This is a genomic window from Humiphilus diazotrophicus, from assembly GCF_059726315.1.
Window position 1 is genome coordinate 2,868,231 of sequence record NZ_AP040870.1, and the last position, 57,671, is coordinate 2,925,901.

At 52.1% G+C, this 57,671-nt stretch carries 49 protein-coding genes (1 of these 49 only partly in view); 23 read left to right on the plus strand and 26 right to left on the minus strand.

The annotated features are described in order from the left end of the window. Nucleotides 1–1,610: the 5' portion of a chemotaxis protein CheA gene (locus AC6I7T_RS12465; protein WP_497793776.1), read on the minus strand. The gene continues 694 nt to the left of window position 1, outside the view; the window shows 1,610 of its 2,304 coding nt (coding positions 1–1,610); the start codon lies at nt 1,608–1,610; the stop codon falls past the left edge of the window. Between the two features lie 118 nt (nt 1,611–1,728). Here AC6I7T_RS12465 and cdd point away from each other — a divergent pair, with 118 nt between their 5' ends. The 6 genes from cdd to AC6I7T_RS12495 all read left to right on the plus strand — a co-directional run bounded on the left by cdd (nt 1,729) and on the right by AC6I7T_RS12495 (nt 7,441). Beyond that, on the plus strand, nt 1,729–2,130 hold the full coding sequence (gene cdd, locus AC6I7T_RS12470; RefSeq protein ID WP_497793777.1) for a cytidine deaminase: 402 nt from the start codon (nt 1,729–1,731) through the stop codon (nt 2,128–2,130). Between the two features lie 403 nt (nt 2,131–2,533). Continuing rightward, nucleotides 2,534–3,892 carry a thymidine phosphorylase gene (locus AC6I7T_RS12475; protein WP_497793778.1) on the plus strand — a complete coding sequence of 453 codons (1,359 nt, stop codon included), beginning with the start codon at nt 2,534–2,536 and terminating at the stop codon, nt 3,890–3,892. Nucleotides 3,893–3,904: 12 nt separating this feature from the next. Beyond that, nucleotides 3,905–5,167: a NupC/NupG family nucleoside CNT transporter gene (locus AC6I7T_RS12480; protein ID WP_497793779.1), complete on the plus strand. Its 1,263-nt coding sequence runs from the start codon at nt 3,905–3,907 to the stop codon at nt 5,165–5,167. Nucleotides 5,168–5,314: 147 nt separating this feature from the next. Next, nucleotides 5,315–6,157, plus strand: a complete 843-nt coding sequence (locus tag AC6I7T_RS12485) for a purine-nucleoside phosphorylase (protein WP_497793780.1) — start codon at nt 5,315–5,317, stop codon at nt 6,155–6,157. Beyond that, entirely contained in the window at nt 6,154–6,801 is a 648-nt protein-coding gene (gene udk / locus AC6I7T_RS12490) for a uridine kinase (RefSeq protein WP_497793781.1), read from the plus strand. The genes AC6I7T_RS12485 and udk overlap by 4 nt, the downstream gene beginning before the upstream one ends. A 154-nt stretch (nt 6,802–6,955) precedes the next feature. Continuing rightward, nucleotides 6,956–7,441: a DUF2062 domain-containing protein gene (locus AC6I7T_RS12495; protein WP_497793782.1), complete on the plus strand. Its 486-nt coding sequence runs from the start codon at nt 6,956–6,958 to the stop codon at nt 7,439–7,441. Between the two features lie 18 nt (nt 7,442–7,459). Here the strand turns inward: AC6I7T_RS12495 and AC6I7T_RS12500 are convergent, their stop codons facing one another. After that, the gene (locus AC6I7T_RS12500) at nt 7,460–8,431 is read right to left on the minus strand and encodes a S1/P1 nuclease (RefSeq protein ID WP_497793783.1); all 972 of its coding nucleotides are present in this window, start codon (nt 8,429–8,431) and stop codon (nt 7,460–7,462) included. Nucleotides 8,432–8,768: 337 nt separating this feature from the next. Between AC6I7T_RS12500 and pyrH the strand changes: the two genes are divergently transcribed. Together pyrH and AC6I7T_RS12510 are read left to right on the plus strand one after the other, a co-directional pair. Then, on the plus strand, nt 8,769–9,473 hold the full coding sequence (pyrH, locus tag AC6I7T_RS12505) for a UMP kinase (RefSeq protein WP_497793784.1): 705 nt from the start codon (nt 8,769–8,771) through the stop codon (nt 9,471–9,473). Further along, on the plus strand, nt 9,437–10,603 hold the full coding sequence (locus AC6I7T_RS12510; protein ID WP_497793785.1) for an acyltransferase family protein: 1,167 nt from the start codon (nt 9,437–9,439) through the stop codon (nt 10,601–10,603). The genes pyrH and AC6I7T_RS12510 overlap by 37 nt, the downstream gene beginning before the upstream one ends. Nucleotides 10,604–11,044: 441 nt before the next feature. Here AC6I7T_RS12510 and AC6I7T_RS12515 read toward each other — a convergent pair whose 3' ends face one another. The 6 genes from AC6I7T_RS12515 to acpS form a co-directional block, all read right to left on the minus strand. Then, a complete protein-coding gene (locus AC6I7T_RS12515; RefSeq protein WP_497793786.1) occupies nt 11,045–12,256 on the minus strand; it encodes a lactonase family protein in 1,212 nt (403 codons plus the stop codon). A 287-nt stretch (nt 12,257–12,543) separates the two neighbouring features. Then, nucleotides 12,544–13,872 (minus strand): lactonase family protein, encoded by a 1,329-nt coding sequence (locus AC6I7T_RS12520; RefSeq protein WP_497793787.1) that lies wholly within the window; start codon nt 13,870–13,872, stop codon nt 12,544–12,546. A 327-nt stretch (nt 13,873–14,199) separates the two neighbouring features. After that, the gene (locus tag AC6I7T_RS12525; RefSeq protein ID WP_497793788.1) at nt 14,200–15,513 is read right to left on the minus strand and encodes a beta-propeller fold lactonase family protein; all 1,314 of its coding nucleotides are present in this window, start codon (nt 15,511–15,513) and stop codon (nt 14,200–14,202) included. 388 nt (nt 15,514–15,901) lie between these two features. Then, a complete protein-coding gene (locus AC6I7T_RS12530; protein WP_497793789.1) occupies nt 15,902–18,001 on the minus strand; it encodes a M13 family metallopeptidase in 2,100 nt (699 codons plus the stop codon). A gap of 213 nt (nt 18,002–18,214) precedes the next feature. Further along, nucleotides 18,215–19,291, minus strand: coding sequence for an MlaD family protein (locus tag AC6I7T_RS12535; protein ID WP_497793790.1), 1,077 nt, complete (start codon nt 19,289–19,291; stop codon nt 18,215–18,217). Nucleotides 19,292–19,446: 155 nt separating this feature from the next. Then, entirely contained in the window at nt 19,447–19,824 is a 378-nt protein-coding gene (gene acpS / locus AC6I7T_RS12540; RefSeq protein ID WP_497793791.1) for a holo-ACP synthase, read from the minus strand. A 256-nt stretch (nt 19,825–20,080) separates the two neighbouring features. On the opposite strand from acpS, the gene AC6I7T_RS12545 reads away from it, so the two are divergent. Further along, nucleotides 20,081–20,437: a hypothetical protein gene (locus tag AC6I7T_RS12545; RefSeq protein ID WP_497793792.1), complete on the plus strand. Its 357-nt coding sequence runs from the start codon at nt 20,081–20,083 to the stop codon at nt 20,435–20,437. Between the two features lie 35 nt (nt 20,438–20,472). Here AC6I7T_RS12545 and recG read toward each other — a convergent pair whose 3' ends face one another. Further along, complete coding sequence (gene recG / locus AC6I7T_RS12550) at nt 20,473–22,722, minus strand: ATP-dependent DNA helicase RecG (protein ID WP_497793793.1); 2,250 nt, start codon at nt 22,720–22,722, stop codon at nt 20,473–20,475. Between the two features lie 190 nt (nt 22,723–22,912). Here recG and AC6I7T_RS12555 point away from each other — a divergent pair, with 190 nt between their 5' ends. From AC6I7T_RS12555 to polA, 5 genes are all read left to right on the plus strand, one after another. Beyond that, nucleotides 22,913–23,815, plus strand: coding sequence for an ABC transporter ATP-binding protein (locus AC6I7T_RS12555; RefSeq protein WP_497793794.1), 903 nt, complete (start codon nt 22,913–22,915; stop codon nt 23,813–23,815). Then, a complete protein-coding gene (locus tag AC6I7T_RS12560) occupies nt 23,808–25,052 on the plus strand; it encodes an ABC transporter permease (protein WP_497793795.1) in 1,245 nt (414 codons plus the stop codon). The genes AC6I7T_RS12555 and AC6I7T_RS12560 overlap by 8 nt, the downstream gene beginning before the upstream one ends. A 132-nt stretch (nt 25,053–25,184) precedes the next feature. Further along, nucleotides 25,185–25,880: a lysophospholipid acyltransferase family protein gene (locus AC6I7T_RS12565; protein ID WP_497793796.1), complete on the plus strand. Its 696-nt coding sequence runs from the start codon at nt 25,185–25,187 to the stop codon at nt 25,878–25,880. Nucleotides 25,881–25,883: 3 nt separating this feature from the next. Continuing rightward, nucleotides 25,884–26,936, plus strand: coding sequence for a tRNA preQ1(34) S-adenosylmethionine ribosyltransferase-isomerase QueA (queA, locus tag AC6I7T_RS12570; RefSeq protein ID WP_497793797.1), 1,053 nt, complete (start codon nt 25,884–25,886; stop codon nt 26,934–26,936). Nucleotides 26,937–27,040: 104 nt separating this feature from the next. Further along, nucleotides 27,041–29,806, plus strand: coding sequence for a DNA polymerase I (polA, locus tag AC6I7T_RS12575; RefSeq protein ID WP_497793798.1), 2,766 nt, complete (start codon nt 27,041–27,043; stop codon nt 29,804–29,806). 125 nt (nt 29,807–29,931) lie between these two features. Here the strand turns inward: polA and AC6I7T_RS12580 are convergent, their stop codons facing one another. The 5 genes from AC6I7T_RS12580 to AC6I7T_RS12600 all read right to left on the minus strand — a co-directional run bounded on the left by AC6I7T_RS12580 (nt 29,932) and on the right by AC6I7T_RS12600 (nt 36,841). After that, nucleotides 29,932–31,767 (minus strand): tetratricopeptide repeat protein, encoded by a 1,836-nt coding sequence (locus AC6I7T_RS12580; RefSeq protein WP_497793799.1) that lies wholly within the window; start codon nt 31,765–31,767, stop codon nt 29,932–29,934. Nucleotides 31,768–31,968: 201 nt separating this feature from the next. Next, the gene (locus AC6I7T_RS12585; RefSeq protein WP_497793800.1) at nt 31,969–33,498 is read right to left on the minus strand and encodes a tetratricopeptide repeat protein; all 1,530 of its coding nucleotides are present in this window, start codon (nt 33,496–33,498) and stop codon (nt 31,969–31,971) included. A 263-nt stretch (nt 33,499–33,761) separates the two neighbouring features. Beyond that, nucleotides 33,762–35,111: a phosphoglucosamine mutase gene (glmM, locus tag AC6I7T_RS12590; protein WP_497793801.1), complete on the minus strand. Its 1,350-nt coding sequence runs from the start codon at nt 35,109–35,111 to the stop codon at nt 33,762–33,764. Next, on the minus strand, nt 35,111–36,583 hold the full coding sequence (xseA, locus tag AC6I7T_RS12595; protein ID WP_497793802.1) for an exodeoxyribonuclease VII large subunit: 1,473 nt from the start codon (nt 36,581–36,583) through the stop codon (nt 35,111–35,113). The genes glmM and xseA overlap by 1 nt, the downstream gene beginning before the upstream one ends. 33 nt (nt 36,584–36,616) lie before the next feature. Further along, nucleotides 36,617–36,841 (minus strand): DUF2905 domain-containing protein, encoded by a 225-nt coding sequence (locus AC6I7T_RS12600; protein WP_497793803.1) that lies wholly within the window; start codon nt 36,839–36,841, stop codon nt 36,617–36,619. Nucleotides 36,842–37,031: 190 nt separating this feature from the next. On the opposite strand from AC6I7T_RS12600, the gene AC6I7T_RS12605 reads away from it, so the two are divergent. From AC6I7T_RS12605 to AC6I7T_RS12620, 4 genes are all read left to right on the plus strand, one after another. Beyond that, on the plus strand, nt 37,032–38,207 hold the full coding sequence (locus tag AC6I7T_RS12605; RefSeq protein WP_497793804.1) for a potassium channel family protein: 1,176 nt from the start codon (nt 37,032–37,034) through the stop codon (nt 38,205–38,207). A gap of 210 nt (nt 38,208–38,417) precedes the next feature. Next, nucleotides 38,418–39,308 (plus strand): cysteine peptidase family C39 domain-containing protein, encoded by an 891-nt coding sequence (locus AC6I7T_RS12610; protein ID WP_497793805.1) that lies wholly within the window; start codon nt 38,418–38,420, stop codon nt 39,306–39,308. 16 nt (nt 39,309–39,324) lie between these two features. Then, complete coding sequence (locus tag AC6I7T_RS12615; RefSeq protein WP_497793806.1) at nt 39,325–39,840, plus strand: hypothetical protein; 516 nt, start codon at nt 39,325–39,327, stop codon at nt 39,838–39,840. A gap of 278 nt (nt 39,841–40,118) precedes the next feature. Then, entirely contained in the window at nt 40,119–40,583 is a 465-nt protein-coding gene (locus tag AC6I7T_RS12620; protein WP_497793807.1) for a hypothetical protein, read from the plus strand. A 163-nt stretch (nt 40,584–40,746) separates the two neighbouring features. Here the strand turns inward: AC6I7T_RS12620 and AC6I7T_RS12625 are convergent, their stop codons facing one another. The 4 genes from AC6I7T_RS12625 to rplM all read right to left on the minus strand — a co-directional run bounded on the left by AC6I7T_RS12625 (nt 40,747) and on the right by rplM (nt 43,720). Next, the gene (locus AC6I7T_RS12625; RefSeq protein WP_497793808.1) at nt 40,747–41,403 is read right to left on the minus strand and encodes a translation elongation factor Ts; all 657 of its coding nucleotides are present in this window, start codon (nt 41,401–41,403) and stop codon (nt 40,747–40,749) included. 290 nt (nt 41,404–41,693) lie between these two features. Continuing rightward, nucleotides 41,694–42,578, minus strand: a complete 885-nt coding sequence (gene rpsB, locus AC6I7T_RS12630) for a 30S ribosomal protein S2 (protein ID WP_497793810.1) — start codon at nt 42,576–42,578, stop codon at nt 41,694–41,696. A 258-nt stretch (nt 42,579–42,836) separates the two neighbouring features. Next, the gene (gene rpsI / locus AC6I7T_RS12635) at nt 42,837–43,232 is read right to left on the minus strand and encodes a 30S ribosomal protein S9 (protein WP_497793811.1); all 396 of its coding nucleotides are present in this window, start codon (nt 43,230–43,232) and stop codon (nt 42,837–42,839) included. A gap of 56 nt (nt 43,233–43,288) precedes the next feature. After that, nucleotides 43,289–43,720 (minus strand): 50S ribosomal protein L13, encoded by a 432-nt coding sequence (rplM, locus tag AC6I7T_RS12640; RefSeq protein WP_497793812.1) that lies wholly within the window; start codon nt 43,718–43,720, stop codon nt 43,289–43,291. 660 nt (nt 43,721–44,380) lie between these two features. Between rplM and AC6I7T_RS12645 the strand changes: the two genes are divergently transcribed. Then, a complete protein-coding gene (locus tag AC6I7T_RS12645) occupies nt 44,381–45,034 on the plus strand; it encodes an ankyrin repeat domain-containing protein (protein ID WP_497793813.1) in 654 nt (217 codons plus the stop codon). 64 nt (nt 45,035–45,098) lie between these two features. Here AC6I7T_RS12645 and AC6I7T_RS12650 read toward each other — a convergent pair whose 3' ends face one another. Together AC6I7T_RS12650 and AC6I7T_RS12655 are read right to left on the minus strand one after the other, a co-directional pair. Beyond that, nucleotides 45,099–45,590: a hypothetical protein gene (locus AC6I7T_RS12650; protein WP_497793814.1), complete on the minus strand. Its 492-nt coding sequence runs from the start codon at nt 45,588–45,590 to the stop codon at nt 45,099–45,101. A 234-nt stretch (nt 45,591–45,824) separates the two neighbouring features. Then, complete coding sequence (locus AC6I7T_RS12655; RefSeq protein WP_497793815.1) at nt 45,825–46,001, minus strand: hypothetical protein; 177 nt, start codon at nt 45,999–46,001, stop codon at nt 45,825–45,827. Nucleotides 46,002–46,083: 82 nt separating this feature from the next. On the opposite strand from AC6I7T_RS12655, the gene AC6I7T_RS12660 reads away from it, so the two are divergent. Next, nucleotides 46,084–46,356: a hypothetical protein gene (locus AC6I7T_RS12660; protein WP_497793816.1), complete on the plus strand. Its 273-nt coding sequence runs from the start codon at nt 46,084–46,086 to the stop codon at nt 46,354–46,356. 166 nt (nt 46,357–46,522) lie between these two features. Further along, nucleotides 46,523–46,804 (plus strand): hypothetical protein, encoded by a 282-nt coding sequence (locus AC6I7T_RS12665; protein WP_497793817.1) that lies wholly within the window; start codon nt 46,523–46,525, stop codon nt 46,802–46,804. Nucleotides 46,805–46,911: 107 nt separating this feature from the next. On the opposite strand, the gene pyrG is transcribed toward AC6I7T_RS12665, so the two are convergent. From pyrG to AC6I7T_RS12680, 3 genes are all read right to left on the minus strand, one after another. Beyond that, nucleotides 46,912–48,573 (minus strand): CTP synthase, encoded by a 1,662-nt coding sequence (pyrG, locus tag AC6I7T_RS12670; protein ID WP_497793818.1) that lies wholly within the window; start codon nt 48,571–48,573, stop codon nt 46,912–46,914. A 207-nt stretch (nt 48,574–48,780) separates the two neighbouring features. Then, nucleotides 48,781–51,321 (minus strand): TonB-dependent receptor, encoded by a 2,541-nt coding sequence (locus AC6I7T_RS12675; RefSeq protein WP_497793819.1) that lies wholly within the window; start codon nt 51,319–51,321, stop codon nt 48,781–48,783. A gap of 79 nt (nt 51,322–51,400) precedes the next feature. Continuing rightward, nucleotides 51,401–51,715, minus strand: a complete 315-nt coding sequence (locus AC6I7T_RS12680; protein WP_497793820.1) for a hypothetical protein — start codon at nt 51,713–51,715, stop codon at nt 51,401–51,403. A gap of 152 nt (nt 51,716–51,867) precedes the next feature. Here AC6I7T_RS12680 and AC6I7T_RS12685 point away from each other — a divergent pair, with 152 nt between their 5' ends. Beyond that, nucleotides 51,868–52,848, plus strand: coding sequence for a hypothetical protein (locus tag AC6I7T_RS12685; RefSeq protein ID WP_497793821.1), 981 nt, complete (start codon nt 51,868–51,870; stop codon nt 52,846–52,848). A gap of 89 nt (nt 52,849–52,937) precedes the next feature. On the opposite strand, the gene AC6I7T_RS12690 is transcribed toward AC6I7T_RS12685, so the two are convergent. Beyond that, nucleotides 52,938–53,993 (minus strand): GGDEF domain-containing protein, encoded by a 1,056-nt coding sequence (locus AC6I7T_RS12690; RefSeq protein WP_497793823.1) that lies wholly within the window; start codon nt 53,991–53,993, stop codon nt 52,938–52,940. Between the two features lie 100 nt (nt 53,994–54,093). Beyond that, nucleotides 54,094–55,107 (minus strand): GTP 3',8-cyclase MoaA, encoded by a 1,014-nt coding sequence (gene moaA / locus AC6I7T_RS12695; protein ID WP_497794600.1) that lies wholly within the window; start codon nt 55,105–55,107, stop codon nt 54,094–54,096. Between the two features lie 361 nt (nt 55,108–55,468). Between moaA and kdsA the strand changes: the two genes are divergently transcribed. Beyond that, a complete protein-coding gene (kdsA, locus tag AC6I7T_RS12700) occupies nt 55,469–56,287 on the plus strand; it encodes a 3-deoxy-8-phosphooctulonate synthase (RefSeq protein WP_497793824.1) in 819 nt (272 codons plus the stop codon). A 314-nt stretch (nt 56,288–56,601) separates the two neighbouring features. On the opposite strand, the gene AC6I7T_RS12705 is transcribed toward kdsA, so the two are convergent. After that, nucleotides 56,602–57,567: an OmpA family protein gene (locus AC6I7T_RS12705; protein ID WP_497793826.1), complete on the minus strand. Its 966-nt coding sequence runs from the start codon at nt 57,565–57,567 to the stop codon at nt 56,602–56,604. Nucleotides 57,568–57,671: the final 104 nt, after the last annotated feature.

Genomic DNA, 57,671 nt, shown 5'->3' on the forward strand with positions numbered 1-57,671 from the left:
GCGATATAGCGATCGCGTTCGCCCGTTTCCTCGGGTGTCCGTTGCTTCAGCATGTTTTCCAGGAAGACCAAAGGAAGCAGCTTACCGCGAAGACGGTAGAGCGGAGCATTATCGATCCACTCAATGACCTTCGCTGCCTGCTCGGCGCTCAGATGTACTAGCTCGGAAAGAGCTCCCTGGGGTAGAGCAAAACTCAAATCATTGCTTCTTACGATCAGGGCTGGAATGATGGCCAGGGTCAACGGGATACGTAGACGTATCGTAGTGCCCTTGCCTGGACGGCTATCAACTTCAACTTTGCCGCCAATCTTCTCTACATTGGTACGGACCACGTCCATACCGACGCCTCTTCCGGAAACCTTCGTTACGGCCTGCGCCGTAGAGAAGCCCGGAAGGAAGATCAGCTGGAGGAGATCACGTTCGCTCAGCTGCGAGGCGCGCTCGGCAGTAATCAGGCCGCGTTCGATCGCCTTATTGCGAACCTTGTCTACGGGAATTCCGGCACCGTCATCGGAGACTTCGATGATGACGTGGCTGCCTTCCTGGAAAGCGCGCAGTTTCAGGGTTCCTTCGGGATCCTTGCCTGCAGCCTCACGCACATCGGGCGGCTCAATGCCGTGGTCGAGAGAATTACGGACGGCGTGGGTTAGCGGATCCTTAATGGCCTCGAGCAAGCTCTTGTCGAGTTCCGTCTCCTGGCCTTCCATCTGCAGCTTAGCCTTACGGCCCAGCACCTGCGCTAAATCGCGAACAACGCGCGGGAATTTGGAGAAGACATGTGAGACAGGCTGCATACGAGCCTTCATGACCGACTCACGCAGATCGGCTGTGACCATGTCCAGACGACGGGAAAGCAACGTGAGATTGGGATCGGAACTCGTAGCCTGCAAAATCTGATTACGGGTCAAGACCAATTCGCCGACCAGATTCATCATCCGGTTCAACAAGGTCACATCGACGCGTAAGGTGCTCTCTGCCGTACTGGTAGTCGCTGTTGCAGGAGCAGAGGTCTTCGCCTTTGCTTCGACAACGGCAGCCTGCGCCGCCTTCACAGCGTCAGATACTGGGACTGCTTCCGACTCGTCCGGAGATTCTGGAGCAGCTGGTGCTGCGGCAACCGGTTCCGGGGCCTTGGGCGCTTCCACCTTCGCCGGTGGAGGAGCTGGTGCCGGAGCTGCGGCTTTAGGCTCCTCAGCCTTAGCGGCTGGAGCTGCCGGTGTTGCAGCGCCGCTCTGAGGAGTTTGCAACGAAGTTAACAGACCGATGAGTTCAGCATCCTGTCCTGTTCCCTCATTGCCTTCAGTCTCAATCAAACGCAGAATTTCACGAAGTCCATCAAGCAGGGCCAACAAGCCATTAATGGTGGCTTGATCGGCGGTCAGCTTGCCGTCGCGAAGAAGACCCAACAGGTTTTCGCCTACGTGCGCTAGTTTTTCCAGTCGCGTGTAGCCAAGGAACCCCGTGGTGCCCTTAATGGTGTGTACGGAGCGGAAGATCTCCGCAAGCAACGCGGTCTCTTGCGGCCGCTCTTCGAGCTCGGTCAGGCACCGCTCCATGCGGTCCAATCCTTCCTGGCTCTCAATCAGAAACTCTCTAGTTAACTCGTCCACTTCCTTGTTATCGGAATGGGAGTGGTGGAACTTGAGACATTACATCATCGGCTCACTTTAAATTTCCTGGCACATTAGTTGCATCCTGAGACAACCCGAAGGTAACCTCAACCTCACAATGAGCCCAGACTTTGAAGGACTGCTCTCGGCCGCCCGGCAAGTGGCCCAACATTCTTATTCCCCCTATTCCAACTTCCGTGTGGGCGCAGCAATACAGCTCACCAATGGAGCGGTCATCACGGGAACAAACGTCGAAAATGCCTCATATGGGCTGACCATCTGCGCGGAACGTTCCGCGGTGGTCAAGGCTATCAGTGAATTTGGCCACGAGATTCAGATTCAGGCAATTGCAGTGACCAATCTGAACGGCGCCTCCAGCCCTCCCTGCGGAGCTTGTCGGCAGGTTTTGAGTGAATTCATGGTCCCGGATGGTGAGATCCTTTTCACCGCAAAAGAAGGCAACTTGATACGTCCTTTCAAGGAGTTGCTTCCATATGCCTTCTATAAACACGACCTTTAGACTATTTCTCTCCGGCGAAAAATAAAGACCCGCTCGCTGTGGCCGTTCTCGCGAATGGCCACACAAAATTCAGTTTCTTTCCTCTTTAGTTGCTTCCGGGAGTAGGCAGCTATACCGTCATCCGAAACACCCGGAAGAAACAAAGACTTCGCCATTCTCCTTACTGCTTCCAAAGCACCCACACTATCTTGAGTCGGGATATCTTCAATTTACCCGGATTCTTTTCTCCGTTTTCTTGCTAGCCAGCTTGGTGCAGACAAATATTCCCAACCTAAGCAAATTCTCACTTTGCCGTTGCTCAAGCTCTTCACTTGCCGTAGTCTCGACTTTTCCATATGTCCTTGGAAGTGAGTAGTAAAACGATGCTTTATGTTTCGCAGGAAGTTCCCCGGGAGAATTTATCGTGCACGCAGTTGATCTGATTCGTAAGAAGCGCGATGGCGAGGAACTGACCCCTGAAGAGATTTCCTTTATCGTCTCCGGTGCAACAAATGGAACGATCCTCGTAGAACAGCTTTCCGCCTGGTTGATGGCTGCATGGCTTCGAGGCTTGACTTTAAAAGAACTTCAAGCCTTGACCAAGGCAATGCGGTTCTCCGGAGAGGTCTTCGACCCCTCCCCCCTCCACAAAACCACCGTAGATAAGCACTCCAGCGGAGGTGTGGGTGACAAAACCTCCTTCCTGGTCGCGCCGATTGCAGCCGCTACAGGATTAGCTGTTCCGATGATCAGCGGACGCGCCTTAGGGCACACAGGTGGCACGCTGGATAAACTGGAAACAATCCCCGGCTATAACACCCAGCTTTCTCTCCAAGAGATGTTGTCTGTTCTTCAGAAGACAGGGATGAGCTTGGTTGGACAAACGAAACGTCTGGTTCCTGCCGACAGGATTCTCTACTCGCTTCGCGACAGAACAGCCACAGTTGAGAACCCTTATCTCATCTGCGCCTCAATCATGAGCAAAAAGCTGGCTGCCGGACTGAATGCACTGGTACTCGACGTCAAGACCGGTTCCGGAGCCTTCCTCAAGAAGAAGGAAGACAGCCTCTATCTGGCTTCGTTGATGGTTGAAACGGGCGAAGCTTCAGGCACTCGAACGGTTGCGCTGGTCACGGATATGGGACAGCCCTTGGGGCGCATGGCCGGAAACTGGATCGAGATATGGGAATCGCTTGAGCTGCTACAAAACAAGCATCATCCGCTGAATCAGGATCTGTACGAACTTTCGCTACAGCTGGCAGGTTGGATGATCTACCTCGGAGGCAAAGAGCCTTCGGCAGAAAAGGGCTACGCGCGAGCCAAGGCAGTTCTTGAAAGCGGCGAAGCCTATCGCCTCTTCTGCGAAATGGTGAAATTGCACGGCGGCGATATTGCTCCCTTTGCTAATCCCGAAGCCTTCCATCGCCCAGCAGCCCGGCGGGAATTTCTGGCCACAACCAGCGGCTATCTTGTCAGCATGGACAACGGTCAGGTCGGTTGGGCTGTACAGCGCCTTGGCGCAGGGAGAGAGAAACCGGGAGAGCCGGTAGATGCTCACGCCGGCATTGAATTTCATGTCAAGCTTGGCGGGAAAATCAAGGCAGGGCAGCCAATCTGCACACTTTTTGCAGCAAGCCCGGAACAATTGGACGAACCCGAAGAGATGCTTCGCAAGGCAATCGTGATTGCCGAGGAACCTCCGACACTTCCCCCATTGGTACACCAGATCATCACCGCAGAAAACGCAACAGAGATTCGCATACAGCAATCCGCTTCACACTGAGAGGAAGAGACTTTGGGACGATTTACAGGCGTGCTCGGCCTAGCAACAATGGTTTTGCTGGCGTGGCTTTTTTCGACCAATCGCCGTGCAATTCGCTGGCGGACAGTCGCCTGGGGGTTGGGACTCCAGATCTTCTTCGCATTCCTCGTGCTTGACTTCACCGTCGGGCAGCAGATCTTGGCTACTGCCGGTGATGCGGTCAATGCCTTGCTGGCTCACACCTTTGCAGGCTCGCAGATGGTCTTTGGCATATTGGGAATGAAGAACTCCAATATGGGAGTTATCTTCGCCTTCCAGGTACTGCCAACAATCATCTTTATCTCGGCATTCTTTGCTGTCCTTTATCACCTCGGCGTCATGCAACTGGTCATTCGCCTTTTTGCCTGGGTCATGCAGAAGACGATGCGCATTAGCGGTGCGGAAAGCTTGAATGTTGCCGCCAGTATCTTCATGGGGCAGACAGAGGCTCCGCTAACTATTCGCCCCTTTCTGGCGGGATTGACCCGTTCCGAACTCATGACAGTCATGACCAGCGGAATGGCACACGTGTCGGGCGGCATCATGGCGGCTTACATTTTGAACGGCATCGAGGCCAAGCATCTGTTGGCAGCCGTAATCATGACTGCGCCGGGAACCATTTTGATTGCGAAGATGCTCGTTCCGGAAGATGGTGTACCTGCAACCGCCGGAACTGTCCAGGTACCCAAAAGCGAAGAGCACAAAGAAGAAAATCTGCTGGGAGCCATCGCCCGGGGAACTATCGATGGCGGCAAATTGGCCATGAACGTGGCCATCATGCTGATCTCGTTCCTGGCACTCATCTCACTGCTGAACGGCATTCTTGGAGGAGTACACGGCTGGTTGTGGAATCATCCGGTCCCCTTTACAGGTGGACGTTATATTCCTTTCCCTTCAAGTCTGAATACGGTTTTGGGATTCTTCTTCTCGCCAATCGCCTGGCTGATCGGAATTCCCTGGCATGACGCCGGCACCATCGGCGGATTGCTCGGTACACGTATGGCCCTCAACGAAATCGTGGCCTACACCATGTTGGGAGCGGACAAAATTGCTCTGGCCCCGCGTTCCTTTACCATCGCCACCTTTGCCCTTTGCGGTTTTGCCAACCTCAGTTCCATTGGAATCCAGATTGGAGGCATCGGCGCCCTGGTTCCCGAGCGCCGTAACGATCTAGCCAAGCTGGGAGTTCGGGCAATGCTGGCGGGCACAATGGCAAACCTGATGTCAGCATCGATTGTCAGTGTGTTAATGAAGTAGGCCCGGGAAAATCCGGGCAGTAAACGAACCAGATAGCGGGCCTTTCTCTTACCAGATAGAGGTCCGCTGTTTTTGTTTTTCACAGGGATGTCGACCAGACTTTAGCTGACCGCTTTGTCAGCTGACCCTTTAAAATAAACCAAACGAATGAAGAACCTTTTTGAGTGCGCTACCGAAGCGGCAGATTACATCCGCGAGCGAATCTCTCTCCATCCGAAGATTGCTGTCATTCTCGGCTCCGGTCTGGGAGCTATTGCCGAAGGCGTTGTCGACTCTGTCATAACCCCCTATGGCGAGATACCGCATTTCCCCTGCTCCACTGTCGAAGGACATTCCGGCAAGCTGATTATTGGAACCTTAGCGGGCGTTCCTGTGGCCGTCATGCAAGGTCGTGTTCACGGCTATGAGGGCTATGATCCGGAAGAAGTAACCTTCCCGATGCGTGTTCTGGGAAGACTGGGAATTAAAACCGCTATCGTGACCAATGCTGCCGGTGGTATCCGCCTGGGAATGCGCCAGGGAGAACTGGTCCTGATATCGGACCACATCAATTTTCTCGGCAGAAATCCAGTATCCGGCACCAATGATGTCCGTTTCGGCCCGCGCTTTTTCGATATGACCGAGGCTTATTCGAAGCGCCTTCGCACTTTGGCGCATGAAGCAGCTAAGGCAGAGGGATTTTCCTTTTCCGAAGGCGTCTATCTGGCGGTCTCCGGCCCGAGCTATGAAACTCCGGCTGAAATTCGTGCTTTTCGGACCTTAGGTGCCGACCTTGTGGGCATGTCTACTGTTCCCGAGGTGATCGTCGCCCGGCACATGGGAGTGGAGATTCTCGGTATCTCCTGCGTCACAAATCTTGCAGCAGGAGTTCTTGATAAGCCGCTGAATCACGAAGAAGTCATAGAAACCGGCCTACAGGCACAGGATCATCTGAATCGATTCCTGACGCGGTTGGTACCCCAGATTGGTCGATTGGAGCAGTGCAGGTGAACGAGTCGTATTCCCTACCGTTTCCTCCAGTCATCATTGGCGTTGCAGGTTGTTCCGCTTCAGGTAAGACGACATTAGCCCGGGAGTTAGCCCGCAGTTTGAAGGGCTCTCATTTCCATCTGGATAGCTACTATCGGGATTTGAGTCATTTGAGCTACGCAGAGCGATGTCACCAGGATTTCGATCATCCGGATGCTCTCGAATCGGAACTGCTGGTAGAACATATCTCGCAACTAGCACAGGGGATCAGTATCGAGAAGCCCATTTACGACTTCTGCACTCATAGCCGGGTTCAGGGTAAAACCGAGCTGATAAAGCCTGAAAAATTTCTGTTAGTCGATGGAATCCTTGCACTTCACTACGACGAATTGCGCCCCCATTACAGTCTGAAGGTCTATGTCGATACTCCGGATGAAGTCTGTTATGAACGCCGCTTTGCCCGCGATGTCTGCGAACGTGGCAGAACTCCGGAATCGGTAGCCGAGCAATATGCGGCAACAGTTCGTCCCATGGCAGAAAAATTTGTTCGACCCTCAGCCGTCCACGCCGACATCGTTGTGGATGGAACTTCTTCAATCGATTGGTCGGTAGAGGAAGTGATGGTCGCGTTGAACACCAGGAACCTGCTGGCTAGTGTTGGCTAGAGCGAAATCAGGGTAGATGTATCCGTAAGCCACAGAGGACTGCGCAGCTTTTCCATCACGAAAAGCTGCACTTAAGCCCCTTGCCGGATCGGACACAGTACCCCTGCTTCCGCTCTAGAAAGCCGACTGCGGTATCCTGAATCCAGTACCTCGCATGAGTCTAGTTTCCACACCGCTGTTTGCTCGCCTTCGCGATTTCCTGAGCCAGGGCATCACTCCGGAAAAACTAGCTCTGTGCCTGGCACTCGGAGTTTGCATAAGCTGCTGCCCGGTTTTCGGGATTACGACCACGCTTTGCACCATCGCGGCATTGGGCCTCCGCCTGAATCTGCCAGCGATCCAGATGGCAAATTATGCAGCTACGCCCCTGCAAGTTCTTCTTATCCTGCCTTTTATCCGGATGGGGGAAAGGCTCTTTCATAGCGAAAGACTGCCGTTATCTGCCCGCGAAATCGGAGCTCGCTTTCACGCCTCTTTTTGGGGAACGCTGAAGGCTCTATGGACTTGGGAGTGGCATGCTGTTGTGGCTTGGGCTCTCTTTGCCATTCCGATCACAGCAGTTCTTACGTTTCTACTGAGGGCGATCCTATGCCGGATGGAACCTGCCTCTCCAGCCGGACCAACCCTCACAGAAGCATAGAGTTATCCGAAAAGCCTGCTAGTTAGCCACGGGCTTGGACGTTGCCTTTGGAGCAAAGGACTCACGTGGCGGCACGGGTTTTGCACTCTCCAGCCAAGCGGTATAAATCAGATCTCTCAGCATGCTGGCACCCGAGGCCAGGCAATCCGCCGTAAACGCCCGAGATTCCGCGGTTCCGGCATCATCGAAGCCTTTTACCTTCTCAAGCTTGTAGAGCTGTTCAATATGCGTCCCAGTCTTGCGCAGATAAGCAAGGTAGGAGGTAAAGACATCATCGCTTTCCGCATGAACAGGCGTCATCTTCGGTTCGACGTCAGCGGCTTTGATATTGGCCGACACAAATGAGGACTCAAATTTCCAGTGGATACCGTGCTCAGTGGTAAATCCTTCCGGATTCTGAGGGTTAACCCAGCCGTCATAGTTCACTGTCACATGCAGTGGTTGCGCACCATCAGCAACATAGTGCCCCAGCCAGCCCGCATAAAAGATCACTGTCTGTTCGATGAGTTGGGTATCGCGATTTTCAGACTTGGCGTTGCGGTATTCGCGTAGAGCAGTCTTGAGGCGCTGATAAACCTCTGTCGTCTGCCAGGGCTGCAAGCCGATGTGATCGGGTCTCAGGTCCATCCCAGGATGAGTAAGCTGTGCGGCATAAGCCGCAGCAAGGAACTGAAAACGCTTTGAAGGCAAAGGCTTGATGAGGTCCGCCAGCTCCAGGTCGATAAAGTGCTCAGGAGCTTGTGCACTAACCAGTTCGGCCTCCAGCGGAGAACGCCAGCGATCCGGCTCCGGTCCCAGATACTCAATTTGATTGATTGCCTGTGAAGAACGCAGAAAAGCCGGAACATCCTGGGGAAGATGCGACACAGCCAGGCGATTAATCATCCGATGGCCGTCATTACCCCATCCAAACATCGGTTGTACAGCGAAACAAGCAAGAGAAAGAATTACAGCAGCGCCCCAAAGCCTGGCAGATCGTATCTTGTTCATATCTAGAGGGAGTATAACGGCTGGCCAGATCACAAGGTGAAAATCTCTAGGCTAAAAAGAAAGGGCAATCTTCCCGATTTACGCATCGATTGCCAGTCGACCTAAGCCACTAGAGGAATCAATGGCAAGCAAAGCCTGCGCAGCAGACGTAATTCAATCATTCCTAAGGTGATAGAAGAAGCGACAACATCTCTTCTTTCCACCCCCTGGCTTTCTGGAATTAGTTCTGGTTAGAAATTGGATAACGCAATAGTACATGACGTCTCTTGCAATGTGTATTCATTTATAACCTCAGGATGTTCCGCCCAAAACCTAAATCTGCGATACTCAATTAGAAATGTACAAGCGGATTGTCCTTAAGTTGTCCGGCGAAGCACTGGCTGCGGGAAGAGGTTTCGGTGTCGATTCCCCGCGGATTACAGAAATCACCTCGGAAATCAGAGAGATCCACGCTATGGGAGTGGAAGTTGCCATCGTTGTTGGTGGCGGTAACTTCTTCCGCGGTGTCGCCGAACAGGCGAAGAACATGGATCGTGTCTCAGCCGACAACATGGGCATGTTGGCCACTGTTATCAATGCCTTAGCTCTCCAAGATGCTCTGGAGAAGCAAGGGGTGCAGTGTCGCGTAATGTCTGCCATTGAAATGAACCAGGTCGCCGAGCCGTATATCCGGCGGCGTGCCGTTCGTCACCTCGAAAAAGGCCGTGTCGTCATTTTTGCCGCAGGTATTGGAAATCCCTTCTTTTCAACGGACACGGCAGCCTCTTTGCGCGCCATGGAGATCAAGGCCGACGTTTTGTTGAAGGCCACCAAGGTAGAGGGCATCTATGATGCCGATCCTGTCCTCCAAAAAGATGCGGTGAAATTTGATCAGATTACCTACATGGAGATCCTGCGGCTGGGGTTAAAAGTGATGGACGCCACTGCGGTGAGCCTGTGCAAAGACAACAATCTCCCTATGATCATCTTCAGCATGAATCAGCCGGGCAATATTCGCCGAGTCGTGTGTGGCGAAAAGGTCGGCTCATTGGTGACAGCCTGAGCGCCGCAGTTGCAACCCTTCCTGAAGTGCAGTCCGTAGTAATAAAAAAGCCAGCCAAGCTGGAGGCATTAACGGGCTTACGGTGCTTTGCGGCCGTAAACCTGCTGTTCTTTCACTTCTCCAACCCACAGTGGTTCGGCTGGTTCAATCCGGTTGTCAATGCTGGATTCATCTCCGTAAGCTACTTCATCCTGCTCTCGGGCTTTGTTCTCGCCTATAACTATGCCGAGCGCGGACAACGAGGAGAGGTCAATCCCCGCCGCTTCTGGAAAGCGCGCTTTACGCGTCTCTATCCCGTCTACATTCTCAGCCTGATTCTCAGCTGGGAGATGATTCCGGTGGAGTACAAGGCACATTCTTCCCTGATGTTTTGGGCAGGCCTTGTCCTTACTCCCCTACTCCTGCAGGGATGGATTCCTGAGCTAACGACATTCCTGAATACTCCGGCCTGGACAATGTCTGCCGAAGCATTCTTTTACGCGATGTTCCCCTGGCTGGCACGTTGGACGCCGCCTAAAAAAACGCGTCGAATCCTCGCCATTATGACGGGGCTATGGTTCCTGGGAATGCTCGCTCCGGCTCTTTACACGATTTATCTGCCGGATGGTGATCCTCATCCTGGCCGCTACACCGGCGGCTTCTGGATGCGCACGCTGAAATTCACTCCGTTACCGCATCTGGCCTCATTCCTTTTTGGAGTAGTGCTGGCAGAGCTTGACCGCCGTATTCCACGCCAAGCACGTCTTCGCCTGGCATTGGGAACGCTTGGATTTGTCGGGCTCTATTGCGTCATGGCATACAGAGAACATCTTCCCTATGCCATGCTGCACGACGGATTGCTGATGCCGCTCTTCGCAGTGTTGATCCTCGGTCTTGCGGGTGAAAATCTGCTGTCGAAGATTGTTGGATTCCGGCTCTTCGTGATTGTCGGTGAATCCAGCTATTGCCTCTACCTGCTGCACTTCAACATGTGGACGATTCTGCACAAATCACACCTGTTGGAAATGACAGGACTCATTCGTTGGGATCCTTGGGCCTCCTATTTCCTCATCATCGGGATGGCTATCGCAACTCTTCGCCTGATTGAGCGCCCGATGCAAAAGAGACTTCGTACCCTGCTTCAGGGATAGCAAAGACCTAAAGCACAAATTTGAGATTGATATAGGGGAGAGCTGTTATTGCTCTCCCCTATCCTCATATTGCCTTCTATCAGCTTCGGGAAGGCATGAACCATTGGGCATGACTTCAATCACGATAGATAACTCGATAATCGCAAATAGAGCAAAACCAGCGTAGGTGCATCCCGAACCACAATTCCCTACGCGGGTTTTCCATCAAGAAAACCTGCACATCGCCGAATTGGGATAGGACATAGTAACGCTGCTTTTGCTCTAGGCGAGGCCCAGCTTAAGGCTGTGTTGACAGGATATCCATTACACTCCGGCGCTCGCACCGAAGATTCCTGGTACTTGGTCTTGGTCTTGGTCTTGGTCTTGGCGCGAGCGGATCTAAACGCAAAACGGCTCGCCATAATGGCGAGCCGTTTTGCGTTTACGTACTGTCGATTAGCTCTAGCGGCCAGTATCCACATTTTGTGTAGCGTGGTTGCCATGAGCAATAGCAACGCCGCAGACAGGTCCTGAAGCAGCTTGAACAACTCCGCCTTGATTACCTGTCAATGCGCCGGTGTTCGGATCCAACTTGTAGCCCGAAATGGTACCAGACAGGAAGTTAGTCGCATAAACATACCGGGACAATGCCGGTTCAATAAAGACACAAGTCGGTTCACTCTCGGTTTGGGCGGCTTTCAGACCACCCGCGAGAGAGGTCAGATTGCCTTTTACGTTATCAATCTGGAAGCCGCTCAATGTTGAGTCACTGAAGTTTGTGACATACATATATTTATTTCGTGAATCGATTGTGAGGCTGATCGGCTGATTGCCCGTCCGGAAAGGACTATTCGGCATTACAACCAATTGAGTAGCCGAAGATTGAACGGTGTACCCAATAATCTGATTCTGCTTGTAGTCGGTCACATAAACAAAATCGCTCGTCAGGTCGCTGATGACTGCACTAGGCTGGACTCCAGCGCTGTAAATACCTGCGCCCAACGATGAGGTGCCCATGGGTGATAAGGCGCCGCCTGTACCAACGATGAAAGCATGCAGAGTGCCGGCAGTACCGTCATTCTTCTCAGCGACAAAAACGGCATTATTCGTAGCCAGTACATTCACCGCAACAGGATTTGCTCCAACGGCATAGAACTTCGCAGTCCCGTTGCTTAATGGTGTACCCAACGAACCATCGGAGCTCACTGGATAGACAATCAGCGCGCCGCCGGTGCCAGGATTGGTGCTGCTAAAGCCGGGCTGATAGGTATCCGCCACGTACAGATATGTTCCTGCAGCATTGATGGTCAAGGAAACGGGGCTTCCCCCAGGAGTGTTGTAGCTATTGGCCAGAGAGAGCTGACCGGTGGTACCGATCGTGTACTGCGCCACTGTATTGTCGCTGCAAGCAACGTAGAGATTCTTACTATCCGGAGAAACGACCTGCGACACCGGATTCGTACACTTCATCGTGATTGGCGATCCAGACAGCGGGTGCAAAACGCCAGACTGGCTATCAACCTGGTAGATGTTGATCTGTCCAGGTGTGTTTTTCGAACTGATGACATAGGCATAGTCGATCGTTCGAGCAGTACTGCAAGCCGTAATGCCAGCTGCCAGACCAAGAGATACAACAGAGGCCAGGATGATCTGGCCGAATTTCCGGAACTTCATGCGCTTCCTTCATCCTGGGACCACAGGGAGTGACCGCAGGGCTGCACTCGCAGCAGAGCTGTATCGGGAATGTGCTCCCGCTTGAATTGTAAAAGCTTGAGCCAGTTTCGGCTATAGCCATCCCCATTTGCGTCGATCAGAGCAGCGCCTCAAAACCGGCCATTCTCAACCAGAACCGTCCTGGCTCTGCTCTTAACTCGCGTTGCGAAACCGAGAAAGGCCCGCCATCAGGCAGGCCTTTCTCCAAGAAACCAACTTTAACCTGCAAACTAGTTTCTAACCAACAACTAGTCTGTAGAAAGTGCAGTCTTTCCATGGGCAACAGCTACTCCGCAGGTCGGCTGCGAAGCTGCCTGGAAAGGTGATTTTTCCACTAGCACTACGGACCCAGAAGTAGCGTTCAGCTGGAAGGCTGTAACAGTGTTGCTATAGAAATCCGTGGTGTAAACGTACCGTCCAGTACGCGGCTCAACGAATACGCACGTTGGCTGCGCTCCGGTAGTTGCTACGGTAGAAGCACCGGAAATCGCGGTGAGTACACCGTTGGAACCAATGGTGTATCCATTCAACGAACCATCCGTATAGTTTGCTGCGTACAGGAATTTATTCCTTGGCTCAATCGTCAGCGAAATCGGATTATTTCCTGTCGATATCGGATTGGGGCTTGTCGTCGATGTTGAAGCTATGAACGTCAATCCAGCGGACTGGATGCTGTAAGCCCGAATTTTATTCGACGAGTAATCACTCAAATATAAGTAATTTCCACTCGCGTCCCGAACGACAGAGCTTGGCTGAACGCCCGCAGCATAAATACCCGCGCCCGCGTCAGTCCCTAAGGTCGTATCTCCAGCTCCTAGAGCAGTCAGCGCACCTGTTGCGCTGGAGGTAAAGGCATAGATTGCTCCTGCCGTTCCACTCTTTGTCAAAGTGGCAACAAAAACCTTTCTCTGATTTTGACTGTCATCAGGCGAAACAGAAATCAGCGTCGAGGTGGGAGCGGTATTGGGTGCTGCGCCCGTGGAAGCAACAATGGTATTCAAGACAGTAGGAATCGTACCAACCGGCCAGTATTGAGTTGACTGATTCGCAATAGGAGAGGCCAAGGCGCCGACATCGCTACCTGGGAAGCTTTTCTTATTGCTGTCCGTGACTATTGGATAAACGACCAACGCACCCTGACCCGGTGATGCATCACTATAACCAGGCTGATAAGTGTCAAGGACGTACAGGAAGTCTCCATTGGCGCTAATCCCAAGAGATATTGGATAGGAGCCAGGGGTATTGTAGCTATGCTGGGGATAGATTTTGCCGTCTGTACCGATGCCGTACTCTTGAATGACATTGTCATCCCGGTAGGCCACATAAAGGAATCTACTGTCCGGAGACACGACCAGAGCCACCGGGTTACGGTACCTCATCGTGTACGGCGATACTGACAACTTCTTAAGAGTGCCAGAATTGATATCGGACTTATACACGTTGATCTGACCAGGATCGTTCTTCGAGCTTGTGACGTAAACGAAATCGCCTGTTTGCACCACACAGGCCGTAAGGCCAGCCATACCGACAGATACAACTGAGGCCAGCAAAATCTGGCCAAATTTCCGGAACTTCATGCGCTTCCTTCATCCTGCAGCCACAGAGAGTGACTGTAGAGCTGCATTTGCAGCAGAGCTGTGTCGGGAATACCTTCCCGCTTGAATTGTAAAAGCTTGAGCCTGTTTCAGCTAGCGTTGCTCACAATCACCTGAAATTCTGAAGGGAAACCTGCTTTTGCCGTCCTCCGGTTAGAGCAAGGATCGAGAACCTAGCTGGAATTCAATCTGGTTTAAGCCAAAACCGGCGTCTCGTTAAGAGACGCCGGTTCTGCATCGTACTTCAAGACCTCGATTCGCAACGGAAGCAAACAACCGGATCTCCCTGTGCAAATTGAGGTTCCGTTATCACTGAGTCCGGTTCGTCATCACACCCCAAATTGGCTGATTCACCGTCTTGTAGGTGGCAGCAGCTCTGGTGGGTTCCTTCAGGGTGTATTTCGCCGTGTCGACCAGCTTCAGATTGATGGTATTCGCATTGAAGTTGATCGAATAGAGGTATTGATCCGAGGGATCCTCAACAAGACAACGTGGGCTAGCTTCGGAAGTAAAGGGCGATTGCGGCATAACCGTCAATTGGCCTGCACCCTGGCCACTTGCAACTGAGATCTGGTAACCGGTTATGTAGCCGGCTCCATTCACAGTGCTCGGATCAGCTGCATCACCAGCGTTAGCTACGAATACAGCTTGATTGTTCTTTTCCGTAAGCAGGAAGGACGGGTTATTTACGGTTCCGCTCTGCTGTAACGGACTTCCTGAAACAGAAGCAAGTGCCCCGTTGGTGCCTTGGGTATAGCTGAAGATCTGGCTCTTTGTGAAATAGCCAGTAGTTGTGTCAGCGGCCCCGCGATCAAGAATGTAAATATAGGAGGAACCGGAGCCGATTGCATTGCTGCTGCTGTATCCAGCAATAATCCTGTTGATGTGCACTGCCGCAACGCTCTGAATGCCCGTAGAAGTAGTGGTGACCTGTCCGCTGGAAGCGGTATAGGCGGTTACCGTCTGCTGATTATCTCCATTATCGGAAGTGATGTAGAGAGTCGAACCAACCAGCGCCATGTCCGTTGCGTTTGCAGTAACCGGGAAGTAGGTAAGATTGGCTCCATTCCCTGGATTGATCAGCTGCTGATTCACTACTGTGGTCAGACGTCCTGTGTTGCCATCAATCTTGAATACCGTGATTTCGCTGCACTGTCCGCTCGCATTTGTGTTCGGGCAGAAAGCAGCAGAAGGAGCAATTTTATCCAACACATAGAGATAAGCACCGCTGCTATCCACAGCCATACGCAACGGAGTCGTTCCCTGAGAGGGAAACAGACCATTTTGCTGCGTTAGAATTCCTGTTCCACCAATAATGAAGCTTGTAACGCCGGCGCCGCTTGTGCCGTCCGTTCCCTGATGAAGCACATACAGAAACTTACCCGCAGGTAAGATCACGTTCTGAATCGGTTTTGAGCCACCAGTTCCAATAGGCATATTGGCGATGGACTTTAGGCGCCCTTTATTGTTATCCACTTTGTAGCCAGCGATCTGGTTGTACTGCTGGCCAATTACATAAAAGTAGGCCACAGTGAAGCTGCTGGTGCACGAGGTAAGACCTAGGACCATGCCGGCAGATACTACAGCGGCCAGCATAGCTTGGCCGAATTTCCTGAACTTCATGCGCTTCCTTCATCTCCCCCAGCAAGATGCTGGATTGAGGGCTGCTCATCGCAGCAAAACTGGGTTGGGAATTACTCCCGCTTGAATTGTAAAAGCTTGAGCCATTTTGGGCTAGAGCAAGGCACCCGCCAACTGCACTAAAACAGGTTCGCCAGCCTGTTTCCTGTGGGAAAACAGCTTTCTAGAGCAATTCCAGCGCAACCGCACTCTGGACTCCACGAAAGCTCACGCCGCTTTCCGCCAAAGGAAGCGACACTTCACCGATTGATCTAAACCTCTCTTTTGACCTTAGCAGAACCCGAAAACAAACCAGAGGCCGATCCCGGACAAAGAAAAGCCCGGTTATTCTTAACTATAACCGGGCCGAAGATGAACCGAAAATGATGCACTACCAGACCCTGCAGATCTTCTCCGGATACATGGGGTCTCCCTTCTTGCATCCGAAGGCCTTTCCAAACTCCTCGAAGTTCTGTACGGTCCCATTCACTCTCCAGCGGCCAGGAGAGTGTGGATCGGTTAAAGCTGACTGCCGTGCAGACTGATCGGTGCGGTTTTCACACCAGATCTGTCCGAAGGAGAGGAAAAATCTCTGCGATTCGGTATAGCCGTCGATTTTGGTATCGAGGCTCTTGCTCTGCTCCGCCAGTGTTTCTTGTAGAGCAAGAAAAGCGATTCGAATGCCACCATTGTCCGCGGTATTTTCACCCAGAGTGAGCTTGCCATTGAGTTTTTGCGCAGGGAGAGTTCCAACTGCAGGCGCAGCCTCGAAATCCGAATACTCCTTCACTTCACAGTCTGTCCGCTCGACAAAAGCCTTCCGATCGTCCGCTGTTTGCCATTCGCGCAGATTGCCGTGACCGTCATATTTGCTGCCCTGGTCATCAAAACCATGCGTCATCTCATGACCGATGACTACTCCGATCCCGCCGAAGTTCACGGCCGGATCCGTAGAGTTATCGAAGAACGGAGGCTGCAAGATGCCAGCCGGGAAGTTGATATCGTTCATGCTCGGGCTGTAGTAAGCATTCACCGTGGGAGGCGTCATGCTCCACTCTTTTTCATTAACAGGTTTTCCCAGCTTGTTCAGGTTGTAATTGCGCTGAAAGACGTTGCTTCTGCCTACATTTCCCACCAGATCGCCAGCACTCACAGTCAGCTTCGAATAGTCGCGCCAATGCTCGGGATATCCAATTTTGTTGCGGATGAGCTTCAGTTTTTCGTCAGCTGCTTTCTTGGTTGCTTCGCTCATCCATGGAAGAGTCTGAATGTCTTCTCCGAGTGCCTTCTCCAGAGCCAGAACAAGCTTATCCATGCTGGCCTTAGCCTCGGGCGGGAAGTTCTTCTTCACCCAATCCTGTCCGACAGCCTCTCCTAAAGCACCATCTGTAAGCACGGTGCACCGTCTCCACCGAGGGGTAGGTTCCTTTTGCCCAGATAAAACCTTGCCGAAGAAATTGAAGTCTTCGTTGTCGAAGTTGCTGGAAAGATAGGAAGCGTACCCGGTAAGAACATGCCAACGGAAATAGCTCTTCCACGCGGACAGGCTTTCGGAATTGATCTCAGCGTTCAAAGCCTTGAAAAAATCGGGCGTAGCCACATTCAGCGTTTCAAATTTACCGATGGGTACTGTCTGCAAATACTGGGGCCATTGAAAATCGGGCGAAAGCTGCTGCAATTCCACGAGCGTCATGATGTGGTAACGGGCTTCCGGGTTACGAAGAACCACTCGGCTGGTCTGCCCCTGTGCTAAAGCGGTTTCAATCTTTAGAACTGCTTCCGCTTCGGCAACTGCCTGCTCTGCCGAGTCTCCCGCCAGCCCGAACATCTTCTTCATGTGCTCGAGATATTGTTGACGAATCGTCTGAAAGCGTTGGCTGTTTTCGATGTAGTAGTCACGATCGGGTAGAGTCAATCCGGCCTGTCCCGTCCCGGCTATCTGTTTTGAAGAGTCTTTTTCATCCTGTTGGACAGAAAAGCGAAACAGGCTAAATGGAGCACCTTCCGCCTGCAGACTTCCAACCAGCGAAGCGATCTGTTTCTTGTCGGTGAGTGCTGCAATCTTCTCCAGCTGGGGCTGAATCGGCTTGATGCCCTTCTGATCCGCCAACGAGGTGTTCATACAAGCTGCATAAAAATCGCCGTATTTTGCTTCAAGCTTGGAGCGTTTTGCTCCCGGCCTTGCAGCCTCTTCAAGCTGCTGATAGAGCAAGGTGCGATTCCTTTCAGCCAGCAGGGAAAAAGAACGCGCCCAACGCGCCTGATCATTGGGAACCGGATTGGTTTTTCTCCAATTCGAGCAGGCGTATTCATAGAAGTCCTTGCAGGGATCAACCGACTTGTCGATGGCAGAGAGGTCCAGGCTTGGAATTGTTTTAGGCTCGGCAGGACGCGAAGAAGACTGATCGACGGCGGCAAATGGCGCCGAGTTCTGAGCAATTGCAGCACCGGCACAGAACAAGAGAACCAGTACAGGGCGAAAAGGTCGCATTAGCACTCCTCAAAGAAGCAGTTGCAAGGAAAGGGCCGGTTAAGATCGTGGACCAATCCTTTTCAGAATTATGAGCTACGGGAAACGCTATCAGGTTGACGAAAGGAAACCTAACATGGACGCAAGGAGAGTGTGGTTTGGAAGGGAAAAGGCAGATTCACTGCTACGAAAGCCTGCGAAGCACTTCAGCTCTCCGCAGGCCATGAGCTTGGTTCAAAAGATCTTGACGTGGAAGGTCAGATACTTCTTTGGATTTTCCCGAATCCCTGTGATGAGATTTCTTGTCTCGACCAGCATCTGATCGCTGTTGTTATAGAGAGAAGGATTCTGAACCAACTGGCCAAGAGTCCCCTTCCCTTCATCCACATTTTTCAGAATAGAATCCAGGCGAGTGACGGTTTCATCCAGCTTCCGGGCGAATTCCGGATCCTTGGCAAGCTTCCCCAAACCGCCTTTGCCCGCATTGATATCGGCCAGCAGCTGATTCGCATTGGCTACGCTGGAGTTCAGATTTTTATAGAGACTGTCGTCCTTCAGCAGCTTGCCTGCCGTACCCTTTCCTTGATCCAACTCATCGGTAATGTGCTGCAGTTTTCCGATTGTCTGATTGGCACGCTCATAGAGTGTGTCATCGTTGACCAATTTCCCAATGGAACCCTGGCCACTGCTGATCTTTTGGGTAACCTTGTTCAACTCGGTCAGAGTTGAAACCAGCTTGGTATACAGCTCGGGATTGTTGATCAACTGTCCAATCGATCCCTTCCCGCTGCTGATGGAGTCCACCAGAGTATTGAGTTTTCCCAGGATCGTATTCATCTGCTCGATAGTTCCCTGGCTGGACTTGATCACATCGTTAAGGTTGGGACTCTCCGTGGTTTTCAATTCGGAGTTATCGAGCAACGGACCACCCTTAGCGGTTTCGCTGTTGATATCAACGACGGTATCGCCCAGAACTCCGATAGTCTCCAGGCTGGCCTTCGAGTCGGAATGCAAGGCTGACAAGTATTTCTTGCTCACCTTCATCGTCACTTCGACCGGAGTTGGATTCCGCTCAGGCACGATCCGGATGGATTTGACATTACCGATCGTGACACCTTCCAGATTCACTGGAGCGCCCAACTTCAACCCTGCTGAGTTCTCGAAATACGAGCGAATCGTCAAATTACGCTGGAATATCCCTCCAGTCGACCCTGACATCAGGAAGATGAGGGCGGTCAGAGCCATAATGGCAATAATGACTAGAACTCCGACTTTCAGCTGGGACCACTGGACTTCTTGCTGACTTGGCACGGGCCTCCCCTGAAAAGTAGCTCCCACACACGCTACTAGGCCAAAGATATCAAAATCGATATAGGGTTAATCGAAAAAACCACTTCCGATCAAAAAGGATTACCCCTTGTTCTCTCAAGGAGTTAGATGAATCCAGCTCTTCGTCCGTTGCAAATTCAATCCTCTAAAGAGACGGAAGCCATAGCCAGAGCAGCTGTGTGCGTTAAAGACAACGAAGTGTGTCGAACCCGCAACTGTTTGGCCATTTCACTAGCCCGGCCGTGAAATACCAAAATGGGTCTCTGTCCTGGTTGACGGAGAACCTCTATTTCCAGCCAGGAAACGCCGCGGCTGATACCGGTTCCCAGGGCCTTAGCGCCAGCTTCTTTGGCGGCAAATCTGGCAGCAAAACTTTGAGCAGATGTTTTCCTGGCCGAGCAGTACGCAATCTCTGCCGAAGTATAAATCCGCTTTAGAAAGCGGTTCCCAAATCGCTCGATTGAGGCCGCAATCCTTTCAATTTCAATGAGATCAATCCCAGTACCAACCAACATAAAAAGCCCCTCTCACAATATCGAAAAAACTCTACTTTAGGCCGAAACTGCCGATAAAAGGGTTGTAGACAGGTCGTAAAAATCAGTTTCTTTGTTACCAATAAATTCCCACATCGTCTAAACGTCCGAGTTTGAATCAAATCTACGATGTATCCCGGGACACTATTAAACAAAGTTATTCTTTTTCCGATGTTGTCTTTGTAGAGATACCGGCAGAAGAGGACCGAAATTAAAGATCATGGAGAGCACTATCACTATGCCCTGGGCCCTGCAAATGAAAGCTACAAGCGCAGAACAGCCAGCACGCCTGATACGCTTCCTTTCCGGAGCAATTTTAGGCTCTGGAGGCTGGGTGTTAAGCCGCGGGACAAATGATTCAGGAATCGTACAGCTGCTTTTTGAATTCGAACGCGCAGCATGTGTGGAAATCTACGGCGTATTGATCGCCGCCGGGTTAGAGCTGAGCCACAGTTCTCATCTGCAAATCACTTCTCTTTGCCAGTGCACTCGCAACCAAAAGCAGTGTGGCACAGAGATTGCCAGCGTACAGCTGGAAATCCGGACGCTGCCAATAGAAGAACCCGCTGTCGCGCAAGGACCCGAGGCTGTTTAGCATCTAGGTATTCACGCCCCCCGAAGACTAGAAAGCTAACCAGCCTCAACCAACCCATAGCGGCGCTGCCAAGACTCTCTCAAATGCGTCCACACTTCGCTATATTCCTCATCTGAAATCTCACGATCTTGCCTCTCCACAAACCGGGCGGCCTCTTGCTTGGCCAATTCCAATAACTTTTGGTCGCGAAGCAGATTGGCAACGTGAAAATCCGGCAATCCAGCTTGACGAGTACCAAAAAACTCACCGGGACCACGCATAACCAAATCCATCTCTGCCAGTTCAAATCCATTCTGCGTACGAACCATGGCATCCAGCCGCTCTTCTGCTTGAGGAGAAACGCGACCGCCGGTCATCAAAATGCAATAGCTCTTCGCGGCACCGCGGCCAACACGGCCCCGTAACTGGTGCATCTGCGCCAATCCGAAGCGTTCGGCATGCTCAATCACCATCACGGTAGCGTTCGGAACATCTACTCCAACCTCGATCACCGTGGTAGAAATCAGTACATCGATCTCTCCACGCTGGAAGCGGCGCATGATGATCTCTTTTTCATCTGCATCAAGACGTCCATGCAACAAGCCCACACGAAGGCCTTCAAGATCCCCTTGCCGCAGCTGTTCATACATTGAAATAGCCGATTTCAAGGAAGGCTTACTGCTATTCCCGTTTTCCTCCTGAAACAGCTCTTTTGTTTTCTTACGGCGGGAGACCTTTTTCTTTGCTTCAGGATCTGTCTCTTCCACTTCACTGGAAGCAAAATCCAACTCCGGCTGGTCGTCCTTTGAGCCTTCGATTACCGGATATACAACGTAGGCCTGATGTCCTGACGCAACTTGTTTTCTGACAAAATCCCACACCTCTGACGCCCGTTCATCCGGCACTCGCCTGGTCACGATTGGAGTCCTTCCCGGCGGCAGTTCGTCCAATACGCTCGCATCCAGATCTCCATACATGGAGAGAGCCAGAGTTCTCGGAATGGGGGTCGCTGTCATAACCAACACATCGGGTTCTGCCGCGTTGGGCTTTTTCATCAGCCGGAAGCGCTGCATAACTCCGAAACGATGCTGCTCATCGACGACAACCAGCCCCAAATTCGCAAACTCGACCTTTTCCTCGATTAAGGCATGCGTTCCGATGACAATGTGCGACTCGCCCCGATAAATGTTCCCTCGCGCCGTGCGCTTGCGATCCTCATCCAAGGAACCGGTTAGCAATGTGATTTTGTAGTGCTTCTCGGAGCGTTCCAGCAGCTTTCTGGCGGCCAGGTAATGTTGGGTAGCCAGAATCTCAGTGGGAGCCATCAGCGCGGCCTGGTAGCCATTTTCGATGGCTACCAACATGGCCTGCAGGGCCACAATAGTTTTTCCCGATCCCACATCCCCCTGCAGCAAACGGCGCATAGGATGAACTTGACGCATATCGGCAACAATTTCAGCCAGAGCACGTTTTTGAGCCGCAGTCGGATGGAAGGGGAGAATCTGCCGTAATGCCTTGCGGACATTGTCGCCAGTAACAAAAGCAATGCCGGTACGCTCACGAAGCTTACGTCGCTTCAGTTCCAGCCCCAGTTCAAGAAAGAAAAGCTCCTCAAAGATCAATCTGCGATGGGCGGGTGTCGACGAGGACTGTAGCTGCGTAAACGGAGTACCGGCTTCAGGGAAATGTACCTGATTAAGAGCTACTTCACGAGAAGGCATTCCAAGGCGTTTGAGAAATGGCTTTGGCAGTGCATCGGAGATATTCCCACGTAAAGCGCCAAGCACTTCATAGATGATTCTTCGTTGCCAGCGCGAAGTAAGTTTGCTGCCAAGCGACTCATAAACCGGAGTAATGCGCCCAAACTCCAAGGTGCGTGTTTGCTCGTCATCCTGATCGTTCGGCAAGATCTCAAATTGCGGCTGAAGCATCTGCAAACCGCGTCCGGTGCGAGCTTCCACCTTTCCATAGAGAGCCAACATCTGTCCCGGCTTGAACTTATCCTGCAGATACGCGCCGTGAAACCAAATACACTTCAGGCTGTGGGTTCCCATACCCACGGTCATTTCGAAAATAGGCATACGCCGGGTACGCAACAGGGCTGATCCGCGTACCTCGGCAATTACGCTCGCTATCTCACCGGCTTTCAACTCATGGATAGCTCGAGGGTTCAGTCTGTCCTCGTAGCGAAAAGGGAGATGGTACAAGAGATCTTCTGCCGTAAAGACCCCTTTAGCCTCAATCGTCTCGGCAAGGCGTGGGCCGACTCCACGAATAAACTGAATTGGAGTATCAAGTGCTAGCACAAGAGCGATGCTATCAGCAGAAGCTCCAGCTTTGTTCGAGCAATTCCCACAGCGCCCGGAGACGTCCCGGCCATATAGGCCCAAATTCTCGAGAGATTACACGATATCGGAGCAGTCGAAGAGGCTGTGGCCAAATGCAGCAGACCGTCTTTGCTACACTGCTGCCACCTAACTTTCAAAGGATCTGCGCGTGACTGTCGTTGCACTAGACAAAGTATCGAAGTTCTACCAGCAGAAAATCGCAGTTCAGGATCTAAGCCTGGAGATTCCATCCGGAGCCATGTTTGGGTTATTGGGTCCCAATGGCGCCGGAAAGACCTCCTCTATTCGCATGATGATAGGAATCACCATGCCAGACCGCGGATCGGTACGGCTCTTTGACAAGCCCTTCGAAAGAGCGAGCTTGCAGCGTGTCGGCTATCTTCCCGAAGAACGTGGTCTCTACAAAAAGATGAAAGTGATGGACCAGCTCGTTTTCATGGGCCAACTTCACGGTCTGGATGCACAAACCGCAACCAAACGAGCTGACGTATGGTGTCGCAAACTCGAAATCGCAGACGTTGTCCAAAAGAAAACGGAAGAGCTGTCCAAAGGAATGCAGCAGAAAATTCAGTTTATTGCGGCACTCCTGCATGACCCGGACCTGATCATCATGGATGAGCCCTTCTCCGGCCTTGACCCGGTAAATGCGACGCTGCTGCAGGACTCGCTTTTGGAGCTCAAAGATGCAGGCAAGGCAATCTTGTTCTCTACACACCGCATGGACCAGGTGGAGAAGCTTTGCGATTCAATCTGCCTGATCGACGGAGGAAAAGCCGTTCTTTCCGGGAAGGTACGCGAAATCAAACAACAGTATCCGCGCGATCACGTAATTTTTGAATTTGAAGGCGACTCCTCCTTTCTCGCAAGCCACGATGTCGCCGAAGCCAAGGTCTACAGTGGACATGCCGAAGTCCGTCTGAAAGATGGAGCGGACCCGCAGCGGCTCCTGGCAGAGGCCATGCAGAAAGCCCGCATCTTCCGCTTCGAATTAATGGAACCGTCATTGGAAGAAATCTTTATCCAAACCGTCGGAGGAAAAGCCGATGCATGATGCACTACTGATCGCAAAACGCGAATATCTGGAGCAGGTCAAAGGCAAAGCGTTCAAGGTATCGACTGTCCTCATTCCTCTTCTGTTCGGAGTCTTTATAGCCATCATCTTTTTGGCGGGCAAGAATTCCGGCACGGGGAAACATCTGGTCATTGCGAGCAGCAATTTTCAACTCGCCAGCGAAGTCCGCAATCGACTCCAAACCGACAAAGATGCGCAGACAAAAGTAGAAGTCTTTTCTCCTGCCGAAGCATCGGATCGGGATGTTCTGGTCAAGAGAATCGAGGCAAAGCAGCTCGATGGGTTTCTATGGATCGAGGAACAATCTGATGGCAAGCTGAAGGCTACCTACGAGTCACATACCTCAGGAGACTTTGTCACCACTGCGCGACTGGAAAGCGCGTTGGGCAAGTCAATCATGCAGGAGAGGCTCAGCGCCAAGGGATTGACTCCAGCTGAAATCGCTACCCTCACGAAAAATGTAACTATCGATACCCAGCAGATTAAGAATGGCAAAGCAACGCACAGCGATGCGATGAGTTCCTTCATGACGGCATACGTCATGGCTTTTCTGCTGACCTTTACCTGCGTCATGTATGGCATGAACGTCGGAAGATCCGTTATCCAGGAAAAGACATCGCGAGTCTTTGAGGTCATGCTGGCATCGGTGAAACCTAGAGATCTACTGGCCGGCAAGCTTATAGGAGTGGGAGCCGTTGGCCTTACCCAACTGGGGATCTGGATTCTCGCTGCCGCACTCTTTTCCTCAAGTACACTGGCGGCGCATATTCTTACAGGCAATTTGCAGCTTCATGTTTCGGCTCTCGAAATCGTTCTGTTCTGCCTTTATTTCATTCTTGGATATCTGCTCTACAGTTCACTTTTTGCAGGCCTGGCTGCAACAGTAGAATCGGAACAGGAATTTCAGCAATACACTCCCCTGGCAGCACTTCCAGTCTGGTTGAGCTTTGGACTGATCACCTATATCGTGAGCGATCCAAACTCTATCTGGTCGGTACTCATATCGATGTTTCCGCCCTGTGCTCCCATCACCATGTTTCTGCGAATGGCCTCTCAATTTCCGCCCCTATGGCAAATTGGCCTTTCGATTCTGCTCATGATTCTGGCCATTATGGTGGTTCTATGGTTCTCCTCAAGAATCTACCGAATCGGCATTCTGATGTACGGCAAGCGTGCCACGATCCCGGAGATGCTGCGCTGGCTCCGGTATAGCTAAAACAGCTGTTTTTCAATACATACAAAGACAGCATCCAGGGGCAGGTTCCTTTTTGAGATTTCATCGGGAACCTGCCCCCTTCTCTTTTTCAAAGGACCCAAAGGAAGCGGGTTTCGCTCTAAAATTGCTGAAGTGTCCAAAACAGCTCAACCACAGACACGCTTCAGTTTGGGGCAGCGGATCGCCATTGCCATTGTGCCCAGACTGGTAGCCCTATTCTTGCGGATCGTCGGACTGACACTGCGATTCGAAGTAATCGCGGAGCAAGGCGCTATTCCGGCGACGCCTCCTCCACAAGGAATCTTCTGCTTTTGGCATCAGTGCACGTTGCCCTGTACCTACTATTTCCGCAAGTACCCGGTTGTCATCATCATCAGCCGGAGTTTCGACGGAGAGCTGATTACCCGGACTCTGGGCCGTTTTGGATATAAAGCCGTTCGCGGATCCAGCTCCAGGGGCGGTGCCGATGCAATACTTCAGCTCAAAAATCACTTAAGCGAAGGACTGGCTGCCATCTTTACCGCAGATGGCCCGCGCGGACCGATTTACAAGTCCAAAATGGGCCCTGTAAAGCTGGCCCAGATGACAGGCGAACCAATTGGCTCTTTCTACCTGCTGCCGGAGCGAAGATGGACGATAAATTCATGGGATCGCTTTTTCGTTCCAAAGCCATTTTCCCGAGTCATTGTCAGCTGGTCGCGCGCTGTACTGGTGCCTCCATCTGCCGATGAGTCGTTACTGGAAGAAAAGCGTCAGGAACTGGACGCTGCACTGGAACGAGCCAGAATGAATGCCGAGCGGCATGTTGGTAAACAAAGAAGAGGATAACTTTTGCTGGTTTCCGATTTTGATTTTGAGCTTCCGGAAGAACTCATTGCTCAAGAACCCCCTCAAGAGCGAAGCGGTGCACGAATGCTGGTGGTCAATCGAGCCTCCGGCGCCTGGGAAGACAGCGTATTTCAGCAATTCCCTGAACTTTTACAACCAGGAGATCTCCTGGTACTGAATAACAGCCGAGTCATCCCAGCTCGTCTCTTCGCAAACAGAAGAGGCGTAACCGCCCGGCAGGAACCTACCGGACGAATCGAGGTGCTGCTCACCGAACAAACGGGAGAATGGGAGTGGCATGCCTTAGTGCGTCCAGGCAAGAAGGTCGAAGTAGGAGAGCATCTGCTCTTTGACGGCGTACTGGAGGCCGAAGTCACCGAACGCAAAGATTTTGGAGAAAGGACACTGCGCTTTTCTCCAGTTCCAGACTTCTTCTCAGCTCTTGAGACACTCGGCCATATTCCGCTTCCGCCCTACATCCATCGCTCCGATATCGACACGGACCGGGAGCGCTATCAGACCGTCTACGCTCAAGAGCGCGGCTCTGTGGCAGCACCCACCGCGGGGCTGCACTTTACGCCCGAGATTCTCGATCGGCTTAAGGCTAAGGGCGTCCAGATCGCCTATGTCACGCTTCATGTTGGCCTGGGAACCTTTGCCCCGCTCCGTGTGGACACAGTGGAAGAGGTTCAGCTGCATACGGAACGCTATAGCCTTTCGGAAGAAACAGCTACAGCCATCAATTCAGCCGTAAAGGACGGCAGACGGATCGTTGCCGCCGGTACGACAACAGTTCGCACCCTGGAACACTGCGCCAGAATTGCAGAGGGAACACCAATCGAACCACATAACGGGGCAACGAACATCTTCATTTCACCCGGACACGAATTTCGACTGGTTCAAGGGCTGCTCACCAACTTTCACCTCCCAAAATCCAGCCTGCTCATGCTGGTAAGCGCTTTTGCCGGCCGTGAAAAGACCCTGGAAGCATACGGGCATGCCGTAACTGAAAAATACCGCTTCTTCAGCTATGGCGATTGCATGTTCATTAGCTAAGATTTTCAGGTTCCGGTATAGATCAGGGACCAATGCCCTCTAAATGGTGCGATTCCGAGCCGTTCTGAAGTAGATTCGTTCCAGACTTGGTAGACTCGTCAACGATGTCTGACGAGTCTACAAAAAAACCTCCTATCTTTCTTCTGGACACAATGTCGTTCATCTTTCGCGCGTACCACGCGATGCAACGGCAGAGACCGATGTCCACCCGCAACGGGGTGCCCACAGCGGCAACATACGTTTTCGTGAACATGATCAACAAGCTTCGGCGAGACTTTAAGCCGGAGTATTTTGCTGCGATCTTCGACCTCAGCACCCCTGTTTTCCGCGATGAACGAGCCAAAGAGATCACGACTCTGCGGAAATGGAATGCCAAGACCAAGAGCTATGAGGAAGTTGACTACCTGGGCTACAAGGCGAACCGCTCAGAGACGCCAGTAGATCTGCTTCAACAGCTTCCATACATTCGTCGTGCACTGGAGGCTTTTCGTATTCCCATGCTGGAAGCCGAAGGTTTTGAGGCCGACGATGTCATAGGAACGCTTTCCACGAAAGCCGCAGAGCTCGGGCATGAAGTCATGATCGTCTCCAGTGACAAAGACATGATGCAATTGGTCAATGATCGGGTAAAGATCCTCAATCCGATGAAAGACAACCTGATCCTGGATAGTGCCAAGGTAGAAGAGACTCTCGGAGTACCACCGGAACGCGTTATCGACATCATGGCCCTGCGCGGAGATTCCATCGACAACATCCCTGGAGCCCCAGGAATTGGCGACAAGGGCAGCGTTGAGCTAATCCTGCAATTCGGAACACTTGAGAACACACTTGACCATGCGGAAGAAGTGAAACGGAAGACCTACCGCGAATCACTTCAGCAGAATCGCGAAACCATTCTGCTCAGTAAAGAGCTGGTCACCATTCACTGCGAAGTTCCGATCGAGCTGGATCTAAAGGCAATGAAAACGCAGGAGCCTGAATCCTCTGCTTGCCGCCAGCTTTTCTCTGAACTGGAATTCACATCGATGCTGAAGGATCTCGCCCCGGAACCGCCGGCATTTGAAACAGAATTGCTACTTTCTCCTACCGCTGAACAGATCGAAGCTTTTTTCAAAGAGGCTAGAGCCAATGGTTTCGCTCTTAGTCTTCCTACTCATCTGCTGGAAGGGGTAGCTGAACAATCGAGTGAAGGGGAAGCAGAAGCGGCCGAAGAGCAGGCCCCGTTTCTCAAGACAATGTCGCTTCTGGACATCGCTGAAGCTGCGGATAAAGCCAACACAAAAGTTGAATTTCGCCTGGCAGTGGCAGCCGAGCCTTGTAGTTCCTTGCTTCTCTCCCTTGAGGAAAACGACGCAATCCGGAGTCTGCTGGAAGACGAGAAGATTCCCAAGGCCGTACACGACCTCAAGGGATGCCTCCGTATTCTGCAAAAGCAAGGAATTACGCTTCGCGGCGTGAGAGACGATGTAATGCTTCTCTCCTACCTGATTAACCCGACGCATACGACCCATCGGTTGTCGGACGTTGCCGCTCGCTTTACCTCCCGTCCACTGCAAAAGGATGGCGAGGAAGCATTGCTGGAAAATGCAGCTTGCATTGCACAGCTTGCGCCACAGCTTTGCAAGGATGTCGAATCGTTACAGGCCACCAATGTCTATCGAGACATTGATATGCCCTTGGTACCGGTTCTGCTGGGCATGGAAGAAGCAGGTGTTCGAATCGATATTCCGGTTCTGGAAGAATTCGCCTCACGACTCGCTGTCGAAATGCAGAAAGTTGGCGAAGAGATCTTTTCACTCTCCGGGCACCGCTTCAATATCAATTCGCCACGTCAGCTTGGGGATGTGCTTTTCAACAAGATGGGGTTGGAGAAACCGCTGAAGTACGGAAAGGGCAAAGTTATTTCAACGGCCCAGGACGTACTGGAGGAACTGGCAGAAAAGAGTGAAGTACCGCGCCTGGTTCTTGAATACCGCCAATTAGCAAAGCTCAAATCCAACTACGCAGATTCACTTCCGTTACTTGCCCGAGAGGGAGCCCGCGTTCATACCACCTTCAATCAGGTGGGCACTGCGACCGGACGGCTTTCTTCGACAAATCCAAATCTGCAGAACATTCCGATACGCACGGAATTGGGACGAGAGATTCGTGCGGCATTCATAGCGTCACCAGGACATCTACTGCTTTCTGCAGATTACTCGCAGATCGAGTTACGTTTAATGGCGCACTTCTCAGAGGACCCATTATTAACTCGCGCCTATGCCAACAATGAAGACATTCATACGTTGACCGCCTCTGAGGTCTTCGGAGTTCCAGCCGAATCGATGAGCAAGGAAACGCGCAACCGGGCCAAGGCCGTAAACTTCGGTATTGTCTATGGCATCTCTCCTTTTGGACTGGCCCAGCAATTGGGCATTCCTCAAAATGAAGCACGGCTATACATCGATACCTATTTTGCCCGCTATCAGGGAGTGAAGGCATACATAGAACGGCTGCTCGAAGAAACCAGACGCAATCAATCTGTTCGTACCTTGTTTGGCCGTGTACGCCCGATTCCCGATATCCAGAGCAGGAATCAGAACTTGCGCGGTTTTGCAGAACGAACCGCCGTCAATACTCCGCTGCAAGGAACTGCTGCGGACCTCATCAAGCTAGCCATGATCCGCATCGATCGGCGCCTCAGAGAAGAAAGGCTAAAGTCTCTGATGATCTTGCAGGTACACGACGAACTTCTCTTCGATGTTCCTGAAGAAGAAGCCGATCAGTTACATGAGCTTGTGAAATACGAAATGGAACATGTGATTGAACTGAAGATTCCGCTTGTTGCCGACTGCGGTATAGGCAAGAACTGGCGAGATCTGAAAGAGTAACCTGCTGAATCGGCAACGCCAACCAAGTCCCCCATCCTGAGAAACGCCATAAGCGTGACAAAGGGTGGGGAACCAATAGAGCATTCGGCAGGGAGATTAAGCCGCAGCCTTTTTCTCATCATGCTTTAGGCGATCAGTCCTGCTCCATCAAGCATTTGATGTATCACGTTATCGGCTGGCTCACCCAAAGGATACTGACGCCCTAACAAAGCAATTTTCTGACGGAACTCTTCTGCAACTGCCGAATTCACTTTCTGCATATCCAATAAGGTCTGGATCAGCAGAATACGCGTCTGGATGCAGTGCGGGAGATCGAGACAAAGACGAAGGTTTCCTTCCAAAATTTCCCGCTCTCCGTGAAGCATCATTCGAGATCCATTCTCGCCATGTCCGGAACATTTCACGGCAAGCAGCTGTTCCAACCGCAAGAGATAGGCAGAAAACTCCGCCCCTCGCAACGAGACATATCTGTCATCTGGAGAAACTGTACTTCGCGAATCATAGTTCTGAAGCATCATGCACAGTTTTCGTCCAAGCTCCGGAATTGCACCTTCGGGCCTTCCCTGAGCAAACTCCACACTGGTTTCACTTATTCTTGCCCCATCCGCAATACTTATGAGTGCGAGATACACCCGCCACTTTTCATCGCCGCTTTCTAGGTGCGTCGTTACGCAGAGATCAATTCTGCCCTCTACTCGGCGAGCCAACTCAACCGCCCTGTTATCTTCCCATGCGCTTCCGCTCAACACGAATCCACCCGCACCACTGTCAATCCAGGGCACGAGAGTCTTCGCAGAAGCACCACATATCAACTCGGCCTGCTCGGCCAGGAACAACGGCACAGCGCGACTCATGCGCCCGATAGCATCGGCAAGTTGAAGCTTAATCGTTCCATCTTCCGGACTATTCTGTTTCACCGTAGCCGTCCCACCCAGAAAGGTCACAGCCAACGCACTATCCGTCCGTGAACGAAATAGTGATCTCGCAGCGCTCTCCGGTCTCAGCCAGATCGGCCCATCTAGCTGAAGAACAGTCACCTGGAGTTGTTGAGCATCGACCGCGGGAGTTTTTTCTACGCGCTTACGCGCAATCTCCGTATCCCAAAACTGCAGGGTCTCATTCCAATCAGGTCTCCTCTGGGTATAGAGCTTATTGAGGATTGCTTGTGCAGCATCTAATTCCCCGCGATCAACATGTGCCTTTATCAAGTTATTTCCGATCGAAAGCCCATGTTGTTCCGCGACGAAGCGTGGTTCGGTGAGTTCGATGAGTTCTTGCAACAATCCAGCCTGCCCAAGATTACCGCTCATCTGAAATAAGAAATCGCCGGAAATATCCTCTTCGAAGCAAGACAATCCCTCGCGATATAACGCGATAGCAGATGCAGAATCTCCAGCCTGTAGAGCCTCTTGCGCAAGCCATAGACGCACCCGCCAACTCTGCGGGAGGGCTGCGACGCTCTTCATCGCAGCAGTTCTGCCACCTGCCCCACCACGCTCGAACTCTTTTGCGAGAAACCATCCCAAACCATTCTCCTGGTTAGGATCAGCTTCAATCGCCCGCCAGAGCGTTGCATCTTCCAGTTCTTGATCCTTCTTGCCGCCATACACCTTTGCCAAATTCGTGAGCACCACACCACTCACACCGTACTTCGACAAATAGTTTTGAAACACCAATTCGGCAGCATCCCACTTGGCAAGCTGCATGAGGACAATGCCGTACAGGCATGCTCCTCGCTCCGCATTCGCATCGATTTTGTAGAGATGCTCTGCCGCGCCTTCCACATCTCCAGCCAGTTCGCTGTTAAGCGCATTCAGGATCATGCCGTATAGAGCATCGGGATTCTCCCAATTTTTTGCTAGGTTATGCGGTAACACCTCTGTGCGCCATTGTTCTTTCTCGATGAACAGCTCACGTCCATACTCGTCAAAGACACGAATCAGATTAGGATCTTTCCGCATTTCTTCCAGGATCTGGACGTCCTTGGAGTTTCTTTGGACCTGATCTTTTTCTAAAGGCCTGTTGGCTTTCTCTTGAGAGTTTGATTTGTCGCTCCGCTGGCGATGTCTAAAACGATCTAAAAAGCCCATCGACTCCCCTTAAAGCTTCCAGGTTCCTGGGCCTGGAATGCTCAAAATCTACACTGCTATATGTTTTTCTACTTAGCAGGCTTGATCTTTCTTGACCTGTATCGCCTGTAATAGTTCCGCAAGGATGCGCTGAATAACCGAATCCCACTCTCCCTGAACTTCCTGCCGGAAGAGCTTTGCCGAGGGATACCAGGGACTATCATCCCTGTCAGTCAACCATCTCCACTCGGAAACCTTCGGCAACAAGATCCATACCGGTTTGCCAAGTGCACCTGCCAGATGAGCAACCGCTGTATCGACAGACAAGATCAAGTCCAAATTCGCAATAACCGCCGCTGTATCTGCAAAGTCACCGGACTGAGGCAACATCCCGGCGAAAGGCAAGGGATCCTTCTCTAGCTCCTGAACAGCAGGCCCCCGTTGCAGGGAGTATATGGAGACGCCTTCGATAGCGAACCACGGAGCGAGAGCAGCAAGCGATAAAGAACGCTTCCGATCAGCAGTATTCTTTGGATTTCCAGCCCACACCAGACCGACATGAAGGTCCTGCGATTTCTCTTTCTTTATCCATGCAGGTGCTTCGAGTTGGGCCCGCAGGTATGGAACCTTAGCGGGAATTGTCTCAATATTAGTTCCAAATACCAGGGGCAGGCTCATTAAAGGACAATGCCACTCAAACTCAGGAAGTTTCTCTCCACGGGAGATTAGTTGGGTTATCCCTTCCATCCCCTCGACCAGCCGTCGCAACTCGGGATGAACCTCCAAGATGATTTCCGCACCACGCTCAATCACCATCGGAACATACCGGAGAAATTGGATGGTATCCCCGAAGCCCTGCTCCGCATGCAGGAAAATACGTGCTCCGGAGATATCTTCTCCTCGCCATTGGTGCTGCGCAAAATTACGCTTCGGAGAGGGAAAGTCCTTCCATCTCCAACGCCACTCCATCTCCGCCCATCCTTCGGCGAATCGTCCCTTTCTCAAGAGCAACTGTGCGACACAATTGTGAGCCATGGCAAAATCGGGCCTCAGCTCTATGGCCCGACGATAATACTCTTCTGCCTGATCGATCTGGCCTTGTTCAAACAAGAGAAAACCGAAATTCGCATGTGCCTCTGGATAATCCGGACGCAGGGCAAGCGATTGCTGGAAACACTCTTTTGCTTCCGGATATTTGCCGTCCATACGAAGAGCGTTTCCAAGGTGGTTATAGAAAAAAGGATTCTCGGGACTCAAGGCTATTGCCTTGAGATAGCTCTGAATCGCCGCCGGAATATCCCCCTGCTCCACATAAAGATTGGCAATGTTGTTATGAATATCCGCATTCTTTGGGTTAAGTTGAGCGGCTGCCAGAAGAAAAGTAAGGGCGGTCTTCCAATCCCGAAGAGAGGCAAACAGATTGCCTAAATTGTTATATGCGCTGTATGACTGGGGATCTAGAGCTAAGGCATGCTGATAAGTCTTAGCGGCTTCTTCCAATTCCCCAGATTCCTGAAGACAAGCCCCTAGATTCACATACAGATCGGCATGCTCGGGATTCTTCCGAATGGCTTCACGATAGTGTGCTATATCCCGAGAAAGTTTGTTCTGCTCTTTCATCATTCTCTGTATTTCAAACGAAGGTCAGCCAAAGATACTGAAAGTGCAGCAATCCTTTTCAGCACAATGTCGATTGAAGAAACGTGTAACAACTGCCGGTAGCAAGGTATCGCTCAAACGAAGCTCAGGCAGGAATCGATATCGAAGCCTCTGAGCATCCCATCTTAAGCTTGTATCGCTTGCAAAGATGGGACACTTCTTTCGGCTGCAGATATTCTGGCATTCACTGTTCGCCAGCAACTTCCTTACGCCGCCCTTGCCTATTTTTATGCGCCCAGCTCGACACGAATCGCCTCGGCAATTGCATCGGCGTGTTTCCGCATCGCTTCTTCCGACTCCGCTTCAATCATCACGCGAGCCAAGGCTTCGGTTCCGGAATAGCGGATCACGACGCGGCCATTTTCTTTGAGCTCATTTTCTGCCGTAGTGATCTTCTCTACTACCGAAGGAATTTGGTCCAGGGGCTTCTTCTCGCGGACACGCACATTCACGATGACTTGAGGAAATACCTTCAGATCGGCACACAACTCATCGATTGATTTTCCGGAGCGATGTACCAGGTCCAGAATCACCAACGCGGTTAACAGACCATCCCCGGTAGTCGCCAGATGGGGGAAAAGAATATGTCCGGATTGTTCTCCTCCTAGAGAAGCCTTGTGCTCCTGCATCTGTTCCAGAACATACTTATCTCCTACGGGAGCACGCAACATCTTGATGCCGCTACGCTTCAAGGCTGCCTCAAGCCCCATGTTCGACATCGTTGTGGCTACAACAATGTCTCCGTTCAGCATGTTCCTGGCTTTGAGATCTCTTCCAGCCATCAACAGAACAGCATCGCCGTTTACGACCTTGCCGTTCTTGTCGGCAAAGAGGGCACGATCGGCATCGCCATCGAAAGTGACTCCCATATCCGCACCGACTGCTGCCGTCTCTGCAGCTACGATCTTCGGATGCAGAGCACCGCAGTCCTTGTTGATGTTCTTGCCATCGGGAGAAATATTACGAAACTGTACGTCGCCACCGAGCGAAGCAAAAACCTTTGAAGCAATAACGGAAGCGGCACCGTTGGCACAATCGGCCACGATTTTCCGCCCATCAAGCTTGAGTCCTGGTACTGCAGCCAGCAGGAAATCGCGATAGGCAAGGATCAGAGAAGGATCGCCTTCCGGAGGTGACAGCTTTGCAGGATCGGGAGCAACAGCCGTATCTAGTTGGCGAAAGATCTCTTCTTCAATTCCCAATTCGGCAGCGTCGGGCAATTTGTAACCGTCGCTGGCAAAAATTTTGATGCCATTATCCTGCCAGGGATTATGAGAGGCTGAGATAACAATTCCTGCAGCAAATCCTTTAGAACGCGTCAGGAAGGCCACACCAGGCGTAGGAATAACACCCGCACTCACAACGGAAGCACCGCCTGCCTTTAGCCCCGCAGTGATTACTGCTGCGATCCAATTCCCCGATTCCCTCGTATCCATCCCCATGAGGACGCGTGGATTCGGGAACTCGCGAGAGAGTGTGTGGGCTAAAGCAAGACCTACAGCATAGATCGTAGAGGGATCGAGAGGGGGTTCGCCCGCAACTGCACGAATACCATCGGTTCCAAATAGTTTTCTCATTATCGAATATCTTCCTTCTGAATTCTTCCGGTCACTCGGCTGGTGACCGTTCCATCTGCAAGCCGGGTCGTAAGGCTATCACCCTCGCTAACATCATGAGCATGTTTCAATAAACGTCCATCCGGAGCAAAAACCAGCGCATAACCACGATTCAATACCGCTAAAGGCGAGAGCAAATGTAAGCGATCCTCAGCTGCTTTCTGCGAGGCCTGTTTTGTGGCTAGACAAGACTGTTGTACGCGAATCAGCTTTTCATATAGCTGCGTATTACGAAGACTCTGCGCAGAAAGGCAGCCGTCAACCGAGCGGTCTAGCCGGGCAGTAAGAGCAGAGAGCTGTACTCTCGCCAATTCCAAACGCTGAGAGACATCCTGACGATGTAATCGTGCCGTAAGCTCCTGCAGATGATCGCTGGCATGGCGGTGCGCCTTACGCCAACAAGTCTCCAGCCGATACCCCAGCTCATCAATCCGCTGTTGGCGACGGCCAAGGGAGCCATGCATTCGCGCCAGAGCAGCATCAATGGAAAAACGGGATAACGTATTTCGTGCCTGAACCAAACGAAAACGCTGAGCACGCTCCAAACGACTGGATAGTTGCAGCACTCGCTCTCCCACGTTGTGGAGAGCGGCTGTAATGAGCTCTGCTGCCGCCGAGGGCGTAGGCGCCCGCAAATCGGCTACAAAATCGGCAATCGTAAAATCGGTCTCGTGTCCGACGGCAGAAACGACGGGAAGCTCCGAAGCCGCAATCACCCTGGCTAGCTCCTCAGAATTAAAAGGCGCTAAATCCTCCAGCGATCCACCGCCGCGAGCAATAACGATTACATCGACATTTCTTGCCTGATTGAAATATCGAATTCCAGCTGAGATTTCAGCCGCTGCCGCATCGCCCTGCACCATAGCGGGATAAAGCAGCACATCGAGAGCATCATGACGGCGTCCTACGATATTCAAAAAGTCCCGGATCACGGCACCGGTCGGAGAAGTCACTATCCCCACGCAATGGGGATAGCCAGGTAGCGGACGCTTTCTCTCGGAGGCAAAAAGGCCTTCGGCCCGAAGCTTGTTCTTAAGCTGCTCGAAAGCTATCTGGAGGGAGCCCGCCCCGACGGGTTCCATAAATTCGGCCACCAGCTGCATCTGCCCACGTTGCTCGTAGACCGAAACCTTCCCACGTACAAGGACTTGCAGTCCGTCGGCAGGCCTAAAACGGAGCAAGAGTGCCTGCTTCCGAAAGAGGACCACCGGAAGCTGCGACTCGCCATCTTTCAGGGTGAAATAGAGATGCCCGGAGGGAGCCGGGCGGAAGTTCGAGATCTCCCCTTCTACCCAGAGATCGGCATATTCCTTTTCGACACGGGCACGGACGTCGCCGACTAGATCCCGTACCTTCCATATGCGACGAGAAGGCTCCTTTGGCTCCTCAAAGAGGAATCCTAGCTGGCCGTCCTGGAACTGAGAAGCACCCACAATCGTTGAGTCTACACGGAGTGACAGAAGGCGTTAACGCCGAAATCTACCCAAAATCGCGAAAACCAGCGTAAGAAGCAGGCTGATTACTATTGAGCTGGCCAGAGGAAAGTAGAAGGAAAAGTTCTTTCCCTTATAGGCAATATCCCCTGGAAGGCGTCCCAGAGGAAGGCCTACACGTCCGAAAAGCAGAATTGCTCCTCCGACCAGAACCAGAAGAACTCCCAGCCCTATCAAAATGCGGCCAAGCTCCGACATGCCTATAGTCTACGAAAGCCGGACGGATCTGCGAAAGATTCCAGCATCGGCGAAATTACGCCAGAAGCATCTCCACATCTGGACCATCTCTACCGTTTCTGTTAGTGATCGTGAGAGACAGGGTTTGTCCGGCGGAGGCCCCGGTCTTGCGCTCCCCCGGGACGGAACTTGCAACCAGGAGACAAGCTAGATGCGTACGGCATGTTTAATAGCAGGAATCCTTTGTGTCCTCGTCGTACTACTGGACGCCTTTGAAACCATCATCCTGCCACGCCGTGCCACCGGGCGTTTCCGTTTAACCCGCATCTTCTACAAGGTCACCTGGGGCCCGTGGAGAGCCCTTACGGAGCTTCTGTGCAACTCCCGACGCCGGGAGACTGCTTTTAGCTTCTACGGCCCGCTGTCACTGATCCTGCTTCTGATTGTCTGGGCCATGGGAATGCTCTTCGGTTTTGCACTGATCTTTTTCTCGCTTGGTTCGCCAATGCATGACGGATTGGGCAATGCAAGCTTTCGCAGCGATCTCTACGTAAGCGGCACTACTCTCTTTACCCTGGGTCTTGGGGACGTTGTGCCACGCAGTGCAACAACACGCGAGATGCTGGTACTGGAAGCGGGTCTAGGACTCGGCTTTCTTGCTGTTGTCATGGGATACTTCCCGGTTCTGTACGCTGCCTTCTCCCGCCGTGAAGTCACCATAGCTCTTCTGGATGCAAGAGCCGGATCTCCACCCTGCGCGACAGAACTGCTAATACGCCACAGTTACGAGGGTGGTGGCACTGCTTTGATAACCCTCCTGGAAGAGTGGGAACGCTGGTCCGCAGAGCTACTGGAGAGCCATATATCTTATCCGTTGCTCTGTTATTTCCGATCGCAACACACGAACCAAAGCTGGCTTAGTGCCCTCACCGCTGTTCTGGATACCTGCTCTCTTTTAATCGCGAGTGTAAAAGGAGAGCCGCCAAGACAAGCACAGCTCACCTTCGTTATGGCTCGTCACGCGCTTATCGATCTGGCTCACGTCTTTAACCTTGAACAGGCTACCAATAAGCCAGATCGTTTACCTCCGCAGGATTTCGACATAATGCAGAACCAACTCTGCGCCTCAAAACTTGCGGTATGCAAAGACCTGTCTTCGATGGAAAGATTACAGCAGATGAGGGCTCTCTATGAGAACTATGCCGAGTCCTTAAGCGACTATCTCGGTATGCCTTTGCCTCCCTGGGTCAATAAAGAACGACGGAAAGACAATTGGACCATGATCAGCAAGCTTCGCGCACAAACTGAGGCCGATACCTCCGTGCCATCAGGCACAGGGAAAAGGCTCGGCATCAATGTATGGACAGAAGATAATCATGACTTCTAGAACATCAAGAGTATTTCCTGCATAGGTGAATCAATTAACCACTAAAAGTCGCTAGTCCGACATGAGATTACAGACGGACTTTGCGGCAAAAAGATTACGGGGAAACCCAATAATATGTAACTAAAAATATTATATTTAGCACTCAAGATCGCTTATAACTTTGCCGATCTACTAAGTAGACTAATTAGTAGCCTGCGCTAACGACAAAGTATGGTTTCTTCGATAAGCGGTTCTTCATACAGCTCCGATTCCTACCTTGCCAGCCTCTGCTCGAAGAGCAAGGATGCAGAGCCTCAGGCGCCCTCTTCACAATCGTCTCAGGTTGAGAACTCCACAACGAGCGCGAATTCCGAGACAACTGCCAGTAGTGCGGCTTCAGCAGTCGACAGCGATACTGTAACGATCTCCGATTCCGCACAGCAGATGCTACAGGAGGCGCAAGCGGAGTCTTCACCCGCAAAGATCGTGCCTGCAGATGGAGCATCCCCGCACTTCGCTCAAGCAGTTGAGCTCTCAGACGGCAGCCAGGTCCTTCAACTCGGGGATGTCGACGCCAGTGAAGAATACTTTCACAAACAGGGGCAGAACGATTTAGGATTCCTTGGCACCTGCGGTCTAGTCTCCTGTGGAGACATCGCCAATCAATTCGGAGAGCAAGTCAGTGAAAACGATGTGGTGCATTACGCAGTCGATAAGGGGCTCTGCACCGTTGTATCGGATAATCCTGCCGCATCCGGAGGCACAAGCATGTCAGAACAGGCCGCGATTCTCGACGGCTTGGGCATGCCATCGCATGTTGAGTTGGGAGATTCACTGGAAGGCTTAGGCCGTCAGTTGGAAGAGGGTCACGGAGTAATCATGGAGGTAAACGCAGGTGAGCTATGGGGTAGATCCGCGTACTATGATAATGGCGGAGTTAATCATGCCGTTACGCTCACCGGAGTTGCGGTCGATCAGAACTCCGGGAAAGCAGTTGGTATCTGGATCAATGACAGTGGCTCGGGCAATTACCAGCGCTACATATCGGCAGATGATCCTGTGATCGATAACTGGAAAGAGAATGGTGAGCCCACTGTTGTAACCGATGTAGAGCATAGCTAATAACCAAAGGAGAGTTGTGAATAAGACTTACATCTCGTATTCCGCGTTTTCCAAACGCGAGCGGACTCATCCGTTACGGCAGTACGAGATTCCGGTAACACACGCAGTTTCTCTTACGATTCCAACCTTGAGAGTGGGACTCGCTGGCTATGCGGGATTTGCCTCACCAGCCCTACGCAGTCCTGAAAAACCTCTCGTGCTGAGCCCGCCTGACCGTTGGTGGATCTTCTCAGCCCTAGACGGTAAACTTATTAGTTATGCTTTATGTGCGGCTTTTCCCTTGAGCGCAGATATTTCCTTTCGTTCGATTGAAATCGTAGATTCGGCGGTTGCACTTGACACAATCCGGAACCGCAAAAAAAAGATAGAAGGACTTCTCGATCAAATGTCCCGTTTATTTTTTGAGGGACAACGGATCGAACAAAGCCTGCGTATACAGCTGCTACAGTTATTGAACGAGCATATCCCCGCAGATCTCATCCCTCAATATCGGGCTCTGGCACGGGACTTCTTCACTTGGCTCGATTGCTAAAACATCTTTACCAGAAACTCTCGGCCTTAAGGGAAAGTTGCCGAGGTTGCTCTTCATCTAATTAGTATCTTTAATTGATACTAATACTATTTTCTCTAATTACGCCTGCTAAATAAAAGCCTCACTTGCCTACCCCTATTGTGCAAAATACTCGTCTTTAGATTACGAGGACGTGATTACGGAATGAGGAATGGCCACGAATAGGTTAATTTTCTCTCTACATCAACCACTAAAGGACCTGATGATTGAGTATCCGTGACTCACTGGAGTAATCAAAGATGAGGAGTGCAAGAAGTTATTTGTCTGGCGGGCTCAGGGTACTGCTGGTAGCTGCAATCGCATTGACCGGTGTTGCCGCTGAATCTCCGCTCTGCGCGCAACAACCCACTCCACCACGGAGGCCAAAACGATTTGCTTACGTGATGTCCTTAGCTGGCGGCGTAGCGATTGGAGTTGCCGCGGGGGCTCTCATCGGAGGCCGCGATAGCATCGGCAAAGGGGCATTCCTCGGTAGCGGCGTAACCTCGGCATTGTATCTGCATACGCGTTATCAGAATCCTCCCGACTCAACGGAATACCTTACTACCTATACGTTACTGGGTACAGGAGCCGGGTGGACTCTTCTGAATTCTGAAAAAGGCGCAACTATAGGAGGATTGACAGGCTTTGGCGCTTCGGCTTTATGGCTTTCGCGGCAATATCCAAACAATGGATCTCCCGGAGGCCACCCTTACGAAAAGTAGCAATTTTTGTTACAGCATGTCTCTCAGAACCATGGGCCGAAACCCTATGCAATTGCCGGAAAGTGATGCACAACCTGGACAATTTGAGTTTGTAGAAAAGCAAAAGGAAAAGGCTCAGACCGAATCGGTCTGAGCCTTTTCCTTTAAAAGCTAAAAACCGCTCTTACTCAGCTGCGGCTTCAGCCTGCTTGGTCTGGGAGACGGTCCAATTGGGATCGCCAACCTTGAAGCGGGCAAAGCGGCGAATCGTGATGTTCTCGCCGAGCTTTCCAACCTTCTGAGCAATCAACTCCTTGATAGAGATCGATTGTTCCTTAATGAAGGGCTGCTCCAACAAGCAGACTTCTTCATAGAACTTGGCCATCTTGCCTTCGACGATCTTCTCGATCACCGGGGCAGGCTTGCCGGTTGCAGCTGCCTGGGCGCGATAGATTTCCTTCTCGCGATCCATATCCTCAGGCGTTACATCCTCAGAACGGATATAACGGGGATCGGTAGCAGCGATATGCATCGCAACATCCTTCAGAAGCTCCTGGAAGTCTTCGGTACGAGCAACAAAATCGCTCTCACAATTTACTTCCAAAAGAACGCCAATCTTGCCGCCAGCGTGAATGTAGGTGCCCACCGCTCCTTCATTCGTCGAGCGGGCTGCCTTCTTCTGCGCGGAGGCCATTCCCCGCTTGCGGAGGATAACAAAGGCCTCTTCCATATCTCCCTTGGACTCCTGCAACGCCTTCAGGCAGTCTCCCATGGGAGCTCCGGACTTCTCACGCAACTCTTTTACCAATTTCGCTTCAATCTTTTCGCTCACCGTCGACATTCCTTTTCTAATGCATTCTTCGTAATGCTGTGTTCCAACCAGAGATTGCAAGGAGTAGCTTTTCTAACTATCGAGAAAACCACACAGTCATCCCTACCCGGTCTACACCCTCACGAAAAATGTTTAATTTCTTTTTCAACTCAAACAGACAATGCCCACATCCAGTTTACGGGTATGGACCTTATAACCCCAGACACAAAGAAAGCGTGGCCCGGATTACCGGCAGCCACGCTTCCATTACCTAGTCGCGGTCGCCGGCGTGGATTGCCCGCTCGCGCCCGCTCACAATTCTAGGAACCGCTTTCAGCCGCCTCCAGCTCGTCGAGAGCCGTGCTCACTGCCGGAGCCTTGCGGATGCCACCACCCAGGGCTGCTTCCAGATCGACCTCTTCGGCTTCTGCATCGGTGCCAGCTTCAGTCTCGGTAGAGGCAGCAGCAACTACACCCTCAACTGCTTCACCGGCTGCAGCATCGATAAACTGCTTGTCGTTTACCATCTGCACGCCTTCGATAACCGAATCGGAAATCTTGGAAGTGAACAAGCGGATGGCGCGCAACGCGTCATCATTGCCCGGAATTACGTAGTCCACCACGGTGGGGTCGCAATTCGTATCGACGACAGCGACAACCGGAATTCCCAGCTTGCGGGCTTCCTTCACAGCAATCGCTTCATTGTTGGAGTCGACAACGAAGATCGCATCAGGCAGGCGCTTCATGTTCTTGATACCGGCAAGGTTAGCCTGCAGGTGCTTGCGCTCACGCTCGAGGTGGATAACCTCTTTTTTGGTAAGCAGCTCGTAACGACCGTCGACCGCCATCTCATCCAATTCTTGGAGGCGCTTTACAGACTTCTGCACCGTAACCCAGTTGGTCAGAAGACCACCAAGCCAACGCTGGTTGATGTAGAACATTCCGCAGCGGTTCGCTTCTTCTGCGACAGCATCCTGAGCCTGACGCTTGGTGCCGACAAACAGAACAACCTTACCCTGCGCCGTCAGATCGGTAATGAACTTGGACGCTTCCTTGAACATCTTCAAGGTTTTCTGTAAGTCGATGATGTAAATGCCATTGCGCTCACCGAAGATATACTCTTTCATCCTCGGATTCCAGCGCTTCGTCTGATGCCCGAAGTGAACACCCGCTTCGAGCAACTCCTTCATGGTGATAGTGGCCAAACAGCCTCCTTCTTGGATTGCATCCTGGCATGGATCAGTGGATCTTGCCAGAATTTATCCCGCATCTTGCGGGGAATTTTCTTTCAAACTCATTTACGAGGCCCGCAAATCTATTGCAGGCCTCGCCAATCTTCCTATGACTCAGATGCCACAAATCCAGCCAGCGACTATGCGCATTCTCTCAACGCTATCCAGCAAGCCGGAGTTGAAGCGGCTCTTCCAGGAAGAACCGCACCTCGCAATTCCCTTCCGAGCAAACTAGCGCTTGGAGAACTGGAACCGCTTGCGGGCACCCTTCTGGCCGTACTTCTTGCGCTCCTTGATGCGGGCGTCACGGGAGAGCAGACCTTCAGCCTTCAATGTCTTACGCAACTCGGCATTGAACTCAAGCAATGCACGGGCAGCGCCCATCTTGACAGCATCGGCCTGAGCGGAAACGCCACCACCACTGGTGGTTGCGACGACATCGAAATTCGACGCGAGCTCAGTTAAAACCAGAGGCCGCTTTGCCGAAACACGCTGCTGTTCGGTGACGAAGTAAACCTCGAAAGGCTTGTTGTTCACCGTAAAGTTGCCGCTGCCGGGGCGCAGAAATACGCGAGCGATGCTCGATTTACGCCTTCCCGTTCCGTAGTACTGAACCAAATCTGCCATTCTGTCCTGATCTCTCCAGGGCATCCGTTCTCATACGGACGCCCGAATCTTATGCGTTATGCAATCTCAAGTGTCTTGGGCTGTTGGGCAGCGTGAGGATGCTGCTCCCCACGATAGACCTTCAACTTGGTCGCCATCTGACGGCCCAATTTGCTCTTGGGCAACATGCCCTTGATCGCTTCTTCGACAATCTTTTCCGGCTTGCGTGCAAGCAGGCGGGTAAAGGATTCTTCCCGCAATCCGCCAAGGAAGCCGGTATAGCGGCGATAGACTTTCTGTTGGCTCTTCAGCCCCGTCAAGCGCACCTTTTCGGCATTAATGACGATGACATGATCGCCCATATCCATGAAAGGCACATACTTGGGGTTTCTCTTGCCACTCAATACGCTGGCAGCTTCCGTAGCCAAACGGCCTAGTGTCTTGCCTGCGGCATCCACCACGTACCAGTTGCGGGCAATCTCGTGCGCGCTCGGAATATACGTTGACATCTCTTCCTGTTCTCCCAGCAAATCTTTCGCGATTTCGCGTTCTTTCAATCCACGCAATACCGTCGCGGTTAAAAACCCGCGGCCAGTCTCTTCTGTTCGCGTGAAAAGCGCAGTTTTAAAGCAATTCAGCTTTTCCAGGTTCGCTTGCCAACACGGGCTGCGGATGATGCACGCAGGCGGGCAGACGTGGAACTGCACAAGGTCTTAAGAATAACGAACCTTGACAAAGGAGTCAACGCCGAAGACTTTACTGCTCTCATGATGTTATCAAAGCCTTCCGCTCCGTGCCATCTGGTTTTCGCAGACTCTCGAAGGAATTCCAATCCACAACCGTGTGGACCATCCACCACCTCAAGCAGAGGATTGGCGTCAGCTTCTTTCGTCCGGGCTCCGGGTCTGGAGCCTCAGAGCTAACATCCTGTCCCAACATGTGGACATCCCATTGATTCTCATCACGAAAGAAAAGACTTAGTGACCCATACCGGTACAATTTGATACTTTTTGTACGTCTGCCGATTGCGAGAGAAGCGACTCAGGTTTCTAGAACTCGCCTCGTTTTGCAGCTGAGATGAGGGCCGTTAGACAAACACGTAGGATGTTTCGGAGATTGGGAGTCTTGCCCGGTCGCCATGCCGAATAACAGGAAAATTTGGGGCTTCCGTGAGCCAACATCTGCTTAAGCTGATTCAACAGGGTGCTACTGCTGAAATTGCTTCAACCCTGGAAGCTGATCCGGCACTGGCTGAATGGCGAGATGCCCAAGGCGTATCTGCGCTACTGTGGTCGATTTATCTTAACCAGACCCTCATTCGTGACTTCCTGCTTTCGCAGGTCCCTGACATCGATGTCTTTGAGGCTGCGGCTGTCGGTGACATTGCGCGCTTGAAGGGCCACCTCATGCTGGCCCCGGCAGCGGTGAGCTCGTACTCTGCCGATGGCTGGTCTCCGCTCCATCTGGCAGCAGCGTTCGCCTCCGCAGAGGCTGTTCGAACTCTGGTTGAGCATGGCTCCGATGTAAATCAACTCTCAAAGAATCCCCAGAGAAATACCCCCCTGCATGCCTGTTTGGCATTGAGCAAAAACGCTACGATTGCAGAATTGCTTCTATCGAAGGGCGCAGATCCTGAGGCCAGGCAGAGCGGCGGATTTACTCCGCTGATTCAGGCAGCGGTGGCCGACCGGCGCGATCTTGTCGATCTACTTCTCTCTTATGGAGCAACGGTCAAGACTACTTGCGACTGGGGCAAGACTCCCGCTAACTATGCTCGCGAGCGCGGACATAACGAACTGGCGGATTATCTGGAATCTCTGTAAGGAAGGAAGCTGTAAGCTCCCAGCCTTTCGTAAAGGCCAGGAGCTATGGAATCACTGGTTTTTCTTAGGCGGCCTGCTTGTCATACACCAACTTCTCGTGTGTGACATTTCCTTGCGGGTCAGTCACGGTGTATGTCCAGGTGCCAACTTTTCCATTCGGAGATAGGGCGAATGTCCCTTTGATCACGGTTCCATCCGAATCCTTTTCGGTTTCGGTCACAACGCCATCTTGTTCGGTATAGGCATAGGTGGAAGATGTACCGGTGGCAGGATAGTCCTTCCCGTCAGCAGCACCTTGATAGCTGTAGCTGAACGCCATACCGGTTGGTGCTGTCATTTGTACGGAAAACTTGATCAGCTCCGGAGTATCGCTCTCAACCGTTACTATCATCGATTGCGGCTTGGGATTCTCGCCAAAATCGCTCTTTGCCAAATTTAACTTCCACTTCCCAAACATTGGCCCCTGCTTGGTGGCTTGTGTACGCGCCACTCCCGGAAATATCACGGCAAGCAGAAGGATCGGAATTAGCACAGCTGCAAATTTCGCCTGCCTCATGGCCCCTCTCTAAATTGAACTCGTCTCACCCTAGAACTCCGGTGAACGATGTTCTTCTGGAAATTGAAATACAGGCCGAACCTAGTCCTGTCGAAATTGGGAGTCAACGGAAAAGCGTTATAACGAGCAACAGGCGTGACTGTCGTCACAGGGAGGAAAGTATGCAGGGAAAGGATCGAGAGGAGGAGAGAAACGTGTAAGACATAGGTCACGAAAGACATTTAGCTGAGATGGTCACGGTTCCTCCTCCTTCAGTAGTTTTTCGAGTGTCAGCTTGTGTTTTCTCACCTTTCTCTCTTCTCGCGTAGAGGACTCAATTACCTTCTCGGGTTTAGGCTGTCCAACACGCTCACGCGCATTTGCCTTCACTGCTTTTGCTACATCGAATACGGCTAATTTCTTCTTTGCCATGTCGGCCTTTTACTCCTCTTTATCAAATATGGAATACTTTTTTCGGATCTAAGCGCAACTAGCGCTCGAAAGAGACCCCTCAATGGAAGAGCGCGATTTCTTTAATGAGACTACAGAACAACGCACGCACACCCTCGCCTGCCCGCATTGCGGACAATCGGCAGAATACAAGGTGACATGGATTGTGCGTCGCAAGAAAGCCGCGCTGCCTCGCAACGCAGACGAACGGGACAGAGCTCGTTTCGCCAAGGCGCAGCCCTATATGGTGCGTCGTGACGATGTTGTCGGCTGTCAGAACGTTCGTTGCCGTAAACGCTTCGAGATTACAGCACTGCAATCAGTGGCATTTCTTTAGAGAGATGCCACTCCCCCTATTCGGTTGCAGAAGAGGAATTTTCGGTGATTAAACATGTGACTAGGATCACAATTACATGTTTTAATCGAGGAAGATCCTGTTTGGGCGTTCTCCGCTCTCTGAGCCTCTCTTGGCCCGAACAAGATCCTTGCAAGGAGATTCAGGCATGGCGAACACTCTACTTCCCCCCGAGGAACGCAATCTGACCCCGGCTGAGGTTTCTGCTCTGGATAAACGTCGTGAATGGGGATTCACTCTCCAGATTATTGCCGGTCAATTCACGGTAATCGCGACCGTGCTCACCCTGTGGATCGGACAGGACCTTACCTACGCCCCCTCCTGGATGCATCCGATGGCGTACTACTTCACTGTTGCGCTCGGTATTGCATTTGTCTGCGGAGGAACGGGCATCTGGCTCCGTCGCGGCGGCCCAAGCATACAGCCGTAGAAACCGCGCAGTCCGCCAAGAGATAACAGCGAGGCTCCGCCTCCAAGCAAAACAGAAAAAGCCGCTTACTCGTCAGGAATAAGCGGCTTTTCTATTTTCGCAATGCTTTACCGTCCGGCAGGGACCTCGGACATCGCAGGTTGCGAGGTTGCTGCCAGCTTGCGATTTTTGTAGCTCGCCGCAATAAAGTCACGGAAGAGGGGATGTGGTTCGAGTGGCTTGGACTTAAACTCCGGATGGAACTGGCATCCGAGGAAGAAGGGATGATCGGGCAGTTCCACAATCTCCACATAGGTCGCATCTGGAGTAGTACCTGTAATACGCAATCCCGCCCCGGTCAAAGCAGCTTCGTACTCGCGATTGAATTCGTAGCGATGACGGTGGCGCTCGCTGATCTCGGTCGCACCGTAGGCCTTCGAGGCCAGCGATCCTGGCTGCAGGACACAAGTCCACGCACCCAACCGCATCGTGCCGCCCATCTCCTCAACACCGATCAATTCACGCAGTTTGTAGATGATGCGGTGTGGAGTCGAAGGATCGAACTCACTGGAGTTTGCTCCTGCCAAGCCACAAACATTCCGGGCAAACTCGATGCAGGCCGTCTGCATTCCCAGGCAGATACCGAAATAGGGGACCTTCTTCTCGCGGGCATAGCGAATAGCATTCAGCATGCCTTCGATTCCGCGCTTCCCGAAGCCCCCGGGAACGAGGATTCCGTCAAAGCCAGCCAATTGCGCTTCATAGCGCCGATCGTCGGGTTGCTTTGACTCAAGGCCTTCGGCTTCGATCCAATGGACCCGCAACTTCAAGTTGTGCTCCAGAGCGCCATGCACCAGAGCTTCTTTCAACGATTTGTAGCTGTCCTCGTACTCAACGTATTTACCAACAATGGCAATCGAAACCTCGTCCTTGGGGTGGTAGCAGCGGTCTAGTAGCGCTTTCCACCGCGTAAGATCGGGCTCCTTCGCATCCAGGCGCAAATACTTGATTGCAAGGGAATCCACGCCTTCGTGATAGAAGGCGACCGGCACCTCATAAATCGAGGGCACATCGAGAGCCGTAATGACGGCCTTCTCTTCCAGATTGCAGAAGAGGGCAATCTTGCTCTTCATCTCCGGAGCAAGAGCACGATCTGTACGGCAAAGCAGAATGTCAGGCTGGATTCCAATCGAAAGCATCTCCTTTACGGAGTGCTGCGTTGGCTTCGTCTTGAGCTCCTGCGCTGCAGCAATCCACGGCACAAGAGTGACGTGGACAAAAACGGTATTCTCCCGGCCTAGCTCCTGACGCATCTGCCGGATGGCTTCAAGGAAGGGTAGCGATTCGATATCGCCAACGGTTCCACCGATTTCAACCAAGGCCACATCGCAGTCGGTTCCGACTTTGCGCATGGCGTTTTTGATCTCATTGGTCACGTGAGGAATAACCTGAACGGTCTTGCCCAGGTAATCTCCGCGACGCTCTTTCGTGATGATCTGCTCGTATATTCGGCCGGTGGTGAGATTGTTGTCTCTCGTCAAACGCGCGTGAGTAAAACGCTCATAGTGACCCAAATCCAGGTCAGTTTCTGCGCCATCATCGGTGACAAAAACTTCTCCGTGTTGGAAAGGAGACATTGTTCCCGGATCGACGTTCAGATACGGGTCGAACTTCATCAGGTTGACTCGGAAACCCCGGGCTTCCAGCAGACAACCGATCGAGGCCGCCGCTAGACCTTTTCCTAAACTGGATACAACACCGCCCGTCACAAAGATGTACTTTGCAGACATTCCTGCGTCACCTTCTTTAACTTGTATGGATTGGCGTACCTGGTGGGCACGATCAAGTATCGCAGGAAGCGGGGGCTAATGGAAGAGTGGAAAAGGTAACGAGGATGCCGGAATATGGCACTGTGGTACCGTATCCCCGCAAAAATCTGGGTCCCGGGAGAGGGAAAAATTCCGAAAAATTTTTCTCTCCCCCGCTTCTCCCACCTCTCAGAAATTGAAAGTGAGCTGTACCGTGTAGGTCCTCGGCGCGACGAAATGCGTCCCGCTGAAAGTGGACAGGAAGTTGTAAAGCGAATACTGATTCGTCAGGTTTACGGCCGTAATGCTCAAATCTGTCTTGAATTTGTCCTTATGGAAGAGATTGTCGTATCCCGCCGACATGTCGAATACATGCCGGGGAGCAATTCTCGGGGGATTCCGGTCGCTGTTTTGTGTGCCAGGCCTGGGAATCTGAAGCAAGGGCGACGAAAGCTGAGAAGGGCTGCAAGTCTGGAGAGGAGAAGCCATAGTGGCCCGCACTCCCCCGCAGGTCAGCTGAATCTGTGCCTGCTGATCGGGAGTCAGGTAGGTCAGATCCACGGGAGAGGCCGTATCGCGAGCAAAGGGAGCATTTCCGGCTACCATTCCACTCTCGTAGGTCCAATTAAAGCCATACCAGGGACCATCCTTCTTGGGCTGCCACTGAAGGTGCGTGGTCTGTTGGAAGTTCTGATCATGATCGATCCGGAAGGGAGCGGTAGCTTTCCCCTGTGACGGATTGTTGAAGATGATGCCTCCAACCTCGGGACCAAAGAAGCGGGAACGCGTGTGACCGAGAACAGAGTATGCAGTCAGGCCATGGTAAGGAGCCATATTGACCCGAATTGCATAGCCGTCGATTTTCGACTTGCGCCATTCAATCGGAAAGGCCAGAGGCGTGTTCAGGATGACGTCGAAATCGTAATCGCGATCCGTGAACTTCCAAAAGTAGTCTGCGGTAACGACCACATAGCGCCCCACGGCCTGCTCAAAGCCGCTACTGAACATGTTCCGGCTGGCTGGACGCAGAGGCGATTGACCGAAGGCACCGAGATTGTTGGCCAGTCCTCCGCTCCCGGTCTGGCTGGAGACCACCAAATTTTCGTTATATGGGGTCAGGAAGAACTTCCCATAGCTGCCACGCAGGAGTGTACCGGTCGCAGGAATGTTGTAGGAAATTCCGGCACGGGGCTGAACCATCGACCGGCTCACAATACCGTTGTAATTGTCGGCTCTTACACCAAGGGAAGCAGTCCAGTTCTTCCACTGAATCTCGTCTTGAATATAGAGTGCTTCCTGCTTGATATCGGAGTGTCCGCCGAACTGTCCCAGATGACCTCCGCGCGTCAGGTCGTACTGAGCTTCTCCGGGCTGATAGTTCGAACTTCCAGGAATATTGAAATTCGGATCGGTAATCCCAAAAGAAAATGACTCGTCCAGAGGGGTATGGACCAACGAGGCTCCGGCTTTGAAGTTATTGATCCCGCGATCATGGGTCACGTCCAACTTGAGTCCGAAATTTGTCAGACGCCGGGACGACCTTAGGGTGACAGGAGTGTCATTGAAGACATTGCTGCTGGGATAGTAATGAACCTGATCCTGACGGAACCAGGCATTTGCATTCAGCAAGGAATACTGGCTGAAGAGGTGAGTGTACGTAGGAGCAATGTTGTAGCTTTTGATCTCCTGACGCTGATCCTGCCCTTTTCCCTGCTGGTCATACTGGTTTGGAATCTGAGCCCATGAACGGGAAGCTCCCAGATTTAAATGCAAACTGTCCTTTTGAGAAGCCTGCCAATCGAAACGTTGAAAGAAACTCCCCACATTGCCGTGATCGTGAAGTGGGCGGAACTCCGGAGTATCCAAAAATCTCCCGCTTACGGTTCCGTCGAACGAAGTAAAGGAGCCCCATTTCGGATTGCCAAATCCGATATTCGAATCCAGAGCCGAAGTTCCGAACGATCCGTACCCGTAGCTGATCGCACCATGCGGTCTTCCCTGCCCCAAACCGGACTTGGTGGTCGTTTCCACCACGAGACTTGCTTTATCTCCGTACTCGGCGGGAGCCACGCCGGAAATGATGTGCATTGACTGGATTGCTCCCAAGGACAGCTGGTTGGAAAAGAGCCGGCTTTGCTGGTCGGTTACCGGCTGTCCATCAACGGCAAAACTGGTATCGGCGTGCTCGCCCTGAGGATGGAACATTCCATTGGAATCCTGGGCTACACCTGGAGTAGCCAGAGTAATCAGGGAGCTCAATCCGGAGTTTGTGCTTTCAGAAGGAATCTTTTCAATGCTGGTGCTATCGATGTCCGTAGCCGCAAGAGAGGTCTTCTGAATGATGTCCTGCTGATCGGCTTCCACCGTCACAGTAGTTGCAGAAGTGGCTACCGCCAGCTTCCAATTCAGCGTTAAAGGCACAGCGCTACGGATAGAAGCATCCTGCGCACCTGGCGCGAATCCGGTAGCCTTTGCCGTCACGTGGTAAGAGGCATAAGGGATATTGCTGAAATCAAACTGGCCGTTGGCATCGGTTTGTATGCTCTTCGTATAACCCGAAATCGGATTTTCGATGGTCACGGTAGCTCCGGGAATGATAGCCCCGCTCATATCCGCAACGGTACCCGTGATTGTGCCGGAATGAGCAGACTGGGCCACACCCGAACTTACGATCAGGGAGACAAACACCACCGAAAGAACAGTAGAAAAAATGCCACGCCAAAACGGCATCAGAATAAATTCCTCCAAATCTTGATCTCTGAGCAATACACACTCCCCCCGCTACCGAGGGGTACAACGCTGAAAGAACTCAAACAATGGAAGAAGGTGGAGGCCTGTTAGAAAGGAAGAAGTGCCAATGCTGAAGAGCTGAAATCTTCAATACAAGGCAGATCGGTTCTGTAACGGTTAATGGAACTACCTGCGCTCCAACGGAAGGAGTTACTGCCGTAGAATGCAGGGCCAGACATATCCGACAATGCTCGGAAGCCTTAATTGGCGGATGGCTATGCGCAAGTTGCACAGTAGACGCTGCAAACAGCACCACGATGCAGAGTACGACAAGGCTCCAGCGGAGAACTCCGCCATTCCCTTTTGTGCTCGTGATGGAATCAATGCGCAACAACCTGTTAGGTCAATCTCCAGTTATACGTTGAGGATACATCAGCAAGGGTCAGAACCTGAGATGCGTTGCCACGATACAAAACGTAAGCTCTGCCACGACAAGGAATTATGCTGCTGATTACAGACGAGCTTCGTCTAAGGCTTAAGACGGCTATGATTCGATTACGTCTCAAATTATTTCTCTTTTTGGCGGCTTGTGCTCTTCCGCTCCTTGCTCAAGGGCCCAACAAGCGGCTAATTCTGAAGGATGGCTCTTACCAGATTGTTCGCCAGTATGAGGTCAAAGGCGACATTGTCCGCTATCTCAGCGCCGAACGCGACGGCTGGGAAGAGCTTCCCGCCAATCTGATCGACTGGCCTGCTACCGAGCGCTTCGCACGAGAACACGTGCCTGGAACTTCCGGTGGATCTCCAGCGGCAAGCAGTGCCGCCGCAGAGATTGACAAAGAAGAGCAGGCGGCTCGGGCAGAAGAAAAGGCCCGCATGCCAGAGGTCACACCCGGACTACAACTCCCTGATCTGGATGGCGTTTTTGCTCTCGACACCTATCGGGACAAACCCGAGTTAATCGAAATCACCCAATCGACCGGTGACGTAAACCGCAACATGGGCCATAATATTCTGCGCTCTACCATTAATCCGTTGGCAGGCCAGAAACTTACGTTGAGAGTCAATGGAGCAAAATCGAAGGTTCGCCTGCACGTCCCCGACCCGACTCTTTACGTCAGCCTGGAAGAGGATGAGAAAATCGATCCCGACTCCACGGCCTTTCCGGTAAATACACATGGTGCAGGATCGGTAAAAGGGCAGTCCGGTGGGAGTCCCAATAGCCGTTACGAGATCATCCGACTGGAACAGCGCAAGGACTCCCGAGTGATTGGTTCGGTCAATGTCAGCCTGCTGGGTAAGGTCTCCCAATCGGAAAATGTCATCGATACGAACTCCGAGATACTACCCGGCAAGCACTGGATGAAGCTCACGCCCAAACAGCCTCTCGATAAGGGTGAGTATGCCTTGATCGAGATTCTTTCTCCGAAGGAAGTCAATATGTCGGTGTGGGATTTCAGTATTGATCCAACGGCGCCGGAGAATTCAAATGCACGGCTTCCGAAGGAAAAGGCGCAATCCCGCTAGCTTGGAGGTAGATGAGCTTTCCGTTCTGCTCAAGCACCCCTGCAATTCCAACGAGATGATGCAGGCACCCCAGAGCATTAATATGCTTCCTATTCAGGAAGCATATTGATGGGAACAATCGACCCGGCAGCGGCTACTCCGTCGCGTCCTTCGGCCTTGACGTTGTACATCGCATCGTCGGCAGCAGAAATCACACGCTGTGCGGTAATACCATCTTCCGGATAGGAGGCGAGGCCAAAGCTGGCGCTGACGCGAAGATGTAGCCCGTCTCCCATATCAAAGACATGCTCCCGCAAACGGTCCCGCAACCCCATGCATGCGATAAGCCCCTCTTGTTTAGGCGTCTCCGGCATGAGAATGATGAACTCGTCGCCGCCGTACCGGAAACAGATATCGATGGAGCGGGTGATGGAGTCGAACCAGTTCCCCACTGCACCTAACAATCTGCTGCCGACCAAGTGTCCATGCTTGTCATTCACGAGTTTGAAGCGATCCAGATCGATGAAGATGAGACTGAAGGACTTGTTAAAGCGGCGAGAGCGCTCGACTTCAGTTTCCAGAACCTTCTGAAGATGCCGGACATTAAATAGCCCCGTGCAATCATCCGTAATTGTCAGCTCATGAATTCTCTTTACCGATCGAGCATTCTCGATTGCAATTGCGGCATAGTCACACAAGACATGCAAAAACATGATTGTGTAATCCGTAAGGCTTGCCAGATTGCTATTGAAAAGCTGTATGACGCCGAGTGTCCGCCGCCGAGACCGCAGGGGCAGCGAAATAGCGGAATGGATTCGGAATTTACCTTCCGCATCGTGGTTAAAGCGTGGATCTTCCTCCACACTGGGAACGATCAGGGTCTCCCCTCGTTCCGCAACCCATCCGGCCATGCCAACACCAACAGGAATCCTGAGGTCCTTTAGCTCATCGGTAGCCTGCCCGGCGGCGATCACGTAGTGGAGCTCATTCGTAGCCTCATCCAGCATCAGCAGAGCCCAGCGCTCAGGCTGAAAGAAAGGCTGCATCTGCTCCAATATGGCACGCAGAATTTCGTCTAGCTCTAGTGTGGAAGTAAGAGCTCGAGCGACGTTGTGAAAGACCATGAGGTCCTTCAATTTACCTTCGGCCGACTGGGGACTCGGCATAGCGCTCCCAACTCCAAGGCTGAAAGATTTCAAAGCAGTAAATCAGTCCATCAAAGAAAATTTGTAGCTATTTAAGTCTCTTATCGGCAGATCTTTTTCTTTATCCACCAATGTGCACCATGCTTCGGGACGGCTTAAGGAATTCTGGCTCACCGATGTGATGCCTTGCCTCTTTCTTTAAAACTATACGTCGAATAAAAGCAATCAGTTCCATATCCGAACCTCCACGACGAGCGATTCCATAGAGGTCATGATCAAACTGTGAAAAGAGGCAGGTGCGGATTTTTCCATCCGAGGTAAGGCGCAGACGACTGCACTGGCCGCAAAAGGCTTGGCTGACGGGAGCAATAATGCCTATTTCTCCCTTTCCATCTTCGAAGGTATACCGCCTCGCCGTTTCGCTTTCGTTATTTGCCGGAAGAGGTACAAGAGGCATAAAGCGATTCAACCTCTCAACCAGTTCCTTCAGAGGTACAACCTTGTCAGGGCTCCAGAGTCGGTCTTCTTCGAGAGGCATGAATTCGATAAATCGGACGATCACACCTTCTTCCCGAGAGAAGCGCGCAAAACTCTCAACCTGATCCTCGTTGATCCCGCGCACGAGAACGCAATTTACCTTAACCGGCGCCAATCCTACAGCTTTTGCCGCACGGATGCCTGCCAAGACTTTCCCAAAGCTATGTGGAATCCGCGTAATACTGTCAAACCGCTCGGGATCTACCGCGTCCATACTGATGGTTGCGCGGTGCAGACCGGCACGCACAAGGTCCTCAGCCATACTCTCGAGCAGATGTCCGTTTGTCGTGATTGCCAGATCCAGGGGTGCCCCGGAGAGAGTCCGTAGCTTGGCCAATTCTCTGACCAGATCCAATAGCCCGTGACGAAGAAGCGGTTCGCCGCCTGTCAGTCGTACTTTCTCAATCCCCAGATGGACAAAGATCTGGGCAAGCCGGAGGTAATCCTCTATGGGGAGTTCTTCGAACTGAGCCCCCATCGTACCGGTACGACAGTACACACAGCGGTAATTACATCGGTCGGTGACTGAAATTCGAAGATCTCGGATTGTTCGTCCGTGCGTATCCACCAATGGCCCCGTCCATGATTTATCGGCCATTACCGCAGCACAGGAATGTACAACATTAGGGGAAATCGCCATTCAGATCTTTTTCTTTTCCAATCTACTTTTAGATGCGGAGGTTGTCCGCTAGGAGCAAACAGAGCCCTTTGAACCCACACCTCTGCACAATATCAGAGGGGCAGCTCAATCAACACTGCCGATCTGTAAGACGAGATCGGGACCAGGGAAAGATTCAATTATTCTGTGCCAAATTTCCGAATCTGCATCTCCTCTTCCTTCGGGCACTCAAGCACGATCTTCTTTCCAAAACGGAAGGCATCAGATCGTATTCACAGCTCTCCAGTGCTCAGAGATCCCAACCCGCAGAAACTAAACTTTGTGTTCCAATCGAATTGCAATGATTCACGACTTCGAAGTTGGCAATGTCCGTATCGGTGGCGGCGAGTTATTTCTGATCGCTGGCCCTTGTGTCATCGAAAGCGAAGCCCATGTGCGCAAGATGGCAGACGCCATCCAGCGCATCACCTCCGATCTGAAAGTTCCCTACATCTTCAAAGCCTCCTATGACAAAGCCAACCGAACCTCTGTAAAGAGCTTCCGAGGTCCGGGGCTCAAGGAAGGTGTGCGGATTCTAAAGACCTTGGCTGAGAGTACCGGGCTTCCTGTCCTGACCGATGTTCACGAACCTGGACATTGTGAAGTTGCGGCTGAGGGTGTCGATGTTCTTCAAATCCCAGCCTTTCTCTGCCGGCAAACCGACCTCCTGGTTGCTGCTGGAACTACGGGACGAGCCATCAACGTTAAGAAGGGCCAATTCGTCGCGCCCTGGGATATGCAACATGCTGTGGAGAAGGTTCGTTCTACCGGGAATGAGCGTGTCTTCCTAACCGAACGCGGGGCCAGCTTTGGCTACAACACCCTCGTCGTGGACATGCGCTCTCTTGGAATCATGCGCAAGATGGCACCAGTAGTCTTTGACGGAACCCACTCGGTACAGCAGCCCTCAGCTGCAAATGGAGTCTCAGGAGGGCAGCCTGAGTTCATCCCGCTACTCACCAGAGCAGCCGTAGGAGCAGGGATAGATGGAATTTTCCTCGAAGTCCACGACGATCCGGCAAACGCTAAATCGGATGGCGCCAACGCCCTGGATCTAAAGGATCTAAAGCCACTGCTGGAAACGTTGTTGGCGATTCATGAGATAGCGAAACCCAGCTAAAAACCGGGTGGCGAGGCTACGCCTCCAAGTGTCGCTTCGCTCCTGATAGCCAAGATAGCCTGTCCCCTACAGGTATGGACCGATCTCCTGTTACTCAGGAATCGAGAGAATCGACTGACAATCAGTGTGAGGGAATTGGCTAAGTACTTCCAAACAATGATTCAGCTACCCGGTGTTTAGCTATCCGGTTCTTAGCTGGCTTTTGCTAACCGATTCTGGGCTGCGCTGCTTCGCAGCGCAAAAAAAGGGCCCCTCGGGGAGAGGGGCCAATCTGCCTTGGTTCTCTCGTTGTGTGAGAGCTTGGTAGCGACCTTTTATTTTTGTATTTGTGTTCCATTGGACTGCGACGCAGCGCCCTGAGGGGAGGGCTGCGCGGAATACTGCTGCGTCGCGCCAATGGGTGAACCGGCTTCCGAGACTGGCTGGTTCAAGGCCGCTAAACTGTTTTGCATCAGGGTCACATGTACTGACGGCCCGTGCGAATGTTCTTCACCTTCCTGCTTGGCGTTACCCAACGCCAGCTGATGAATGCGATACATCGGTACATGGTGTTCGGTCACGAGATACCGGACTACGGCGTTCGACATACGCTGAGAAGACTGAATCCCAGTCTGCCCTGCGGCTCGAGAGTAGCCTTGAACTTCCACGATGTACCCCTGCTTGCCATTCAGCTGTTCCGCCAAAGAATCCAATGCTTCCTTTGCTTTAGCGTTCAGTATTGTCTGGCCATTTCTAAAACGAATCTCTGTGTCGGTAACCGGCTGATACTGATCGAGGGTTGAAACCGTCGTATTCAGCTTGTCCGTCCGCGTTGAAGCCTGTTGAGCAAGCGTCTGTGCTTGTGATGCACGATTTCCGGCATCGGTAGCTAGCTGGTTCGCCTGATCAGCAGTTGATTGTGCATTACGAATCCCCGCCTGAGCGCGGCCATCAACATCGCGAATGTCACGTGCATTCTTTGCGGTTAGTTGATCGAGCTCATTAAGGCGTCCTTTGACAGGTTCAAGCTGGCGATTTACCCACTTCTTGCGAGCAAATGGGTTCATGTGGCCCCAAAAGCCTTCATTGGACTTGGTAGGCAGCGGCTGTCCCGTTGCATACGTACTGTTGTCCGCAGGGTTCATACCATTCTGCGTGGAATTCGTTGCCGGGGCGGACGCGGAGCTGGCTCCAGTGTTTACCTGATCCGGGGTCTGCTGAGCTACTGCAGGCATACCTAGTGCCGCTGCAAGCATTAACGCAGAAAGTGTCGGAGTGACGCTCATTCTTTTAACCATCATTTCCGTTCCCTACTTTCTTCCTCCCCTTGAACTCCTTCCGCGCCGAAACTATCTGGCGAAAGGCGAAGAGGCATTTCCCTGTACGCCTAGACAAATAGCAAGTG

Excerpts from the sequence above, each read along its gene's own strand:
- cdd (WP_497793777.1), top strand. The coding sequence starts at position 1,729 with ATGAGCCCAGACTTTGAAGGACTGCTCTCGGCCGCCCGGCAAGTGGCC.
- AC6I7T_RS12485 (WP_497793780.1), top strand. The coding sequence starts at position 5,315 with ATGAAGAACCTTTTTGAGTGCGCTACCGAAGCGGCAGATTACATCCGC.
- AC6I7T_RS12495 (WP_497793782.1), top strand. The coding sequence starts at position 6,956 with ATGAGTCTAGTTTCCACACCGCTGTTTGCTCGCCTTCGCGATTTCCTG.
- AC6I7T_RS12500 (WP_497793783.1), bottom strand. The coding sequence starts at position 8,431 with ATGAACAAGATACGATCTGCCAGGCTTTGGGGCGCTGCTGTAATTCTT.
- pyrH (WP_497793784.1), top strand. The coding sequence starts at position 8,769 with ATGTACAAGCGGATTGTCCTTAAGTTGTCCGGCGAAGCACTGGCTGCG.
- AC6I7T_RS12515 (WP_497793786.1), bottom strand. The coding sequence starts at position 12,256 with ATGAAGTTCCGGAAATTCGGCCAGATCATCCTGGCCTCTGTTGTATCT.
- AC6I7T_RS12520 (WP_497793787.1), bottom strand. The coding sequence starts at position 13,872 with ATGAAGTTCCGGAAATTTGGCCAGATTTTGCTGGCCTCAGTTGTATCT.
- AC6I7T_RS12525 (WP_497793788.1), bottom strand. The coding sequence starts at position 15,513 with ATGAAGTTCAGGAAATTCGGCCAAGCTATGCTGGCCGCTGTAGTATCT.
- AC6I7T_RS12530 (WP_497793789.1), bottom strand. The coding sequence starts at position 18,001 with ATGCGACCTTTTCGCCCTGTACTGGTTCTCTTGTTCTGTGCCGGTGCT.
- acpS (WP_497793791.1), bottom strand. The coding sequence starts at position 19,824 with ATGTTGGTTGGTACTGGGATTGATCTCATTGAAATTGAAAGGATTGCG.
- AC6I7T_RS12545 (WP_497793792.1), top strand. The coding sequence starts at position 20,081 with ATGCCCTGGGCCCTGCAAATGAAAGCTACAAGCGCAGAACAGCCAGCA.
- AC6I7T_RS12560 (WP_497793795.1), top strand. The coding sequence starts at position 23,808 with ATGCATGATGCACTACTGATCGCAAAACGCGAATATCTGGAGCAGGTC.
- polA (WP_497793798.1), top strand. The coding sequence starts at position 27,041 with ATGTCTGACGAGTCTACAAAAAAACCTCCTATCTTTCTTCTGGACACA.
- AC6I7T_RS12580 (WP_497793799.1), bottom strand. The coding sequence starts at position 31,767 with ATGCGGAAAGATCCTAATCTGATTCGTGTCTTTGACGAGTATGGACGT.
- AC6I7T_RS12585 (WP_497793800.1), bottom strand. The coding sequence starts at position 33,498 with ATGATGAAAGAGCAGAACAAACTTTCTCGGGATATAGCACACTATCGT.
- glmM (WP_497793801.1), bottom strand. The coding sequence starts at position 35,111 with ATGAGAAAACTATTTGGAACCGATGGTATTCGTGCAGTTGCGGGCGAA.
- AC6I7T_RS12600 (WP_497793803.1), bottom strand. The coding sequence starts at position 36,841 with ATGTCGGAGCTTGGCCGCATTTTGATAGGGCTGGGAGTTCTTCTGGTT.
- AC6I7T_RS12605 (WP_497793804.1), top strand. The coding sequence starts at position 37,032 with ATGCGTACGGCATGTTTAATAGCAGGAATCCTTTGTGTCCTCGTCGTA.
- AC6I7T_RS12610 (WP_497793805.1), top strand. The coding sequence starts at position 38,418 with ATGGTTTCTTCGATAAGCGGTTCTTCATACAGCTCCGATTCCTACCTT.
- AC6I7T_RS12620 (WP_497793807.1), top strand. The coding sequence starts at position 40,119 with ATGAGGAGTGCAAGAAGTTATTTGTCTGGCGGGCTCAGGGTACTGCTG.
- AC6I7T_RS12625 (WP_497793808.1), bottom strand. The coding sequence starts at position 41,403 with ATGTCGACGGTGAGCGAAAAGATTGAAGCGAAATTGGTAAAAGAGTTG.
- rpsI (WP_497793811.1), bottom strand. The coding sequence starts at position 43,232 with ATGGCAGATTTGGTTCAGTACTACGGAACGGGAAGGCGTAAATCGAGC.
- rplM (WP_497793812.1), bottom strand. The coding sequence starts at position 43,720 with ATGTCAACGTATATTCCGAGCGCGCACGAGATTGCCCGCAACTGGTAC.
- AC6I7T_RS12650 (WP_497793814.1), bottom strand. The coding sequence starts at position 45,590 with ATGAGGCAGGCGAAATTTGCAGCTGTGCTAATTCCGATCCTTCTGCTT.
- AC6I7T_RS12655 (WP_497793815.1), bottom strand. The coding sequence starts at position 46,001 with ATGGCAAAGAAGAAATTAGCCGTATTCGATGTAGCAAAAGCAGTGAAG.
- AC6I7T_RS12660 (WP_497793816.1), top strand. The coding sequence starts at position 46,084 with ATGGAAGAGCGCGATTTCTTTAATGAGACTACAGAACAACGCACGCAC.
- AC6I7T_RS12665 (WP_497793817.1), top strand. The coding sequence starts at position 46,523 with ATGGCGAACACTCTACTTCCCCCCGAGGAACGCAATCTGACCCCGGCT.
- pyrG (WP_497793818.1), bottom strand. The coding sequence starts at position 48,573 with ATGTCTGCAAAGTACATCTTTGTGACGGGCGGTGTTGTATCCAGTTTA.
- AC6I7T_RS12675 (WP_497793819.1), bottom strand. The coding sequence starts at position 51,321 with ATGCCGTTTTGGCGTGGCATTTTTTCTACTGTTCTTTCGGTGGTGTTT.
- AC6I7T_RS12685 (WP_497793821.1), top strand. The coding sequence starts at position 51,868 with ATGATTCGATTACGTCTCAAATTATTTCTCTTTTTGGCGGCTTGTGCT.
- AC6I7T_RS12690 (WP_497793823.1), bottom strand. The coding sequence starts at position 53,993 with ATGCCGAGTCCCCAGTCGGCCGAAGGTAAATTGAAGGACCTCATGGTC.
- moaA (WP_497794600.1), bottom strand. The coding sequence starts at position 55,107 with ATGGCCGATAAATCATGGACGGGGCCATTGGTGGATACGCACGGACGA.
- kdsA (WP_497793824.1), top strand. The coding sequence starts at position 55,469 with ATGATTCACGACTTCGAAGTTGGCAATGTCCGTATCGGTGGCGGCGAG.
- AC6I7T_RS12705 (WP_497793826.1), bottom strand. The coding sequence starts at position 57,567 with ATGATGGTTAAAAGAATGAGCGTCACTCCGACACTTTCTGCGTTAATG.